This window comes from Pyxidicoccus sp. M15 (assembly GCF_056858435.1).
This window is the reverse complement of record NZ_CM166495.1, coordinates 11445638-11503308: the sequence shown is the minus strand read 5'-3', so window position 1 is coordinate 11503308 and position 57671 is coordinate 11445638. Positions and strand designations below refer to the sequence as shown.

43 protein-coding genes (2 of these 43 running past the window's edge) are annotated in these 57671 nt (G+C 69.7%); 12 read left to right on the top strand and 31 right to left on the bottom strand.

Annotated features, from left to right (window positions below; all coding sequences use genetic code 11):
- The 4 genes from ACX9TP_RS42550 to ACX9TP_RS42535 all read right to left on the bottom strand — a co-directional run.
- On the bottom strand, nt 1-1100 hold the 5' portion of the coding sequence (locus tag ACX9TP_RS42550; protein ID WP_482976411.1) for an ATPase domain-containing protein. The gene continues 397 nt to the left of window position 1, outside the view; only the first 1100 of its 1497 coding nucleotides appear in the window; its start codon is at nt 1098-1100; its stop codon lies beyond the left edge, outside the window.
- Nucleotides 1101-1236: 136 nt separating this feature from the next.
- Nucleotides 1237-2166 carry a DUF6209 family protein gene (locus tag ACX9TP_RS42545; RefSeq protein WP_482976410.1) on the bottom strand — a complete coding sequence of 310 codons (930 nt, stop codon included), beginning with the start codon at nt 2164-2166 and terminating at the stop codon, nt 1237-1239.
- Nucleotides 2167-2282: 116 nt separating this feature from the next.
- Nucleotides 2283-4586, bottom strand: coding sequence for a vanadium-dependent haloperoxidase (locus ACX9TP_RS42540; protein WP_482976409.1), 2304 nt, complete (start codon nt 4584-4586; stop codon nt 2283-2285).
- Between the two features lie 575 nt (nt 4587-5161).
- The gene (locus ACX9TP_RS42535) at nt 5162-5305 is read right to left on the bottom strand and encodes a hypothetical protein (RefSeq protein WP_482976408.1); all 144 of its coding nucleotides are present in this window, start codon (nt 5303-5305) and stop codon (nt 5162-5164) included.
- Nucleotides 5306-5354: 49 nt separating this feature from the next.
- Between ACX9TP_RS42535 and ACX9TP_RS42530 the strand changes: the two genes are divergently transcribed.
- Both ACX9TP_RS42530 and ACX9TP_RS42525 read left to right on the top strand, forming a co-directional pair.
- Nucleotides 5355-6338 (top strand): hypothetical protein, encoded by a 984-nt coding sequence (locus tag ACX9TP_RS42530; protein WP_482976407.1) that lies wholly within the window; start codon nt 5355-5357, stop codon nt 6336-6338.
- Nucleotides 6339-6358: 20 nt separating this feature from the next.
- The gene (locus ACX9TP_RS42525; RefSeq protein ID WP_482976406.1) at nt 6359-7738 is read left to right on the top strand and encodes a DUF4785 family immunoglobulin-like domain-containing protein; all 1380 of its coding nucleotides are present in this window, start codon (nt 6359-6361) and stop codon (nt 7736-7738) included.
- A 51-nt stretch (nt 7739-7789) separates the two neighbouring features.
- Here ACX9TP_RS42525 and ACX9TP_RS42520 read toward each other — a convergent pair whose 3' ends face one another.
- The 5 genes from ACX9TP_RS42520 to ACX9TP_RS42500 all read right to left on the bottom strand — a co-directional run bounded on the left by ACX9TP_RS42520 (nt 7790) and on the right by ACX9TP_RS42500 (nt 11368).
- A complete protein-coding gene (locus ACX9TP_RS42520; protein ID WP_482976405.1) occupies nt 7790-8284 on the bottom strand; it encodes a DUF6644 family protein in 495 nt (164 codons plus the stop codon).
- Nucleotides 8284-8637, bottom strand: a complete 354-nt coding sequence (locus ACX9TP_RS42515) for a DUF6152 family protein (protein ID WP_482976404.1) — start codon at nt 8635-8637, stop codon at nt 8284-8286. Before ACX9TP_RS42515 ends, ACX9TP_RS42520 begins: the two co-directional genes overlap by 1 nt.
- A 125-nt stretch (nt 8638-8762) precedes the next feature.
- Nucleotides 8763-9746 (bottom strand): hypothetical protein, encoded by a 984-nt coding sequence (locus ACX9TP_RS42510; protein ID WP_482976403.1) that lies wholly within the window; start codon nt 9744-9746, stop codon nt 8763-8765.
- Between the two features lie 89 nt (nt 9747-9835).
- Complete coding sequence (locus ACX9TP_RS42505; protein ID WP_482976402.1) at nt 9836-10609, bottom strand: trypsin-like serine peptidase; 774 nt, start codon at nt 10607-10609, stop codon at nt 9836-9838.
- Between the two features lie 3 nt (nt 10610-10612).
- Nucleotides 10613-11368, bottom strand: a complete 756-nt coding sequence (locus tag ACX9TP_RS42500) for a zinc-dependent metalloprotease (RefSeq protein WP_482982311.1) — start codon at nt 11366-11368, stop codon at nt 10613-10615.
- Between the two features lie 487 nt (nt 11369-11855).
- Between ACX9TP_RS42500 and ACX9TP_RS42495 the strand changes: the two genes are divergently transcribed.
- Entirely contained in the window at nt 11856-13043 is a 1188-nt protein-coding gene (locus tag ACX9TP_RS42495; RefSeq protein ID WP_482976401.1) for a DUF6068 family protein, read from the top strand.
- 83 nt (nt 13044-13126) lie between these two features.
- On the opposite strand, the gene ACX9TP_RS42490 is transcribed toward ACX9TP_RS42495, so the two are convergent.
- Nucleotides 13127-16105 carry a M4 family metallopeptidase gene (locus ACX9TP_RS42490; RefSeq protein ID WP_482976400.1) on the bottom strand — a complete coding sequence of 993 codons (2979 nt, stop codon included), beginning with the start codon at nt 16103-16105 and terminating at the stop codon, nt 13127-13129.
- Nucleotides 16106-16342: 237 nt separating this feature from the next.
- On the opposite strand from ACX9TP_RS42490, the gene ACX9TP_RS42485 reads away from it, so the two are divergent.
- Entirely contained in the window at nt 16343-19072 is a 2730-nt protein-coding gene (locus ACX9TP_RS42485) for a tetratricopeptide repeat protein (RefSeq protein WP_482976399.1), read from the top strand.
- A 69-nt stretch (nt 19073-19141) separates the two neighbouring features.
- Here the strand turns inward: ACX9TP_RS42485 and ACX9TP_RS42480 are convergent, their stop codons facing one another.
- The 5 genes from ACX9TP_RS42480 to ACX9TP_RS42460 all read right to left on the bottom strand — a co-directional run bounded on the left by ACX9TP_RS42480 (nt 19142) and on the right by ACX9TP_RS42460 (nt 26323).
- Nucleotides 19142-19705 (bottom strand): hypothetical protein, encoded by a 564-nt coding sequence (locus tag ACX9TP_RS42480; RefSeq protein WP_482976398.1) that lies wholly within the window; start codon nt 19703-19705, stop codon nt 19142-19144.
- Between the two features lie 217 nt (nt 19706-19922).
- Nucleotides 19923-21263: a sigma 54-interacting transcriptional regulator gene (locus ACX9TP_RS42475; RefSeq protein WP_482976397.1), complete on the bottom strand. Its 1341-nt coding sequence runs from the start codon at nt 21261-21263 to the stop codon at nt 19923-19925.
- A gap of 53 nt (nt 21264-21316) precedes the next feature.
- Nucleotides 21317-22375, bottom strand: coding sequence for a cysteine peptidase family C39 domain-containing protein (locus tag ACX9TP_RS42470; RefSeq protein WP_482976396.1), 1059 nt, complete (start codon nt 22373-22375; stop codon nt 21317-21319).
- A 122-nt stretch (nt 22376-22497) separates the two neighbouring features.
- A complete protein-coding gene (locus tag ACX9TP_RS42465) occupies nt 22498-24108 on the bottom strand; it encodes a mucoidy inhibitor MuiA family protein (protein ID WP_482976395.1) in 1611 nt (536 codons plus the stop codon).
- 1 nt (nt 24109) lies between these two features.
- Nucleotides 24110-26323 carry a mucoidy inhibitor MuiA family protein gene (locus ACX9TP_RS42460; protein WP_482976394.1) on the bottom strand — a complete coding sequence of 738 codons (2214 nt, stop codon included), beginning with the start codon at nt 26321-26323 and terminating at the stop codon, nt 24110-24112.
- A gap of 217 nt (nt 26324-26540) precedes the next feature.
- Here ACX9TP_RS42460 and ACX9TP_RS42455 point away from each other — a divergent pair, with 217 nt between their 5' ends.
- Genes ACX9TP_RS42455 through ACX9TP_RS42445 form a run of 3 tightly spaced genes read left to right on the top strand, consistent with a single transcriptional unit; the run spans nt 26541 to nt 31186 of the window.
- Nucleotides 26541-27254 (top strand): class I SAM-dependent methyltransferase, encoded by a 714-nt coding sequence (locus ACX9TP_RS42455; RefSeq protein ID WP_482976393.1) that lies wholly within the window; start codon nt 26541-26543, stop codon nt 27252-27254.
- Nucleotides 27251-28117 (top strand): sigma-70 family RNA polymerase sigma factor, encoded by an 867-nt coding sequence (locus tag ACX9TP_RS42450; protein WP_482976392.1) that lies wholly within the window; start codon nt 27251-27253, stop codon nt 28115-28117. Before ACX9TP_RS42455 ends, ACX9TP_RS42450 begins: the two co-directional genes overlap by 4 nt.
- Before the next feature lie 9 nt (nt 28118-28126).
- A complete protein-coding gene (locus ACX9TP_RS42445) occupies nt 28127-31186 on the top strand; it encodes a tetratricopeptide repeat protein (protein ID WP_482976391.1) in 3060 nt (1019 codons plus the stop codon).
- A gap of 1 nt (nt 31187) precedes the next feature.
- On the opposite strand, the gene ACX9TP_RS42440 is transcribed toward ACX9TP_RS42445, so the two are convergent.
- Nucleotides 31188-31439, bottom strand: a complete 252-nt coding sequence (locus ACX9TP_RS42440; RefSeq protein ID WP_482976390.1) for a hypothetical protein — start codon at nt 31437-31439, stop codon at nt 31188-31190.
- Between the two features lie 25 nt (nt 31440-31464).
- Nucleotides 31465-31773, bottom strand: coding sequence for a hypothetical protein (locus tag ACX9TP_RS42435; RefSeq protein WP_482976389.1), 309 nt, complete (start codon nt 31771-31773; stop codon nt 31465-31467).
- 36 nt (nt 31774-31809) lie between these two features.
- On the opposite strand from ACX9TP_RS42435, the gene ACX9TP_RS42430 reads away from it, so the two are divergent.
- From ACX9TP_RS42430 to ACX9TP_RS42420, 3 genes are all read left to right on the top strand, one after another.
- Complete coding sequence (locus ACX9TP_RS42430) at nt 31810-32178, top strand: hypothetical protein (RefSeq protein WP_482976388.1); 369 nt, start codon at nt 31810-31812, stop codon at nt 32176-32178.
- 150 nt (nt 32179-32328) lie between these two features.
- Complete coding sequence (locus ACX9TP_RS42425; RefSeq protein WP_482976387.1) at nt 32329-33732, top strand: hypothetical protein; 1404 nt, start codon at nt 32329-32331, stop codon at nt 33730-33732.
- 94 nt (nt 33733-33826) lie between these two features.
- A complete protein-coding gene (locus tag ACX9TP_RS42420) occupies nt 33827-34186 on the top strand; it encodes a hypothetical protein (protein WP_482976386.1) in 360 nt (119 codons plus the stop codon).
- 54 nt (nt 34187-34240) lie between these two features.
- On the opposite strand, the gene ACX9TP_RS42415 is transcribed toward ACX9TP_RS42420, so the two are convergent.
- The 10 genes from ACX9TP_RS42415 to ACX9TP_RS42370 all read right to left on the bottom strand — a co-directional run bounded on the left by ACX9TP_RS42415 (nt 34241) and on the right by ACX9TP_RS42370 (nt 50646).
- A complete protein-coding gene (locus ACX9TP_RS42415) occupies nt 34241-34825 on the bottom strand; it encodes a class I SAM-dependent methyltransferase (RefSeq protein ID WP_482976385.1) in 585 nt (194 codons plus the stop codon).
- Between the two features lie 109 nt (nt 34826-34934).
- A complete protein-coding gene (locus tag ACX9TP_RS42410; protein ID WP_482976384.1) occupies nt 34935-38750 on the bottom strand; it encodes a hypothetical protein in 3816 nt (1271 codons plus the stop codon).
- Nucleotides 38751-38800: 50 nt separating this feature from the next.
- Entirely contained in the window at nt 38801-40555 is a 1755-nt protein-coding gene (locus ACX9TP_RS42405) for an Ig-like domain-containing protein (RefSeq protein WP_482976383.1), read from the bottom strand.
- Nucleotides 40556-40682: 127 nt separating this feature from the next.
- A complete protein-coding gene (locus ACX9TP_RS42400; RefSeq protein WP_482976382.1) occupies nt 40683-41297 on the bottom strand; it encodes a response regulator transcription factor in 615 nt (204 codons plus the stop codon).
- Nucleotides 41294-43201 carry a sensor histidine kinase gene (locus tag ACX9TP_RS42395; protein WP_482976381.1) on the bottom strand — a complete coding sequence of 636 codons (1908 nt, stop codon included), beginning with the start codon at nt 43199-43201 and terminating at the stop codon, nt 41294-41296. The genes ACX9TP_RS42400 and ACX9TP_RS42395 overlap by 4 nt, the downstream gene beginning before the upstream one ends.
- Nucleotides 43202-43356: 155 nt before the next feature.
- Nucleotides 43357-44757, bottom strand: coding sequence for a family 2B encapsulin nanocompartment shell protein (locus ACX9TP_RS42390; protein ID WP_482976380.1), 1401 nt, complete (start codon nt 44755-44757; stop codon nt 43357-43359).
- 33 nt (nt 44758-44790) lie between these two features.
- Nucleotides 44791-46188 carry a family 2B encapsulin nanocompartment shell protein gene (locus ACX9TP_RS42385; protein WP_482976379.1) on the bottom strand — a complete coding sequence of 466 codons (1398 nt, stop codon included), beginning with the start codon at nt 46186-46188 and terminating at the stop codon, nt 44791-44793.
- Between the two features lie 53 nt (nt 46189-46241).
- Nucleotides 46242-48506, bottom strand: coding sequence for a family 2 encapsulin nanocompartment cargo protein terpene cyclase (locus ACX9TP_RS42380; protein ID WP_482976378.1), 2265 nt, complete (start codon nt 48504-48506; stop codon nt 46242-46244).
- A gap of 201 nt (nt 48507-48707) precedes the next feature.
- Nucleotides 48708-49835 carry a hypothetical protein gene (locus ACX9TP_RS42375; RefSeq protein ID WP_482976377.1) on the bottom strand — a complete coding sequence of 376 codons (1128 nt, stop codon included), beginning with the start codon at nt 49833-49835 and terminating at the stop codon, nt 48708-48710.
- Nucleotides 49836-49923: 88 nt separating this feature from the next.
- A complete protein-coding gene (locus tag ACX9TP_RS42370; RefSeq protein ID WP_482976376.1) occupies nt 49924-50646 on the bottom strand; it encodes a hypothetical protein in 723 nt (240 codons plus the stop codon).
- 116 nt (nt 50647-50762) lie between these two features.
- Between ACX9TP_RS42370 and ACX9TP_RS42365 the strand changes: the two genes are divergently transcribed.
- A complete protein-coding gene (locus tag ACX9TP_RS42365) occupies nt 50763-51929 on the top strand; it encodes an RCC1 domain-containing protein (RefSeq protein ID WP_482976375.1) in 1167 nt (388 codons plus the stop codon).
- 101 nt (nt 51930-52030) lie between these two features.
- Here ACX9TP_RS42365 and ACX9TP_RS42360 read toward each other — a convergent pair whose 3' ends face one another.
- From ACX9TP_RS42360 to ACX9TP_RS42350, 3 genes are all read right to left on the bottom strand, one after another.
- On the bottom strand, nt 52031-52681 hold the full coding sequence (locus ACX9TP_RS42360) for an RDD family protein (protein ID WP_482976374.1): 651 nt from the start codon (nt 52679-52681) through the stop codon (nt 52031-52033).
- Between the two features lie 155 nt (nt 52682-52836).
- A complete protein-coding gene (locus ACX9TP_RS42355; protein WP_482976373.1) occupies nt 52837-54126 on the bottom strand; it encodes an SMP-30/gluconolactonase/LRE family protein in 1290 nt (429 codons plus the stop codon).
- A gap of 332 nt (nt 54127-54458) precedes the next feature.
- Nucleotides 54459-55109: a VOC family protein gene (locus ACX9TP_RS42350; protein ID WP_482976372.1), complete on the bottom strand. Its 651-nt coding sequence runs from the start codon at nt 55107-55109 to the stop codon at nt 54459-54461.
- A 364-nt stretch (nt 55110-55473) separates the two neighbouring features.
- On the opposite strand from ACX9TP_RS42350, the gene ACX9TP_RS42345 reads away from it, so the two are divergent.
- Nucleotides 55474-56169: an AIM24 family protein gene (locus ACX9TP_RS42345; protein ID WP_482976371.1), complete on the top strand. Its 696-nt coding sequence runs from the start codon at nt 55474-55476 to the stop codon at nt 56167-56169.
- Nucleotides 56170-56188: 19 nt separating this feature from the next.
- Here the strand turns inward: ACX9TP_RS42345 and ACX9TP_RS42340 are convergent, their stop codons facing one another.
- Nucleotides 56189-57671, bottom strand: the 3' portion of a protein-coding gene (locus ACX9TP_RS42340) for a serine hydrolase domain-containing protein (protein ID WP_482976370.1). It continues 23 nt past the right edge of the window; 1483 of the gene's 1506 nt are visible here — the last part of the coding sequence; its start codon lies beyond the right edge, outside the window — the gene reads right to left on this strand; it ends in the stop codon at nt 56189-56191.

The following is a 57671-nucleotide window of genomic DNA, read 5'->3' as shown; positions in this document are numbered from 1 at the left end:
AGCGCGTCATAGCCGTCCAGGAACAGCCGCTTCACCCCGCGCTCCCGGATGACCGTCAGCAGCTGCGCCCCCAGCTTGTCGAGGATGTTCTCCATGGGCGCCCGGTAGCTCAGCTCCAGGTCCCCCCGCTCGAGGAGCGGCGCCAGCTTCAGCCCGACTCCGGTCGCCTGCACCAGCACCCGCTCGGGGGAGTCATAGAAGGCGAAGTGGTGGCCACGCTCGCCGCGGCTGGCGCCCTCCGCGAGGAAGCTCAGCCCCAGCAGCGTCTTCCCGCTGCCGGAGGGGCCCAGCAGCAGCGTCGCCGAGCCGGCGGGAAGGCCGCCGGACAGCATGCGGTCCAGGCCCTTGATGCCGAAGGCGCTGCGCGCGTTGCCCATGTCGGGCGGCAGCTCCCCCTCGTCCACCAGCGTCTCCAGCCGGGGATACAGGACGATGCCGTCCCGCGTGATTTCGAAGCTGTGCCTGCCCAGCAGGTGGGCACTGCCGCGGAACTTGCGCACCACCAGCTCGCGGATGCTCCGGGCGCCGAACATCCGCTGCTTCAGGATGAGCAGGCCGTCCACCATGGTGTGCTCGGCGCGAAGGCCGCGCCCGCCGCCCGTGGTGAGCACCAGCGTGGTGCAGCTCACCAGGTTCGTCACCACCTGGAGGCCGTGGATGAACTTCTTGAGGGCCTGCGGAGACGGCGCCGCCTCCTCCGCCGCCACCAGCCCGTCGAGCACGAGCAGCGTGGCCTTCTGGGCGCGAATCTCCTTGCGGATGAGCTCCGCCAGGGCCTCCAGCCCGCCCTGCTCCAGCACGGTGAAGGCGCTCAGGTAGGTGATGGACTCGGGGAGCCGCGAGCCGTCGAAGAAGGTGAGCGAGCGGAGGTTGGCGACCAGCTCCGTGTGCGACTCGGCCAGCAGCGTGACGTAGAGCACGCGCCCGCCGTTGGCGGCATGGTGGAAGCAGACCTGGTTGGCGAGGATGGTCTTCCCCGCTCCCGGCAGGCCCATCAGCATGTAGGCGCGGCCCGGCCGGAACCCCCCGCGGAGGACCGTGTCGAGCCCGGGGATTCCCGTCTGTATCCGTTCCTCACCGCGTGGACTGCTCTCGGTCATCTCGCATTCCCTTCGTCGGGCCGGCCCGCCGCACCCTGCTGGAGGCGGCGAGCCTATCTCCCGGCCTTTCACGGGAACACGGATTCCGACGGGCCGCCGGCCTCGAGCGTCCGCCGGCGGCCACTCATTCCGGAGCCTAGAAGGCGCGCTGCACGGTGCGCGTGGCCCCGCCCACGGGGCCGGCGCCGAGCGCGATGCGGTACCAGCTCACGCCGTCCGTGGAGTAGCGGAAGGCGTACGCGTACTGCGACCACGTCGTGTACGCGAGCGGCTCGGAGGCCAGGTCCCAGCGCCAGCGGTAGTTGTTGCCCACGCGGCCCTGGTAGCTCAGCCACTTGTACTGGAGCGGACCGCCGTCCACGCTGAACTCCACCTGCGCCTGGACGAGCTCCGGCCGCGCGGTGGTGGCGTCCGTCACGCCGGGCACGTACACGTCCGCGTCCACCCACCGGCAGGCGCGCTGCATGACGTAGCTGTCGAGGACGATGGGGTCCTCCATCCCGTCGCGGTGCACGCAGTCGCGCGACAGGCTGCCGCCCCAGTCACCGGCCCACACCACCGCGGCGGGGGACTGCGCCTCCACGGGGAAGGTGTAGTTCGCACCGTAGTTGCTGTCGTAACGGCTCTGGCAGGTGCGGCCGGAGGTGAAGAACCACGTCTCCACGCTCGTGGCGTCCGAGGGCACCGTCGTCACCACGAAGGGCTTGTTCACGAAGGTGGTGCTGCCGGTGGCCTGCTTCACGCTGCCGGAGAACAGCTGGCCGCCCGGCAGGAAGCGCACGTAGGCCAGCGTGTCCCACGCCTGCTGGCCGGCGTAGGTGCTGTTGTGGCAGTCGGTCATCCGGTAGAGGTCGTACTCCACCACCAGCTGGCCACCGCGGACGATGGCGCCGCGCTGCTCCTGCGTCCAGCCGGTGAAGAAGCGCACCGTGGCGGTGGGCGTGGTGAGCGGGGCGGCCTGCGTCTCGGTGGCCGGGTCGGCCGGGGCGTTCTCCGGCTGCGGCGCGCCACCACACGCCGCGAGCAGCGGCAGCACGAAGGCCAGGGACTTCCATGCGAGCTTCATTCGGGGTTCCTCCGGGTAGGGGGAGCCAGCATCTACCAGGAGTCCCTGACGCCCGCTCTCCCACATGGGCCGTGTGGGAGAGCGGGCGCCACCGCGCCACCGGAGGGGCTCCGGCGCTATTCGAGGGCGGGCCGGACGACGCCGTCGTGGATCTGGAGGGTCTTTCCGTCGAACCGGGTGAGCTGGAAGAAGGCATCGTCCTCGTTGAAGGTGAGGCTCATCTCCTGCAGCAGCCCGATGGCCACCGACTCGCCCAGGAGCAGCGACTCCGTGTAGTCACTGCGCCAGTGCACGCCGGCCGCGTTGCGGAACAGCGCGATGTTGCCCGCCAGCTTGTTCAACTCCCCGCCCACCGTGAGCTGGGCTGCGTCAGCGCCCGTGTATGCCACCAGCGACAGTCCGTCCGCGCTGGGCACCACTGGTGATTCGATGAGCGCGCGCTCGTTGAAGAAGGCCTTGAGCAGGGTGGCGCACGCGCCGGAGATGGTGGCATGCCCCGCGCCGTAGGCCGGATGTGTGGGGCAGCCCTCCGGGTACGCCTGGGGCAGCAGGTACGAGCCGTAGCGCTCCGGGAAGGACGGCGCGAGCCCGCCCGTGGACAGCGACGTGGTGATGGACGCGTGCAGCGGGTACGTGCGCCGGCCATTGAGCTGGTTGTCCACGCGGCCGCCGTACTCCTCCGGGCGCAGCCGGCGGTGCACGCCCCACTTCTGCCACCACACCGCGCGCCCCGCGCGGCCCGCCACCTCGATGAGCGCCTGGAGCAGGTGGACGGAGCCGAAGGTGGTGAAGCCCACCTGCGTGCGCGAGTCCGCCGCCGTGCCCGGCGGGTCGTACGGGTTGCCCGCGTTCTTGGGGAACTCCAGGTCCACCAGCGGCCGGCCCGTGCCGCCGGCGTTGCCCATGGACTGGTTCCCCACGGGCTCGGAGAGCAGGTAGTAGGCCGCGTTCCACCACGCGTCCACCACCTGGTCGAAGTGGACGAAGTTGGCCCCGTCGCGCAGGTTGCGGATGAAGCGCCGCTGCGTCAGGTCGAACTGGTCCTGCCCCCGGTCGTCGCGGCCGTTCTGCACGGCGAGCCAGTTGGCGTGCGTCGTCAGGTAGTCCGCCGCCGCGCCCAGCTCCGGGTAGCCCTTCACCGTCCGCTGCCGCTGGTCGATGACGCGCGAGCCGAAGGTGACGTAGCCCTCGTTGGCGTCGCGCCCCTGTCCGTCCGGCTGGCGCGGGTCGATGTTGCCCTTGAGCAGGAACTGGGACACGTACGGCCCCGCCTGCTCACCGGCGTAGATGCCCCGGAAGAGGTTCTGCGCGGTGACGGGCACCGTGCCGCCGAAGGTCGGGAACTCGTAGTTGAGCGAGCTGATGGCCCCCGCGATGACGCTGGTGGTGATGGCCGCCTCGGTGGCGTAGTTGATGAAGGGCACGTCCCGCGCGAGCGCCATCCAGTACAGCTCACCCATCTCCGCCGCCGTCTGCGCGCTGTCGAAGCGCGGCGCGGGAGGCTGCGTCAGCGCCTGTGCGTCCGGGCCCTCCACGTCGAAGGCGAGGCCCGACTGGGGGTTGGTGAGCTTCTTGGCGGTGCTGGACGCGAGGATGATTTCCTCGAAGTCCCCCGGGTCTCGGCCCTGCAGGGCCCGCAGCAGGGTGCCGTAGGAGACGGGCTCCGGGTCGCCCACGGAGTCGTGCCGCAGGGACTTGGAGTAGCTGCCGATGAAGGACTGGCTCGGGTAGTTCGTCTCGTCGTTGTTGTTGAAATGCTCGGGGTGGGGGCGCCGGGCGGCCAGCTCCGCGGCCTGCTTGCGCACCGCTTCCGCCGACAGGCGCCGCTCCTCCACGCGCCGCGACAGGCTGGTGGCCGGGACGTTGAACGAGTCGAAGATGGCCAGGCCCGGCGAGGGGACCGCCTGGCCCAGCCCGGTCCCGAAGCCGATTTCGACGTTGGTGAGGGTGATTGGACGGTCCTTGGAGAACTGGATGGTCCACTGGACGCCGTCGGGCGCGGTCTCCCAGTAGACCTTTCCCTGGTAGTCCCGCAGCCGCCACCAGCGGTGGAGGAGCGGGTCGTACGGGATGCTGAGGAGCGTGGTGAAGGTGGACGTTACAGCCTGGAGGCAGCGCAGCTGCCCCTCACCCGCGTGTATCAGCAGCCGGTTGTTGTCGTTGGGGCCCGCATCGAGGAAGACAAACCCTCCGGGGACGGCGCGCAACGTCTGGACGACCTCCAGCTGCACCGAGGAGTCGGTCAGGTCGTAGGTGACGTGGGACTGGTAGCCCTCATAGCTGTTCGCGACGTTCGGCTGGGGCCGGATTTCGACGCGCTGATTCACCTCCGCCACACCTGCTCCGTAGGTGTCCCACTTCGCTGGGTCGATGATGTTGTCGTTGAAGTTGTCGCTGAGTGTGGCTGCCTTGCTTGCCATGGTGTTGCTCCCATCCCCCGTGGATGAAGCAGGAACGGCTGGGGGATTTCACGCGTGCCGCCAGGACCTCTGGCTTCCGCGTGACAGGGATTCTGGGGGCTGTGTCTGACATTGATTTTCATGGCGGAAGGTTTTGCCCCGCGGGGCCGTGTGGGCGTTCTCCGTGGGACATTCCTGGATGTGTTTTGTTTGTCTTGTTTTGCGGGGCCGCCCGGGAGTCAATTCCTTGCATGGGTTGAAGACTCCAGGGTGGGGGCCCGGAGCGTTCCCACCCTGGAACTTCCTGTTGTTCTGTGTCGGTCCGGAATTGCTAGATACGCCTTTTATTCTGGTCCGATTCATGAGGTGCTCTGGCTCCCCCTTCACGGAGGTTTCATGCACCTGTCATTCAGAAGAGGCTGGGCGCTCGCGGCGGTCTGCGCGGTGTTGCTCGGCGCGAGCGGTGACGCGCTCGCCAGCGCGGGAGTCGTCTTCGTCCATGGCACCGGCGACCAGTCCCCGAGCTCGGCGGTGGGCTACTGGACGCAGTCGTCCATCGACACCATGCGCAATGGCCGGCCCTACCTCGTGGTGGGCTATCCGGGCGCGAGCTGCGCGGGCCACAGCCAGTGCAGCTGGGGCTCCATCGTCGACCAGATTGTCCCCTGGGTGAATGCCAACGGCATCACCAGCATCACCGTCATCACCCACTCCAACGGCTCCAGCCCGCTGCGGTACATGCTGGGCCACACCGGCGCGGTGAGCGCGCAGGGCCGTGCGGTCAACCTGGTGACGAGTAAAATCTCGCAGGTCATCTTCTCCGCGCCGGACCTGACGGGCACGCCGCTGGCGGACCAGGTGACGACGAGCGGCTCGTTCCTCAACATCGCCAACAGCATCGTCGAGTTCTTCGGTGGCGGCAGCTACAACAACCCCGCGGTGGTGCAGCAGCGCACGGACAACATGCGCGTGTACAACTCCAACGGGACGTTCGCCGGCACCCAGGGCGCGACGACGGTGGGCGGCAAGCCCATCTCCGTGGTGCGCGGCAACCGCGTGTACGCGAACCTGTTCTCCAGTGATGCGCACTGCGGCGGCTACCTGACCACCATTGGCCTCAAGGCGGCGGCGCTGCTCGGCTGGGGCAGCTTCAACGCGGGCACGGACGGCTTCATCGGCAACGACAGCTCGGGCTACTTCGGCAACATCATCATCGACGACAGCCGGCTCAACCACAATCAGTCGCGCCGCAGCTGCCACAACAGCGGCTACCTCATCGGCCAGAAGGTGGCCGCCGCGCCCATCCCCCCGCCGTCGGGCCAGACGTACACGCCCGAGACGAACGTGGCCGCCGCGGGCCAGGCCTGCAACAACTACTACTCGGGCTACGCGACGGACTTCATGACCAACCACACCGTGTGGAAGTACGGGTGCTCGGCCAGCCAGCTCAACAACGGCTACCCGGAGCCGGACTGCCTCATCGCCTACGGCTATGCGAGCAGCTACCGCATCCCCAGCACCGCGAGCTGGAATCCCTATCTCAATTCCTACTACTACCCGACGTGGAGCCAGGTGTGCCCCGACTCGTGGGCGGGCGACGGCATCTGCGACGCGTGCCTCGTGGCGAAGTACGGCTTCGACGCCACCACCGGCTCCACCGGCGCGAATGACTGCGTGCAGGCGCCGCCGGGTGGCTCGAACTGGTGCGGTGCGCTGGCGTACGACTACTACTGGGGCCTCGACAACTACGTCGTCGTCCAGGCGCTTCACTGATGCGGACCCGGAGACCGAACATGAACTTCCCTCACAGCTTCTTCAGGTCCGCCGGCTTCGCGCTGGCCTTCGCCATCCTCGGTTTCACGCAGGGGCCCGCCATGGCCGCGGACATGCAACGCACCTCGGGTGCCTCGCTCGCGCCCGGTGACGTGTCCCCCGGACGGCTGTTCGGCCGCGACGCGCGCGAGGGCATCGGCCCCGGGCTCGTCTCGGTGTCCAACCCGTCGTCGCCGAAGCAGCCCCTGGCGGCGCCGCTCGCGCCGGAGACGCGGCGCTCGAAGTCCACGATGCTGCACGTGCCGCCGGGCTCCGCGGCCACGCAGCTCACGCTGCCCATCGACACGCCGGATGACGCGTGGGTGATGCTGATTCCCAAGGGCAACAACCCGAAGGCCGGCGAGGAGGCGCTGCGCGAGGTGACGATGCTGGACGCGAAGGGCCGCCGCGCGGACCTGAAGGCGGCACGTCAGGGCAACGCGCAGATGGGCGTGGACCCGGAGAAGCTGAAGTCCGAAGGCATCACCCGGCCCATCTCCATGCTCCGCCTGGACAAGGAGATGGGGCGCGGCGGCTACCAGGTGCAGGTGGGCCGCAAGGCGGCGGAGTTGGGCCTGGCCGTGGAGGTGCGCCTGCCGTCCTCCAGCATCGAGCTGTCGCTCACGTCCTCCGCGATGCAGCTGTTCCCCGGGGACGACGGCTACGTGACGGTGGGCCTCCAGTCGGGCGACAAGGTGGACCACGTGCGCTACGAGGCCGTGCTCTACACGCCGCGCTTCGAGAAGGACCGCGTGGTGCCGGTGGTGAAGGTGGGCAACGCTCACCGCGCCATGGTGTCGCGGGTGATGAACGAGAAGGACGAGCCGGGCGCGTGGGTGCTGGAGGTGCGCGCGGTGGGCTCGGCGGGTGGCCAGTCCTTCGACCGGCTGGCGCAGACGTCCTTCGGCTTCGCGGTGCCGACGGCGCGCATCGACCAGGTGGGGCGCGCGCGGCTGGTGCGTGACGCGGCCGGGAAGGTGGCGGCGCTGGAGGTGGACGTGGCGCTGGAGAGCGCGGCGCTGGACCGCTACGAGGTGACGGGCACGCTGGTGGCGACGGATGCCCACGGCGTGGAGCGTCCGGTGGCCGAGGCGCAGGTGACGGACCAGCTCGGCGCGGGCTTGCACACGCTGACCCTGCGCTTCGAGGCGGGGCATGCCGGCCTGTCGAAGCTGGATGGCGTCTACTCGCTGCGCGGGCTGCAGCTGTACTCGCTGGGGACGAACACGCTGTACCACCGGCTGAACCAGGGGCTCGGCGTGCGCTTCCCGGCGGTGCGAGTGACGGAGCTCGCGGCGGCGGAGCGCACGCCCGCCATCGAGAGCCTGCTGCGCGAGGGTGAGTTCAATCTCGTGCCGTAGTCGTGGGCGCCGGGGGCCCGTTGTCGCGGGCCCCCGCGCTTCCTCGTGGCCTCAGAGATAGGCCAGCAGGCGGCCGCAGGTGATGACGCCCGTCCACAGGAGGAGGGACAGCAGGGCGGCCACCCGCGCGGCGCGAGGTGCCGTCACCTCCGTGTCCCAGTCCCGCGACGAGCGGAAGACCCGCCGGTGGAACAGCGCGGCGTTGAGCCCGGCGAGCGCGAGCAGCGTGAGCTTGAGGCCGAAGACGGGGCTCCTGCCGAGCTGCGTCGCCTGCGTCAGGAAGAGCAGCACCCCCGACGGCGCCGCCACCGCGAGGCCGCGCCGGGCCCACGGCAACAGGTGCCGCGCGAGCGCCGTCACCGGCAGCTGGCGGGAGAGCCCCAGCAGGCGCAAATCGAACATCACCGCCGCGCCCACCAGGACGACGAAGCCGAGGATGTGCACCACCTCCAGCAGCGGGTAGAGCAGGGGCTCGCGGCGCAGCGTCTCCGCGAGCCACGTCGACTCCAGCCCGCCGAGCCACCCGGGGTCGCCCGGCGCCGACATCAGCGCAGCTCCACCGTCTTGCCTTCCACGGTGATGCGCTCGGCGCGCAGCTCATCCTTGGTGGTGCGGTGGGGGTAGCCCTCCACCGTGACTTTGGCGCCTTCCTTCAGCGCGGCCTTCGGCAGCCCCCGGCTCTCCATCCGCGAGGGCGGCGCGAGGACGACGTGCCACGTGCCCTCCTTCGCGGCGTCGAGGTCCACGAAGCCATGTGGATTCTCATAGCCCGACTCGCGGATGACGCCCGTGAGCGTCAGGGTGCGGGAGTTGTCGTAGCTGCTCCAGCCATGGTGCGCGAGCGCGCCGCCGGACAGGCACAGCGCCGCGAGCGCACCGGCCCAGGTCGAGGTTCTCATCGTCGTGCCTCCTCTCCTGTGAACCGCGCTCGGGGGAGCGCGGACTCCAGGCACGGCGAGCAGGCGGGCGGGCGGATGCCGGGGCCGGTGCGTGGGGGCTGGCGCCGCCCCCGGGGCGGCCCGGCTCAGGTCTCGTAGCCGGTCTGCTCGAAGACGACGACCTTCTTCGACACCGGGAAGAGGATGACGAAGAGGCGGAACCAGCCGGAGGCGCCGGGCGCCACCGGGTAGGAGTGGTAGCGCGTCGCCACCTGCACGTTCTCCGTGCCATTGCCGTAGGCGGCGACTATCTGCGGGAGCAGGGGCTCGAACTCCGGGTACAGGTAGGCCTGGGCCTGCGTGTAGCTGAGCGCGATGGCGTCATCGGCGGCGAACGCGCTGTACTCATGCAGCACCGACCGGTCCACCTGGTTGAGCGTGGGCTGGCCCGCGTACGGCCACGCGATGTCGAAGCGGCGCAGCGAGCCCTCCGTCCAGTCACGCGTGTCGTTGCCCGCCTCGAGCGTCGCCTCGAGCTGCGCCGTCAAAGCCCCCTGCGTCAGCGCCGGCACGTAGCCGGACGTGTCCGGCGTCGCGGGCGGCGGCGTGGGGCAGGCGCCGCTCAAGCACGTGGTCTGCAACCGGAACTGCTTGTCCTTCCCACTGCCCGAGCTCACCACGACCAGGTACTCACCGGCCGGCAGCGACGTGTCGAGCCGGCTCAGCTCGCCGTAGCCGTAGTTGTCGTCCTGCGCCCACGGGTAGAGGCCGTAGCTGCCGCTGGAGTTCTTCGGCCCGTACACCATCAGGCCCGTGTCCAGGTACATGGTGCTGCCCTCGTGCGTCACCTCGAAGCGGGCGACGAGGGAGCCCGGCACCGTCACCTTGAAGGAGTAGTACTGGGGGGCCTGGGTGAAGAACGTCCGCACCGAGCCGCCCAGGCCCACCGGACCCAGGTACGTCGTGCTGTCGTAGATGTTGCCGCTGGACGGCGGGGGCGGCGTGTAGATGACGGCCTGGGACGTCTGGCCCGGCGCCTCCGCCGGCTTGTCGCCCGTCGTCATGTTTCCACAGGCGGCCAGCACGGCCACAGGCAGCACAGCGCACACCTTCATCAGCTCGCGACGCATGGTTTCCTCGCTCTCAAATGGGAGACGAGGTGCCGCGTGTCACGGTCACCCCGTGGATTCAAGCAAACATGAGGTGAACGCCGCGTCCTTCAGCGCTCGGCGATGTCGGCGTCCTGCAGGTGCTCGGACGCAGCGACGACCGACGCCATGGTCCAGCCCCAGTTGTGCCCGCGGCCGTTCTCTTCGCAGTCGCCGTCGGTGTGCACGCCCAGCAGGTGGCCTTGACGGTTGAGCACGCCCGCGCCGGAGCTTCCGACCAGGGTGTCCAGGTCCTTGTAGTAGACAACCTGGTTGCACGAGTCCAGGTAGCGGCCCTCGGCGACGACCTTGGGACGGCCCCGGGGGTGCTGGATGATGGCCAGCCGCTCGCTGGCCTGGGACGTCAGCAGCACCGGGGCGACGTCGGGCAGCGTGTCGAGCTTGATGAGCGCATAGTCGGGTTCGAGCGATTGCTCGATGACGGTGCCCTCGGTCATCAGCTCGTCGCCGTCCGCCGGCTCCTCGAAGTTGAAGACCAGCAGCGACCGGTCCCCGAGCCCGACACAGTGGCCCGCGGTCAACAGCACCGGGCCCGCGAGCGCTTGAATCAGCGTGCCGGTGCAGCGCCCGTCAATCAGGGCGACCGCTTCTTCCTTCTCCTGCACGACGTCCGCGAACTCACCCTGGTAGAGGTTCACAGGGGTGAAGTCGAGCGTCGGACCGCACTGCCATTGGCCGCGAACCTCCGGCACCGCCGGAGCTTCGCAAACCGGAGGGTCCACGGGCACCGGCTCTTCTCCACAGGCCAGGATGCCCAGGAGGAGGGTGCCCGCGAGAACCTGGCCCCACGGACTCATGAATGGACCATGGGGCCGCCGTACCATCTCTTAGTAGAGGTAGTTCAGCGCGGTGCGGTCAGAGCTGGTCCACTCGCCGGTCTCCGTCGAGCGGAAGCAGGCGTTCATGACCGAGCCGCCCACGGTCGCCGTGCTCGGCGTGCCGGGGATGAGGTTGGCGCCCACGCCGGCCGTGCCCTCGTTGCCGCCGCTGCCGCAGCTGATGGCGCGGTTGTAGTAGTCCGAGTGACGGAAGCCGATGGCGTGGCCGAGCTCGTGGGTGATGACGTGCTCGTTCACGTCAACGCTGTAGCTGTTCAGGCCCGTGCCGATGTTGATGGTCCCGTACGGACGGCCGCCCGAGGGGAAGCCCGCGGAGCCGCCGGTGCCGGACATGGTCTGCGCGGTGATGTTCGCGGTGCAGCCGGAGCCGCCGCGCTGGAAGGTGATGCGCAGGCCCAGGGCGTTGTAGTTGGCAATGGCCAGGTCGAGGCCCTGGCTCAGGCGGGTGTAGCTGTTGAAGCCGGAGGTGGGGTTGACGCAGATGCGCGTCACGGAGGTGCCCACCAGGTTGGTGGTGCTGTACTGCTCGTGGCTGCCCGTGCCCGAGATCATCTCGCGGGACGCCTCGAGCGTCACGTGCGCGTCATTGCCCACGTACACGTTGCCGTCGACAACGCGGATGTCGTCGGCCTGGTAGCCGGCCTCGATCAGGTTGGCCGTGATCTCCTCGTTCTCGCTCATGGCGTCACCGCAGCCGGCCAGCACGCCACAGCTCACCGCGAGGACAGCAGCTCCCTTGAACATGTTCTTGAGCATTTGGATTTCCTCGTACACCTGACTGCGGGGGGACGCACCGGCCGCCTGGCTTCCGCCAGCCGCGGTCCAGCGCTGACGGGAGCTTGAGCAATTGACGTACCAATCAGCCGTACAGAGGGAAAAAGCAGAAATCGATGCTTTACCTGGACTGTCCGCGCTCCAGGGGCCAGACCCACGTTTGTAAATAAAGATGACGTTCGTGGGCGCAAGTCGGCGCCAGCGCTACGAAATCCTCGTGGAATCCCGGGCGTTTCGGAACAACACAGTGCTGTCTGGTTATCGGTCACCCGCCCTGGGGTCTCAGGTACCCCGAGCCAGGTTCAGCGCGACTCACCCACAGCACCGCACTCGGGCGGGTGCGTCATCTTCTCACGACGCACCGCAGCCGGATGAATTCATTCTCGGCGCATCGCACCAGGAGTTTCGTGGGGACGAGAGCTGGGCGTGAATACACTCCCGGTGTACCCAGTCCCGCATGCACATGCGCCACTCCAACCTCCCCCTCGCCGCGCTGCTGGGCGCGGCCCTGTCGTTCCTCCCGGGCTGCGAGAGCACGAAGTCGAGCAGCCCGTCTCCCTCCGACACGCAGACGCAGGAGTCCGCTCCGATGCAGGCCGCTGACGCCTGGAAGCGCGCCCGCGTGGGCGACCGGGTCACCTACACCTTCTCGGCGACGCAGGGCTCCGAGCCCCGCGGCGGCGGCACCCCGCGCACCCTCGCCGGGCAGCTGACGCTGGAGGTGGTGGCCGTGCAGCAGCCCTGGGTCTGGGTGCGCGTGGCCTTCACCGACGAGGCCGGCCGGCCCCTGGCGCAGCCGCGGCTGGCGGGGGACCTCCTCATTCCCGTGCGCGCGGACACGACGCGCCCGCTCGACGTGCCCCATGGTGGCAAGGCCACCGCCGAGAATGCCTCCAGCGCGGGCCGCACCTGGGAGGCCCTGCGCTACGTCAGCGACCAGCGCCCCGTGGACGGCCCCCTGCGCACGCGCGTGTACGCCAATGCGCCGGGCCCGCTCTACCTCACCCGCGGCCTGCTCGAGGCGGACACCGAGGCGGCCGGCTTCCACACCCCGGGCGGCATCAAGGTGGCGCTGCGCGACTTCCGCGAGGGCTCGGCCGGGGCCGACGCCCCCGTGCCCGCGCTGGAGCGGCCCCTGGGCCCGGGCGCGTACTACGACAGGCGCGTGGACGTGGGCCCCTCGCCCGGCGTGCAGCGCGTGTGCTTCACGGCCGAGCGCGGCTACCTGCTGCGCACCGAGGCTCCCGTCGACGACGCCACCGCCGCCCCCTGCTCGGACTTCTCCCAGGCCGAGCCGGAGCCCCTCGAGGAGCTGCTGGTGAACCTGCCGTGGGAGGCGCTGTCCTCGGGGGACTGGCCTCCCGCATCCGCCGCGTCCGGCACCCGTGGCACCTTCACCGCGCAGGCCGGCAACGTGCCCGCCCTCATCGTGCAGAGCACGGAGGAGGCGGATGGAATGCAGCTCTTCCTCTCGGAGACCTACGCCGCCGAGCCGTGGGCCCCGGGGCTCGCGGGCCTGCCGTATGAAGCGCGCTTCCAGCCGCTCTCCGGCAGCAGTGATCGCGGAGTCTCGGGTGGCAAGCGCGAGCCCTCGGGTGGCACCCGGCTCGTGCGGTGGGGCTCCTGGCTCGCGGGCCAGAAGTAACGCCCGCCCGCGAGGTCGTCAGCTGCGCGCATGGGAAGGCCCCGTCACGAAGCCGTGGCGGGGCTTGGGGCTCCGTCAGTGCCTCACGGAGGACAGCTCAGCGAGTAGGCCCATTCGGTGGTGGGAGCCGCCGTGACGGGGTTGCAGTTCGGCTCCACCCGCACCTTCAGCTGTCCCGTCGTTCCCGAAAAGGTAAACGTCTTGTACGCGAAGACAGACGTGTCATCACTCGTGGCCGCGCATTGGGTATCGGCCACCAGCGTCGTTCCCGAGTAGACCTTGATGCGGTCGTGCACGCCGTAGGTTTGATAGCGGAGCGTCACCGTCCCCGACGTCTTGCCCATGGCGAACGTCCGCTCATCCACCTGGGCGCCTCCGGCCACTGCCATGCTGTTGCATGCCGGCAGCACGGTGACTGTCTTCTGCGCCGTGTTGGCGTAGTTGACGGCCTTGTCGCCGCACCTGGCGTAGAAGGTATAGGTGCCTGGGGCCAGCGTGACGGAGTGGCTTCTGCTGACCTGGGAGCCGCCCACCGCGGCGGCATAATAGTAGGCGAGTGTATCGTCCACCCCCACCCGCAAGAACCTGATGGAGTGCATCCCCGCGAGGCTGTCTCGCCCGGTGGCGGTCAGGTCGACCCGGCCCAGCTCCGTCGGGTGCGTCGTCGCCGTCAGCGTGCACAAGTCGGGTGGCGTGCGGTCTGCTGCGAGCGAGAAGTTCATCACGTCGGTATTCCCGAAGCGGTCGGTCGTCTCGAACCGCACCGGATACAAGCGCTCGGGCCGGCCTGTGAGGTCGACGATGACGTGGTCGAAGACGAAGCCAGGCACCGGCTGCGCTTCCCACGACTGCTCCAGATGCACCGCCCCGTCCACCAGCACCTTCGCCCGCGTGATGCCCGAGGCGTCGGTGGCCGAGTACTTCCAGTCCTGCCACGAGTTGCGGTAGTCGTTCCCGAAGATGGTCACGCTTGGCGCGGTGACATCGAGCGCGAAGGAGACCTGCTTGGACACCTCGTTCTCCCGCGTGTCCTTCGCGGTGACCTTCACCGTGTGCGCCGAATGCGTCCCGTAGTCGGTCGGATTGAAGGCGATGACGCAGTGGCCGGTGCAGTCATGGATGGTGTTGAAGCCATTGAGGGCGGAGCGGATGACCACCGTGCCGCTGGAGATGCCGTTGGCGTCCGTCACGTCCACCGTCACCGTGCCTTCCGTGGGGCTGGTCTGCTGGGTGGCGATGGTGATTTCAGGCGCCGTGCGGTCCGCCGGCGGCCCGACATTCACCGCGGCCCAGGCGTCCTCCACCGCTTTGTACTGCGGCGTGTGGGGCCTGTGGCCGTACAGCGCCGTCGTCGCCTCCAGCATCATCTCCCTCGCGTCGTGGTAGCCGCTGATGCGTGAGAAATAGATGCTGCTGAGCGTGTGGTACCAGAGCCAGTTCGCCGTATCGATTCCCAGTCCGGTCATTCCCTTGGGCAGATAGAGGCTCGCGCGCTGCGGCTTCGTCAGGCCCACGGCCGGGAGCTTGCTGGCCTCCAGCACGCCGACACTGAGGAAGTAGAACATCCGCCGCAGCGGTCCCGAGGCCTCGTGGGAATCCGCGGTCTTGATGCTCGGGTCCCATGCGGCGTACCGGAACGGGTCGATGAACGAGCGGCCGTAGCGGGAGTCCACCACGTTTCCACCCACCCAGTCGTTGCGCACGGTGATGGGCCGGCGAGTCCCTCCGCCGCAGATGCGGCCACTGCAACCGCTCGCGGTGGCGAGCGCATCCGGCAGGTAGAAGCCGGCCACCAGGCCGAAGATGTCCGCCGTCCCCTCGTCCATTCCGGCCACCTCGCCGAAGTCGTAGGGGTGCACGTAGCCAATCATGTCCTCGAAGGCCATGTGGCCTACTTCGTGGCCCACGGTCTCGATGTCGGTCAGCGGCTTGTTCGACAGGTTGTTGGGGGCGCTGCCGTCGTATTGGTACCCCAGCCAGACGACGCCACCGCCCATCGCATAGGCGTTGGCATCCGGGAGGTGGACGATGGCTTCAATGGGAGAGCCGCTGCCGTCCCAGCTGTCCAGCAGGTAGACGTCGGTCCACATCCGGAGGGTGCCATAGATGGAGATATAGGCATCCGCCGCCGCCGTCTGCCCGTTGGTCTTGGCGGGGCTGCCGCCCGTGAAGAGCTGGCCGTCGCCCCAGTCATTCACCGTGTGCGTGTAGAGGTACTCCGGTGTCGCGTCGGGTGACGCGGTCCAGGAGACCTTGTCGAAGCGCTGATTGGTGAGGGAATAGATGCCATCCGTCAGGTTGTGGAGCGTCGGGAGCGAGGTGACGGTGCCGGCGTACCTGCTGCGCAGCGTTGCATTCGCATAGGCGCGGCGGGGTTTGGCCCGCTCCAGCACGGCGCCGTCCCGCTCCCGCACGAACAGCTCTCTCGGAGCCTCGGGGGAGGTGGAGGCCCCCAGGCTCACGCGCACGCCCCGCTCGAAGCCCACCACCACCGTCTCGTAGTCCGCCGCGTTCTCTCCGCTCGCGCCCGCCTTCAGCCGGTGCTCGTAGACGGGCTCCAGCAGGCCCTCCGCCGCGTCTGCCTTGAGCGCCAGGCCCCGCGTCTTCCCGTGCGCCCGGGCTTTGGCCAGCCCCGCCGCCACCGTCAGCTTCGGCGCCTTCACCTCCTTGAAGTCATCCGGCGTCCCCAGCACCCGCAGCTGCTCGTCCAGGGAGACGATGACGCCCAAATCCCTGCCCACCACCGGCGTGCCCTGGAAGACCTGCTGAATCCAGACGTGGGTGTCGCCCATCGGGTTCGTCTTCACGCGGCGCACCCGCAGCTCCAGGCCCGGGGTGCGCGTGGCGAAGCGTTGCTCCACCTCCGCCAGGGCCCGGGCTGCTCGCTCGGGTTCGCGGGCCCGAATCGCCGCCAGTACCTCCAGGCTGGCGTCTGGGCGCATGGACGTGGGCGTGGGCTCGACGGTGGATGGTTCCGAGACGGTGGAGTCAGGCTCGGTGGCGGTGTCTCCGCAGGACACCAGGCCAAGCAGGGCCAATGCGGACAGGACGCGTGACTTCATGGATGAACTTCCCCCTCTGAGGTGTGGCGGGGGAACTTGTACCAGTCCTTCCGAGGGCGAGACAGCCACCCCCCCACTCGCCATGATGTGTCAAAACAGGGGCACTCAATTACATCTCATGAGAAAGAGAGACCGGGGCTGCCTTGATGTGCGCCGGGCGGGCCGCGGCCCTATGCTGCTGGCGCGATGAGCGGACCTCCTTCGGATGAAGACGTCGCCCCCCCTGGCGACGAGGGCATGACGGAACCCGTCGGTCCGCCAGTCCCTCGGGGACTCCAGGCGCGCCCCGACAGCGCACCTGACACCGCACCCACGCCCCCTCCCACGCGCGCCGGGCGCCTGCTGGAGCGGGGCTCCCACGTCGAGCGCTACCTCATCCTCAACCCCGTGGGGCAGGGCGGCATGGGCGTGGTCTACGCCGCCCATGACCCGGAGCTGGACCGCAAGGTGGCGCTCAAGCTGCTGCGCCCGGACAAGGCCCGCCCAGGGGACACGGATGAGGCGGCCGGGTTGCTGCGCGAGGCCCAGGCCATGGCCCGCGTCTCCCACCCCAACGTCATCACCGTGCATGACGTGGGGACGGTGGACGGTGGCGTCTTCATCGCCATGGAGTTCATCCAGGGGCAGAACCTCCACGAGTGGGCCCGCCAGAAACCGCCCCCCTCGCCGCAGGAGGTGCTTCGCGTGTTCCTCCAGGCGGGGCAGGGGTTGCTCGCCGCGCACCGGGTGGGGCTGGTGCACCGGGACTTCAAGCCCGCCAACGTCCTCATGGGCCGCAACGGTCGCGTCTGCGTGATGGACTTCGGGCTGGCTCGGCTCACGCCCCTTTCCCACGAGGATGACGGGACACGACCCGACGAGGAGGCGCTGTCGGTCCGGGCGGGGAGCGTCCAGTCCGCCACGCCGCTGACGCAGCCGGGGCTGGTGATGGGCACTCCCCACTTCATGCCGCCCGAGCAGTACCTGGGCAGTGGCGTGGACGCCCGCGCGGACCAGTTCAGCTTCTGCGCTTCGCTGTTCTGGGCGCTGTACCGCCAGCACGCCGTGGAGCCCCGGCGCATGGTCGAAGCGGCGACCCAGGCGGTTCAACACCAGGGCAAGGCGCCCCCTGGCACGGAGGCCTGGCGGCTGCTGCCTCATGGCACCGCGAAGGCGCCTCCCGCGGAGCCTCGCGTCTCCACCCGGGTGCGCAACGCGCTGATGCGGGGCCTGTCCCTGCACCCGGACGACCGCTTTCCTTCCATGGAGGCCCTGCTGGCGGAGCTCTCCTGGGAGCAGCGGCGGAACAATCGCCGTGGAGCCCTCGCGGCCCTGGGCCTGCTGACGGTGGCCACGGCGGGCGTGGGCCTGTACCTCCACCGCCAGAGCCAGGTGTGCGCCGGGGCGGACTCCCTCGTGGCCCCCGTCTGGGGGCCCGGGGCGCGACAGCAGCTGGAGGCCGCCTTCAGCGCTACGGGCAGGCCCTTCGCCTCGGAGAGCGCCCTCGGGGCGACGCGGCTGCTGGATGCCTATGCCAGCCGGTGGGCCCGCCTGCACACCGAGGCCTGCGAGGCCACCCGCGTGCGCGGTGAGCAGACGGAGGAGTTGCTGTCGTTGCGCATGGTGTGCCTGGAGCGCCGCCGCAAGAGCCTGGGCGCGCTGGTGGACCTGCTCACCCGCGCGGACGGCAAGGTGGTGGAGCGCGCCGTGGATGCCGCCTCCGCGCTCCCGGGGCTCGAGGAGTGCCGCGACATCGAGTCCCTGGCCGAGCAGCCCGCGCTGCCCGCCGACCCCGTGCGCCGCGCGGCCCTCGAGCAGCTTGGCGGGCAGCTCGCCCAGGTTCGCGCGCTGCTCGATGCGGGCCGCTATGCCCAGGGGCTGGAGCTGGCGCGGAAGCTGGAGCCCCAGGTGGCCCTCACCGCCTGGCACCCGCAGCAGGCCGAGCTGAGCTACCTGCTGGCCTGGCTGCTTCATCAGCAAGGCGAAGCAGAGGAGAGCCTGCGCCAGTTCGAGCATGCCCTGCGCGACGCCGAGGCGGGCAGCGCGGACCGGCAGCGCCTGGAGGTGCTCACCCGCTTCACCTACGCGCTGGCCAACAACGGCCACCCGGAGGAGGCGCGTCGGTGGGGTGACCTGGCGCGGGGCGTGCTCGAGCGGGTGGGCAGCGAGCCGCCCGCGGCCTTCGACCTGAACGTCAACCTGGGCTACACCGCCCTCTTCGGTGGGCGCTACCAGGAGGCGTGGGACTCCTTCTCCAGGGCCCGCGCGTTGGAGGGCTCACTCGCGCCGGAGGACCCGCGGCGGGCCAAGGTGAGCCACGCCCTGGGCCTCGCGGCGCTGCGCCTGGGAGACCTTCCCAGGGCCATCGCCATGCTGAGCGAGTCGCTGCGGCGCACGGAGGAGCTCAAGGGGCCAGGGCACCCCGAGGCCGCCATCCGCCGGAGCATGCTGGCCACGGCGTACCGGGAGAGCGGGGAGCCCGCGCGGGCGCTGGAGTACGCTCAATCGGCGCTCGCCGTGCGTCAGGCCGCGCTGGGCGCGGAGCATCCCTCCACGGCGGACGACCTGGACGAGCTGGGCGAGTGCTTCCTCCAGCTGAAGCGCCATGACGAAGCCCTGAAGTCCTTCCGCGACGCCGAGGCGCTCAAGCGGAAGGTGCTCGGGGCGGAGCACCCCGACCTCTCCTACTCCCTGGATGGCGTGGGCAAGACGCTGCTGGCCCAGGGCCTCCCCGCAGAGGCCGTCGTACCGCTGCGGCAGGCGCTCTCCTACGAGAACACGGACCCGGAGGCGCTCGCGCAGACGGGCTTCACCCTGGCGCAGGCGCTGTGGGCCGCGGGCCGGGAGCTGGAGCAGGCCCGCGAGGAGGCGCGACGGGCACGGGAGCGCTACACGGCGCTGGGCCAGCAGAAGCAGGCGGCGGAGATCAGCACCTGGCTCGAAGCCCGGGGGGAGCGTCCTGCTCCCCAGCGCTCCATGTCGCGCTGAGCCGCGGCGACTACACGCGGCTGCCGTTGTTGTTGCGGTGAAGGCACCCGGCGCCTCGCCGGGCGGTGGCTACACGCGGATGCCGTCGTTGTGGCGTGCGTTGAAGATGCTGAGGCTGGCCTCGCGCTGCAGCTGCCGGAGCTGGTTGTACTCCGTCTCGTCCATCGTCCCGTCGGCCATCGCCTTGCCCTTGGCCTCCCCGATGCGGGTCTGCTGGTCCATCAGGGAGCGGGCCTCGCCGGCGTTGAGCGAGCCATCGCTGAGGCCCTTCTGGATGCGGTTGCCCTGGCCGCTCTGGTGGCCGCTGATGTTGCAGCCCCGCTGCTCGGGCGCGACGGGGCCCTCGGCTCCGTTGTGCCGCTGCTCGAAGATGTCGCGGCTGGCTTCCCGCTGCATCTTCCGCAGCTCCTTGCGCTCCTGCTTGTCAATCTTGCCGTCGGCCATCGCGCGGTCCTTCGCCTCGGCGATCTGCGACTGCTTCGCCTTCAGGCCGCTGGCCTCCTCGGAGGTGAGGGAGCCGTCACTGATGCCCTTCTGGATGCGGTTGGCCTGGTTGGCCTGGCGGGTGGCGAAGGAGGAGCGCTGAGCGGGGAAGCAGCCAGAGGAACCGACGGAGGAGTTGATGGCGCGCATGGGATCTTCCTTTGGGGTTCGCAGCGTCCGGAGGAGCGCTGGTGTGTGCCCATGCCTACTGCGAGGGACGTGCCACACATTCGCCGGGCTCGCGGCACAAGGTGCGCTCGTCTCTTCAGGGGTTTAGCGCGACGCCCAAGGCTCGCGGGCCCGGGCGATGGGCGCAGTCCCTGGCGAGTCGCGTTGCCACCTGGCGACTGGAGTCGCCACCCCCGGCTCAGTTCCCGTCCAGCCCGTGCTTCTTCAGCAGCTTGCGCAGGTAGAACCGGTCGATGCCGGCCTCGCGCGAGGCGCGGGAGAGGTTGCCCTCGCACCGCTCCATCAGGCTCCGGAGGTAGTCGCGCTCGAAGCCCTCGATGAGCCGCTCCTTGGCTTCCTTGAAGGGCAGCTCCAGGTCGGCCGCGCCACCGTCGCTGGCGTGCTGGAGCGGCTCCTGGGGCAGCTCGGGCAGCGTCTCCTCGCCCAGGTTCACCACCTGCTCCACCACGTTGCGCAGCTCGCGCACGTTGCCCGGCCACGGGTACTGGGTCAGCAGCGCGCGCGTCTGCTCCGACAGCGCGCCCGGGGGCTTGCCCATGCGCCGCAGCACCGTGTCCACCAGGAGGGGAAGGTCCTCGGGCCGCTCGCGCAGCGGGGGGAGGGTGACGCGCAGCACGGCGAGCCGGTGGAACAAGTCCCTGCGGAACTTGCCGGCCTTCACCGCGCCTTCCAGGTCGACGTGCGTGGCGGCGACCACCCGCATGTCCACGGTGCGGTAGTCATTGGCGCCCACCCGCTTCAACTGGCGCCGCTCCAGCACCCGCAGGAGCCGGGGCTGGAGCTCCAGCGGCAGCTCGCCCACCTCGTCCAGGAAGACGGTGCCCCCGTGGGCCCGCTCGAAGGCGCCGGCGCGCTCCCCATGGGCTCCGGTGAAGGCGCCCTTCACGTGGCCGAACAGCTCGGACTCGATGAGCGAGGGCGCCACGCCGGCCAGGTCGACGATGACGAACGGGCCCTGGCTGCGCCGGCCCTGCTGATGAAGCGCCTCGGCGCACAGCTCCTTGCCCGTGCCCGTCTCGCCCTGCACGAGCACGTCCGCGTCCCCCGCCGCCAGCCGCTCCAGCAGGGTGAACAGCTCGCGCATGGGCCGGCTGCCGCCCACCAGCGCGCCAAAGGACTCGCGCGCGGAGGGAGGGATGATGCGCTCGCGAGCCTCCTCCGGCACCAGCTTGAACTCCGTCGTGCCCACCTGGAGGACGGCGCCCACGCGGACCTCCAGCTCGGAGAAGCGCATCTGCTCGCAGAAGGAGCCATTGCGCGAGCCCGCGTCCACGGCCCGCACGCCGTCCTCACGCACCTCCAGCCGCAGGTGCTGGCGCGAGACGGTCTTGTCGCTCAGCGCAATCTCGCAGGAGGGGGACGAGCCAATCCGGTACTGGCCTGGCTCGAGCAGCACGCTGCGGCCCACGTCCGGCCCGGAGAGGACCAGGAGCTTCAGGCGGAGGCGCGCGGGGGCGCGCACCTGCTCGAGCGGCGTGGTCTCCGGGCCCGCGAGCTCCCCGTCTTCCTCTGGAGGCACCGATGCCAAGGCGCCTGGAGGCTAGCATACGCGGTGCGCCCGGTACCCGCCGCTCAGCAGGGGTCGCCCAGGAGCTTCTTGCCGATGCCGGGCTGGCGCAGCTCGGCCCGCATGACGCGCTCGAAGACGCGCTGGTCCCTGGGGTAGGGGCTGGACTGGAGGAGCTCCAGGACCTTGAGGGCCTTGGGCTCTCCCTTCCGCTTGAGCCACAGCAGCCGGCCCGCGAAGTCCTCCGCGGAGAAGCGGTCTGGAGTCACCGGTCGGCTGGAGCCGTAGCGCATCGCATCGCGGCCGATGCTGGCCATGTCGTAGGGGATGTTGCTGCGCGACCCGAAGCCCATGGCGCTGACGGAGCTGATGGCGGGGCGCACCTCGCGGCCGCCGTAGTCGATGCCGAGCTTGAAGTCGTTGCGCTTCTCCCGGCGAGCCATGACTCCCATGGGGCCGTCGTTCCGCCCCGGCGAGTCCAGCCGCGCGGGCCGGGGAGTGACGGGGCCTGCGCCCTTGGGGATGTTGCGCGGCTGGGCCACGGGGATGAGCATCCCTCCATCCGGCGGCGCCCGTTTCACGAGCCCGCGGAGCCGGTTGGGGGACAGCACCTGGGGCCCGTTGGCCATCGGATTGGAGATGCGGTACTTGCCGTCGGGCGTCATGCCCCGCACCAGGATGTAGTGCGCGCTGCGCTCCCCGGTCTTCGCGTTGACCGACTCCACCTGGGCGATGAGCTTGTGGCCCTGACGCAGGTGCTGTTGCAACTGGGTGTCCGTGTAGGAGCCGGACAGCGCCGGGCCGCCCGAGGGGAGGTCGACGCGCGCGAGCATCTTCGTCAGGTCCTGGGGCGACGTCCCGTTCCGGGACACCAGGCCCTCGGAGAGCTCCTGGATGAGCCGGGCATCACTCAGACCGGGATGCCTGTTGGCCCCCCGGGCGAGCATCGCCACCACGGCGGGGCCACAGAAGGAGGCTCCGTTGACGTAGCCCTCGTTGGCACCGTCCGGGCGGAGCTGATTGATGTGGGGGATGTTCAGCCAGTCGCGGCCCTTCGCGCCCCCCTTGTTCGCGACGGCGCTCTGCGTCGCGGACGGCAGGGTCCGGGAAATACGAGGGTCCACGGGTCCGCTCCTCTTCCATCACTCCACCCGGGTATTGTCTCGAGAAGGCGCACAAGGTTGCCTGTCGCGTGTACGAGTGCGCCCGGGTGTCCCGACGTCGGGGGTTTCCCGTATCCGGCCGCTCAGGAAATCTGGACCCCTGGCGCCATTGACATCTTGAACCACAGGTGGAGCGTGGTGTGTCCGTTGGCGGGCAGCTCCACCTTCCAGGTGACGAAGCCATTCTCATCGAGCACGGGCCCGCCGGTGGTCTTCTTCGTGTCCAGCTCCACCTTCACGTGCTCGATTTCCGCCACGGGGATGCGCTCGGTGACGGTGACGGTGCGCGCCTCGCCGGACAGGTTGGACAGGTAGATGAGCCGGTGCAGTGTCTGCTCGGTCCACTTGCTCACCGAGTCCACCTCCTCGCGGTGCTTCTTGTCCTCGCGCTGGATGCGGATGGCGTCGTCCGGTCCGAAGCTCAGCTCGAACTTCTCCTGGGGCGCCACGAACAGCGTCTGCGTCCAGCCCACGAAGCCGTTGTCGCGCAGCAACTCCACCGGGCCCGCCAGCACCGGGCTGGAGGAGGTGTTGCGCGCCACCGCCCGCAGGAAGGCCTTGGGCTCCAGCTCCGGGAAGGCCACCAGCTCCGAGCGCGCCGCGTCCTCGAAGGTGAACAGCGGCACGACGTTGGGCCGCCCGTCCGAGGGCACGGTGCTCTTCCCGGGCGCCTTGAGGTTGCGCGTCTCGCCGCCATCATCCACGCCCGGCAGGTCCACGGTGGCCGGCGCGCCGCCCTTCGCGGGGGCGCTGCCCAGGCCGGCCTTCTGCACCGCCACCTGGCGCGCCTGCACCAGCACCGTCTCGTTCTTCTTCTTCACGGTGAGCAGGTCGTCGCCCAGCAGCGGCGGCTCGATTCCCAGCGACGAGCGCGCCGTGGAGAACTGGAGGTCCACGTCCTTCCAGTCCTCGCCCGTGTCCTGCCACACCGCGGCGGACGAGGTGACGCGCACCTGTCCGCCCTCCACCAGCCGCGCCGTGTGCAGCGGCCGCCACATGGCATTGGGCACCACGTAGTCGATGCGCACCTCCACCTCGCCGTCGGCGCTGGCCAGCAGGTCCGCCTCCAGCCAGGACACCACCTGGTGGTCCACGCGGTCCATCGCCTGCCGCTGGCGGGCCACGCTGGTCAGCTCGTCCGACAGCCGCTCCATCTTGAAGCTGGCCTGGAGCGCCTCCTCGCGAAGCTGGCGGGCCCTGCGGAACATCGCGTCGAAGGTGTCCTGCCACTGGGCCGCGGTGCCCATGCCCCAGCCGGCGTCCTCGGGGATTTCGCCCGCGCCCAGCACCAGCATGTTGCCCACGCGCTCGAAGCGGAGCCGGTTGCGCGCCTGGTCCTCGAGCAGCTGCCCGTACTCGCGCTGGAGGACGCGCAGCCGCTCCTCCAGGAGGCGGGCCGCCTCCGGCTTGTCCAGGGTGCGGATGCGCAGGGCCCGGCGCAGGCGGGCGTCCGCCACGCGCGCGGGGCCGGAGAGCACCTCGGCGCGCAGGGACACGTCCTGCATCACGGGTGCGACGCCGGTGAGCACGACGCGGTTCTGCCCGGCGCGCACGCGCACGGTGCCCTGGCGCGTCACCTGGGCCCGGTCCTCCAGCAGCGTCACGCCGCGCACCGGTGCGTCCAGCCGCGTGGCCCCGGTGGGCAGCGGGGGCTCCTGACGCTCCACGCCCTGAATCTCAATCGCCGTGCTCATGTCAGGCCTCGCGGCGGTTGCCGCCCTCGAGCTCGTTGTTGGCATACAGCTTCACCACGTACTGCGCGGAGAGCTGCTGGGTCTGGTTGGCCGGCACGGTGAGCCGCCAGCGCCGCCCGCCCTCCAGCGCTTTGCTGCCGCGCTCCTGCTGCGTGTAGGGCTCCCACGCCGGGGTGACGGCGCCCTCTTCCACCACCACCTCCGCGTCGGGCGCGGGCTGGGGAATGCGCTCGCGGACCTCGCAGGTGATGTCCCGGTCCAGGTTGTTGGCCAGGTCGATGGTGAGGTCGTGCCACAGCTCCGTCGTCGCCACGATTTTGGAGCCGCTGCGCTGCTCCCGGTAGCGGGTGTTGCGCGCGCAGCGGATGGCCTGCTCCACGCCCAGGCCCAGCTTGAAGTTGCCGCGGGGGGCCACGGTGGGCAGGGTGGTGGACAGCACGTACTCGCCGCCCACGTACACCTCGGCGGGGCCGGCCAGCATGGGGGCGGGCAGCGGGTTCAGCACCTCGGCCTGCCGGTAGACGTTCGAGTCCTCCCGCGGCACGGCCACGTAGAGGACGCTGGCGTCACCGGTGCGCGCGCCCAGCGCCACGGAGTGGAAGACACCATCCGAGGGCACATCCACCGTGGCCTCGGCCGTGTAGCTGAAGTCGAAGCGGCTGGAGCTGTTCCTCACGTCGGCGGTGCCGCCGGGCAGCGGCGTGGAGGCCATGCCCTGGGCGCGTGCTTCCGCCCCGGCCACCGCCGCCATGACGTCGAACGTCACCTCCACCTGGAAGCGCGCCAGCGTCTCCAGATAGAAGCGGCGCGCGTCCATGGGCTGGAGCCGGTTGCGGTGCGCCCCGTCCGAGGCGGGCGCGAGCCGCAGGTGGGTGAAGACCACCGCCTCCAGGCCGGCCTGCGTGGGCCCGGCGCCGGACCCGAAGGAGGGCCCGCCCCGGTCCATCTTCTTGGACAGCTCCTTGCTGCGGCGCGCGGGCGGCCCGGCGGAGACGGCGGGCATGAGGGACCTGCTGGGCGCGGCGGGACGAGGCGGGGCCATGGGCGCCTCGGCCACCGCCGCGGACTCGTAGGACATCTCCTCCTCGTCCTGGGCGGCGTAGGACTTCATCGAGGGGGCGGCCAGCCCCCTCATGTCCTCGTCATCGACGCCGCCCTCGCTCATCATGGCGTCCATCTCCGCCGGGACGGGGGGCTCCATGCTCTCGATGTCCAGGGGCTCGCCGAGGGCGGGGAGCGGGAAGGGCGAGGGGGAGGGCAGCACGCGCAGCAGCGCCTGCCGGTCCCGGTCGAAGTCGGAGAAGAGCGAGGCGGCGCCCTGGGGCGGCGGACGGAAGCCCGTGCGCGCGGGGGGCGGGGGCTGCGCGCGGCCGATGCGGATGGAGGACAGCTCCGGCAGCTCCGTCCAGCTCATCGGGGCGGCGGTGGAGAGCACCAGCTTCACGCCGCTCCAGTCCTCGCCGGAGTACTGGCCGATGAGGGCGCGCATCACCAGCTCCATCTGCCGGCAGTCCCGCGTCAGGCGGCACTGGTAGCTGGGCGCCCAGCGCGCGCCGGGGACGAAGTACTCCACGGAGAGGCTCGCGCGGGAGAGCGCGGCCCCCTGGTGGCGCAGCTGCACGTGCACGGACTTGTAGAGGTCCTGGGCCGTCACCTGCCGCGCGGTGGAGGCCTGGGACAGCCGCTGCTCGAGGACGGCCACCTCCTCGCGCAGCGTCCGGAGCTGCTCGCCCAGGGTGCGCATCTCCGCGAGCCGGGCCTGCGCCCCGTCATGGGTGAACTGCTCCAGCGCCATGCGCGCGCCCAGGGGCGAGGGCGGTGGGGGCTTGCCCTCCTCGGGCTTCGGGCGCGGGGGCACGGTGATGCCGCCGAAGACCTCCAGCTCCCACTGGCGCTGGCGGATGTGGCTCTCCACCGTGCGCACCTGCTGCCGCAGCGTGCGCAGCGCGGCCTGGTCCACCGTCTCCAGCGGCGCCTCGCGGGGCGGCAGCCACAGGCCCACGCGCACGTTCGTGGCCGTGAGGTCCGCGCCGTCGCCACCGGTGGACAGCACCCGCACGCGCACCGTGGGGTCGAACAGCGCCAGCGGCAGCCGGGGGATTTCGAGCTCCCCGGGCGCGCGGCCCTCGGGGCAGTCCAGCGTCAGCAGCCGCGTCACCCGCGCGCCCTGCTGGTAGAGCGTCACGGTGTCGATGCGGGATTCCACGACGGGCATCGGTGCTCCCGGTCAGAGGTGTGAGCAGACGGCGTGCCGCCCGTCGGCCCGTGCCCACTTTCTTCCGGAACGGTCCGCGCCCACAAGGTGAAGCATGGCGCCGCGCGCGCTTCAGTTGCCCTGGAGCGAGGGGCTCCGTGTCCGTCCGGCGACGCCCGCTGCCCGGGCGGCCTGGCGGACGGGGCATGTCGCCGGCACGAGCGTATGCTGCGGGGCCATGGAACAGGTGCACCGTGACAGCGCCGGGCGGATGCGCTCGCTGCTCTCCAACGGGCAGGCAACGTCAGCGACCTTCCGGACGGCGCTGCTGGACGTGCCCCCGGCCGAGCGCGATGCCTGGGTGGACCACGTCTTCGGACTCGATGCACTTCCTGACGACGGTCCCGCGCTTCCACGGGATTGCGTCCCCTACATGCCGTGTCCGGTCGACGTCCTGCTTCAGGTGGTGGAGCACGCCCAGGTGCGGCCCGACGACGTGTTCGTCGACGTCGGCTCGGGGCTCGGACGGGCGGCGGTGCTGACGCAAATCCTGAGCGGGGCGACGTCGCTGGGCGTCGAGATTCAGCCCGACCTCGTCACGGCCTCGCGCCAGCTCGCGGAGCGCTTGAGCGTGTCGCGCTTCTCGGTGGTGGAGGGCGACGCGGCGAGGCTCGCCGGAGGCCTCACCGGCGGGTCGGTCTTCTTCCTGTACTGCCCCTTCAGTGGTGAGCGCCTGGAGCAGGTCCTCGCGGCGCTCGAGTCCATCTCACGGACGCGGCGGATTCGGGTCTGCTGTGTCGACCTGCCGCCGCTTTCGCGCCCATGGCTGACGCTGGTGGCCCAGCCCTCCGGGAGCCTCGCCATCTACCGGAGCCCCGAGCTCCCGGGGGGCGCTACCGGTGCCAGCCCTTCCTCCACTACAATGAGGCCGTGCTCCCCTCGCCAGCCGTGAAACTGGCAGCCATCTTCACCGGACACCTTCCGCGGGGTGCCGACGCCGCGAGTCTCGATGGCGCGGCGCTCGAAGCCCGGCTCCAGGCCCGTGTCTCCGAGGCGGCGGCGGCGTGGCCGGAACTGGCGATATCCCCGGAGGACTTCGTCGCCTTCCTGGCGGAGCGGCTCCTTCCCGGCGCTCCCGTGGAGCAGGGCCTGGAGGCGCTCCACGTGGGAGATTTGCTGCTCGCCTTCGCGTGCGCGCGCAACGAGCCCGGGGCCTTGCGCCACTTCGACGACAAGGTGCTGTCCCAGGCCGTCCGGGCCGCGGAGCGGATGGACCCGTCACCCGCGTTCCGCGAGGAGCTCACCCAGCAGCTCCGCCAGAAGCTGTTCGTGGGCGAGCGGCCCCGCATCCTGGACTACTCGGGGCGCGGCCCGCTGGTGGGCTGGGTCCGGGCCGCGGTCATCCGGGACGCGCTGAACCTGCGCGGCCCCGCCCGCCAGGAGGCGGGAGATGACGCGCTGCTCGACCTGCCCTCGGACCGCGCGGACCCGGAGCTCGACTACCTCCGCCGCCGCCACCAGCGCGAGTTCGCCGAGTGCTTCCGGGACGCGCTGGAGGCGCTGGACGCGCAGGAGAAGACGCTCCTGCGGCTGCACTTCGCGGACGGCGTGGGGGTGGAGCAGCTCGCGCGGCACTACCAGGTGCACCGCGCCACCCTGAGCCGCCGGCTCGCCAATGCCCGGGAGGCCATGGTGAAGCACACGCTGCGCCTGCTGAAGGAGCGCTACCGGCTGAGCCCCGCGGAGCTGCAGAGCGTCATCCGCCTGCTCCAGAGCAACCTGGAGCTGCGCATGAGCCAGCTGTTCCCGCGTTGAGCCCGGCGCATGGCCTGCCTCGATGAAAACGCGCTGCTGGACTACGCCGGCGGCCACCTGCCGGAGGCCGCGCGCGCGGACGTGGACGCGCATGTCGCCACCTGCGCCGCCTGCCGCGAGCTGCTGGCGCAGTGGCTGAATGCCGGCGCGGACGGCGCGGCGGACACGGGGGACCCGGACCGGACGGTGCCGCTCTCGCCGGCGCGCGCGCGCCGTGGCCGGCTGGAGTCCGCGCCGGACAGGCCGCCCGCGCCTCTGTCGCGCGGCGGTCTCCCGCAGGGCACCCGGGTGGGGCGCTACGTCGTGCTGCGCCCCTTGGGCGAGGGTGGCATGGGGGTGGTCTACACCGCCTGGGACCCGGAGCTGGACCGCACCGTGTGCCTCAAGCTGCTGCGCGCCGAGCTCGTCGCGCTGCTGGGGGACGAGGCGCAGCCCCGGCTGCAGCGCGAGGCCCAGGCGATGGCGCGGGTGGCGCACCCCCACGTGGTGGGCATCCACGACGTGGGGACGTGGGACGGGGGCCTGTTCATCGCCATGGAGTACGTACGCGGCGGCAACCTGCGTGAGTGGCTGCGCCAGGCGCCGCGCGGCTGGCGCGAGGTGGTGGACGTCTTCGTGCAGGCCGGACGCGGGCTCGAGGCGGCGCACGCCCACGGGCTGATTCACCGCGACATCAAGCCCGACAACCTGCTGGTGGGCGAGGACGGCCGCGCGCGCGTCACCGACTTCGGGCTGGTGCTCCAGGCCTCGGGTGTCCAGGCCCCGCGCCCCGAGCTCGTCGGCGTCACGCCGGGAGCGCTGGACGTCAAGCTGACCCGCGCCGGGCGCGTCATGGGCACGCCGGCCTACATGCCGCCCGAGCAGCTCGAGGGCCGCGCCGTCGACGCGCTCTCGGACCAGTTCAGCTTCTGCGCGTCGCTGTTCGAGGCCCTCTTCGACGAGCGCCCCTTCTCCGGCGACAGCGTGGACGAGGTCTGCCGGAACATCACGCTCGGTAGGGTCAGCGCCATCCCCGCGGGCCGGGTGCCCGGCTGGCTGAAGTCCGTGGTGCTCCAGGGGCTGTCCAGCGAGCCGTCGCGCCGTCACCCGTCGATGCGCGTCCTGTTGCAGCGGCTCTCGCGGGACATGGGGCGCAGGCGCGCGTGGCTCACGGCCGGCGGGGTGGCGCTGCTCGGGGCCGCCACCGCCTTCGCGGCGCCCCAGTACGCGCAGCACACCCGTCTCGCCGCCTGCGACTCCCAGCAGCAGGCGCTCGCGGGCACCTGGGACGAGGCGGCGGTGGGGGCCCTCACCCGGGCATTCGCCGGCACCGGGCTGCCCCACGCGGACGCGGCCTGGAGCGCCTCGCGGGCCGTGGTGGGGGCCTACGCGGACCAGTGGGTGCGGCTGCGCCAGGAGGTGTGCCGCGCGGCGGTGGTGCACCGCCTGCCGGAGGAGACGCTCTGGCTGCAGGAGCGCTGCCTGGCCCGCGGCCTCCAGGCGCTGAAGTCGCTCTCCTCGCTGTACCTCGCGGCGGACCGCGAGGTCGTCTCCCGCTCGCTGAGCATGGCCCATGCGCTCCCCGAGCTGGCCTCCTGTGGCGAGGTGGCGGTGCTCACCGCCTCGCCCACGCCGCCCCCGTCGGACGCCGCGCTGCGGGCGAAGGTGGAGGCCGCGCGGCTGACGCTGGTCGAGCTGCGCGCGCGGCGCGAGGCGGGCCGCTTCCGCCAGGTGATGGAGCCCCTCCAGGCGCTGCGCACGGAGGTGGAGGCGCTGGGCTACCGGCCGGTGGAGGCGGAGGTGCTGCACCTGCACGCGCTCGCGCAGCACGACGCGGGGCTCGTCCGCGAAGCGGTGGAGTCGCTGCGGCGCGCGGCGGTGGCGGCGGAGGCGGGGCGGCATGAGCTGCTCGCGGCCAGGGCCTGGACGGACCTGGTGTTCGCGGCGGGGCGGCGGCTCAAGCGCTTCGACGAGGCGCGCCTGGGCGCGGACCTCGCGGCGGCGGCGCTGGAGCGCGTGGGCGGCGAGCCCGTCCTCGCCGCGCGGCTGCTCGCCAACCGCGCGGCGCTCGAGTCCGCGCAGGGAAACGTGGACGGCGCGGTGAAGCTCAACGCGGAGGCCGTCTCCGCCTACCGCCGGCTGCTGGGCGACGGCCACCCGGACACCGCGCGCGCCTTCCTCCAGTGGGGCACGCTGCTCTACTCCGCCCGGCGCGACGCGGAGGCGAAGGAGGTCTTCCAGCAGGCGCTCTCCGCGATGGAGCGCTCGGTGGGGCCGGGCCACCCCGCTGTGGTGGCCCTCCTCACCAGCCTGGGCCGCATCGCCCGGCGGCAGGGCGACGCCGAGGCGGGAAGGGCGTACTACGACCGCGCGATACGGCTCCTGGAGGCCCTGGACGGCCCGGAGCACCCGGACCTGGCCGTGCCCCTCACGAACCGCTCCATCCTGCTCCAGGGGCTGGGGCGCTTCGACGAGGCGCGTGAGGACCTGCGCCGCGCCCTGGAGCTGTCGCGCCGGGGCTCGGGTGACGACAGCCTGGAGGTCGCGGACGCGCATGGCCAGCTCGCGCTGCTGGAGCTGCGGAGCCGCGCGCTCGAGCCGGCGCTCGACTCCGCGGAGCGCGCGCTGCGCCTGGCGCGGGCGAAGCTGCCCGTGGGCCATGCGGACTTCACCTTCTACGAGAGCACGCTCGCGCACGTGCTGTCGGCGCGCGGGCGGTGGGCGGAGGCGCAGCGCCTGTTCGAGTCGGCCGAGCGGGCGAAGCAGGCCGCGGACGGCGCGGGCTCCGACGCGCTGGCGGACATCCTCACCGGGCTGGCGCTGACACAGGTGGAGCAGGGGCGGGGCCCCGCGGCGGAAGCGGCCGCGAGGCGGGCCCTGGCGCTGCGGGCCACCCTGGGCGCGGACCCCGCCAACGTGGCGGAGACGCGCTTCGTCCTGGCCCGGGCGCTGTGGCTCAACGGACAGCGCCGCGCCGCGCTGGACGAGGCGCGCGGCGCGGTGACGGACTACGCGAGGTCCTCACAGCGGCGGGAGCTGGACGCCGCCGACGTGGCCCGCTGGCTGTCGGCGCGTTTGCCGCCGCGCTGACCTACGTCGTCGTGGTGCCTCCCGTATCGCCCTGGATGATGATGTCGGCGCTCTTCCCGTCCTCGTCACCCCGGACGGTGGAGTTGCCGCCCGTCTCGGACGAGGCCGACGCGGCCTCGGCGGCCGCCGCCGCCTTGGAGACCGCCGCGCCCACCTCTCCCAGCAGCCGCGTGAAGTCGCGGACCACGCCGCTGATGAACTCGTCGGCGGCCGGCGGGGGCGTCGGGGCGGGCTGGGGCGGAGGCGGCTTCACCTCCACCGGTGGCCGGGTGGAACTGTCAGGCCCCTTCAGTGTCGTGGGCTGGAAGGAACTCCCTTGCGAAATCCGCGTCGACATCTGTTTTCCCCCTCTGCATGGTCGAAAAGCGACCCGAACGGATTATCGCCGCTCGGGCCGGAATGATGCGTCCCTGGTGGTTGCCGCCGTCCAGAGGACCGATGCGTCGATATGTGCCGATGTGTGCCGCGCCGCTCAGGTTCGGGAACTGCGCCTGCGCCGAGAAGAGCTCCTGGAGGGTGAAGGAGTTGAGCGCGTCCAGCTGCGTGCGCAGGGCCTGGGCCTCCGCGCCCAGCCCCTGGGCCTCCATGCGCGCATACAGCTCGTGCAGGGTGTCCCGGGGAGGGTGAACGAGGCCAGCGTCGGGGTGTCGCTGGTGGTGCCGGGGTGGCCGTGCCAGTTCGTCTGCCCGGTCGTCACGGCGCTCTGCCACTCCGCGAAGGTGTGGCCCCGGGCGGTCGTCTCCATCCGCACGGTGACGGACGCGGCGAACGTCACGTCCGTCCCGGTGACTTGGTCGAAGTTCACGTACTCCAACGGGGCGTGGATGGTGGCGCCGGACAGGTCCTGCCCGGCGAACAGCCCGTTCCAGTTCACATCGGGGTGGGCGAGGATGGCGTCCAGCGCGTCCGCGACCAGCGTGCTCTTCGTGGGGTCGGCGCGCAGGCGCGTGACGAAGTCGGCGTCGCTCTCGTTCGCGTTGGCCTCGGGGTAGCGGAACTCCTTTCGTCATGTCGCTGCCTCCTGAATCCATGGCAGGGGCACGCGGAAAGACGTCGCGGTCGATTTTTCGCGACGTCCATTCAGGTCCTCCTGTCATCGATTCAAGAGGCGGCGATTTCGAGCGCCGCACAGGAGAAAACCCATGAACATCCATTTCCCGAAGCCCGCCCCGGTCGCCGCTCCCCAGGTGAAGCCCGCGCCGCCGCCTCCGCCGCCCCCGCCGCCCGTCAAGGCGGCTCCCCCGGCTCCTTCCTCCCCGCAGACGGGGTTCATGTCCCAGGCCCAGGTGGCCGGAAGGAACCAGTCCCTGCGCGCGATTGGCGTGCCCACGGGCGGGCCCCAGGGCGCGGCCACCACCCTGCGCAACGAGCGGCTGGGGGACGGCAACAGCAACTGCCTGGAGCGCGCCATGGGGCTGGCCCGGCCCGGGGACTCCGTCGTCTTCCTCACCGACTCGCGTGACGGGGTGGGGCACGCCGTCGTGCGCCGGCCCGACGGCTCCATCGTCGACCCGAACGAGCCGGGACGCAGCTTCCCGGACCTGCTGGCCTACCAGTCCACCCGCCCCCAGTACGGCCAGCCGCTGTCGGTGCCGCGGGAGCAGCTGGCCACGGTGCTGGCGACGCCGGCCGGGCCCGGACGTGACGCGCTCATCCAGTCCATGGGCCTGGGGCCCGTGGCGAACCGGCTGGTGGCGGACACCTACGACATGGCCACGCTGACGACCGCCTGCGAGGCCGTGCACGCCGCCATCGAAGCCACCCGGAGCACGGGCGCCGGCCACATCATGGCCGAGTCGATGCGGGCCGCCATCGACTCGGTGCGGCGCTCCCATCCGGAGTGGAGCCCCGAGCAGGTGATGGACTACGCGGTGGCCGCCACCCACGCCTGTCTCGTCGGGCCCGGGAACGGGCTGGACATGCTCAACCAGCCCGGCGCGCGCTCCAACGTGGTGGGGATGATCAACGCGCTCGGCAGCGAGCAGGTGGCCCACCCGGGCGTCGCGCTCGACCTCACGGGCGGCATGGACCTGCGGCCCGAGTTCAGTGACCTGACGGACAACCAGGCCTTCCACTGCTTCTTCTTCGTCACGGCGGGCTACGTGGCCAACGGGCAGCCGTTCCTCAATGACGTCATGGCCAACGGGGTGGGGGCCTGGGGCCACGAGCAGCGGGATGGGGGCGCCTCTCGCGAGGACTACATCGCCAGCAACATCTCGCTCACCATGGGGCAGAGCCTGCTGGCCCGCGGGCTCTCGGGGGACATGGCCCAGGTGACGGAGTCACCGGAGGTGATGCTGGCCGTCTACACCCCGGACGCGGGCACGGGCACCGCCGCGGAGACCGCGCGGCAGGCGACCACCGAGCGCGTCAACGAGCTGAAGGACGCGCTCGCGATGCTCGAGGCGGGCAAGGGCCTGATGATTGCCCCGGATACCCTGTCGCGTGCCGTGGGCGGCTTCCTCGACCTGATTGGCGTGCACGAGGTGTCCTACGTCATTCCGCTCACGGACCCGCCGGACTGGGTGAACCCGGCCAACCAGTAGCGGGATGAAACAAAGTGGCGCCATAGTGGGAGATACCGGCACCTGGATGTCGCTCGGTCCAGGGCCCGGCTCGCTCAATCCAAGGAGACCTGTCATGCACCGGAAGATGATTCGCTGGGTGTCGGCTTCGTGCTTCGTACTCGCGCTCGCGGCCTGTGGTCCGGCGGAGGAGCTCCCCCAGGAAGAGACGCTTTCGACGGTGGATGAGGTCGAGCAGGGCATCGGCTCGACGCCGCTGTGCACCAGCGACATCTACACGGTGGGCTACATCCAGGGGAAGACGGACTGGGCCGCGGCCTGTGGCAACTGCGCCACGGTCGCCGGAGGAGGCTTCGGGCTTCCGGGCACCTACTACGAGCGGTGCTGCAAGCAGCCCCGCAGCGGCGACGGCCCGACGACGTGCGGGAGCTGGAAGCTCATCAAGCCCGTCTGTTCCACCTGCTCGCCGCTCTGATTCCGCCACGCGGGCCCGCATTCCAGGGGCAGCGAGCCGACACGCGCTGCCCGCTCATCCCGCGCGACGGGGCCCATCCCTTCGCGCGCTCGCCACCAGGCGGGCCTCGTGACGCCCTTCCTCGCTCCACCCCTCGGTATACGCGACGCACTCCAGCCCCTGGAGCAGCCCGGGCAGCTCCCCGTCCTCCAGCAGGAAGCGGGCGGAGGGATGCGCGTGCCGCTGGAGGTTGCTCCGGGTGGGCTGTGCGAAGACGAGCAGCCCGCCCGGTGCGAGCACCTCCGGGAAGCGGGCGAACAGCGGCCGCCAGAGGAAGTTCAGGCACAGCACGACGTCGAAGGGGCCGGGCGGGAGCGGCTCCACCTCCACGTCCAGGGGCTGCGTCCGCAGGCCCACTCCCGCGGCCCGTGCGTCCTCGGAGGCCCGCTCGAGCGCCACCTCCGAGATGTCCAGCAGGGTGACGTCCAGGCCCCTCCGCGCGAGCCACAAGGCCTCCCGCCCGGTGCCGCCCGCCACGTCGAGCGCACGGCCCGTGGCGGGAAGCAGGTCCGCGAGCGAGCGCAGGAAGGCGGAGGGCTCCCGGGCTTCCTGCGGCTCGCGGTAGCGGGTGTTCCACCGCCGCCGGTCTTCCTCGGACATGCTCTCTCCTGGGAGGAGGGTACGGACTTTCCCCTACCATGTCCGCCGGGCCTGAAGAACGCTCAGGGCCGCGCGGCATGCGCTGGACTGAAGGCGAGGCCAACGCCATTCAGATGTCAGTCGCCAGCTTCCAGGTGGGCTTCACCCACTTGGGCCCGTTCTCGGTCTCCTTGATGAACGCCGTGTTGGCCAGGTTGGACGGCACCAGGTAGGCGCCGATGAAGGGCTCCGCGATGGCCGCTGCCTGCTCGACGACCACCCCCAGCACGCTGCCGCCGCCGTTGCTGGTCGTTCCGCCGAAGCCTGCTTGCTGCAGCGAGCCCCAGTCCACCTCGGTGGAGTAGGTGGCGGTTGGCGGGTTTGTCGAGCTCACGTAGTTGAGAGACTGGGTCAGACTGTTGACGAAGCCGAAGAGGGTGCCGTTGTAGACAACCGCGCCCGGAGCGGTGGACTGGAACGAAGTGCCGGCGTTGTCCGTGAGCACCGCTTGAAGGGGGACGGTGGGATGGCTGCTCGTACCGAACGTCATGCTCGAGTCGATGATGACGTAGCCCAGCTGTGAGCCGGTTGCGTTGATGAAGCAATAGATGCGGCCATCGAATACCGCTGCGGACGGGCCGATGTTGGCAGCCGTCAAGACGGCGGTCTTGGTGCTGACGTCGTAGATCTGGGTGTCATTGCACCAGACGCCGTTCGAAGACATGACGGTGCAGCCCAGCTTTCCGTCGTTGGAATCGCCGGTGTGGAACAGGTAGAGCTGGTTGTTGTACGTAACGAGCGAGGGAGAGCCGTCCAACCCTCCACCCGAAGCGGCTGTCTGGGGACCCCAGCTGTTCCCGTCAGACGAGGCGTTGTACCAGATGTTGTTGTGGCCGTGCGCCTTGTACGCGACGTAGAGCTTGCCGTTGTAGACCGCTGCGCTGGGCGCGTTGGACAGCAGGTTGGTGCCCGAGTTCAAGTTCTGGGGGATGAGCTGGATCTGGGTCTCCCAGCTGTTCACACCCGAGAGCACGTTGTAGAAGAGCTGCCCGGCCGCATTGGCGTAGACGACCCACACCGAATAGTTGTTGAGCGCCGCCAGCGCCGGCGAGCCCGTCATCTTCTGCGCGCCTGGAACAGAGGTGGGCGCACTCCAGGAGCCGCAGCGGAGCGCGCTGTAATAGAGGACGCCGCTGTTTCCGGACGCTTGATAGGCCACGTACAGGCTGTTCGGCGTGGCCGTGGCGGAGGGGGAGCCGGTAATCACCGGCTCCCACCCGACCGTCGTGGTGCCGGACCAGCTGCTTCCGTTGAACACGTTGTAGTAGAGCCAGCCGTTGCTCTGGCTGAAGAAGAGGTAGAGCTGCTCCGCCCCTCCCTCGGGGGTGTACACCACGGCGGAGGGCGAGTTGGCCATGGTGCCAAGCCCACCGACCGGCCCCTGCCACGCGCTGCCGTTGAAGGTGCTGTAGGTGATGGAAGAGTCGTTCGCGACGCCGCTCGGGTAGAACACATACAGCAGGCTGCCAAAGGCCGTGGCCGAGGGCGACTGACCGGCCGTGATGCTCGCTCCCGTCACCGTCACGGGCGAGCTGAAATTGCCGCTGCTGTCGCACGTGACGTAGAGCAGCGCTCCGCCGCTCGAGCTCTGGTAGAAGATATACATGACGCCGTTGAAAACAGCGGCGGACGGCGTGCCAGACAGGCTGACGTTGGGGACGAGCTGCTGTGTGGTCCAGAAGCTGGTCCCACCAGCGTTGATGGAATAGCAGAGCTGCCCGTAGCTCTCGTAGAAGCTGTAGATGACGTTCTTGTACGAGACCACGCACGGACTGCTGAGTGGGACCGTGCTCTGCACCAGCGTGTCTCCGCTCCAGCTGCCGGCGCTGTTCATTGAATCGTGCCAGAGCTGTCCGTTGTTGCTCGCCCCTTCGTGGAGGACGTGGAGCGCTCCATTCGCCACCGTGGCCGACGGCGAGTCCGAGATTCCGAGGTTGGGCACCTGGACGGGCGGGGTGGTGGTGCCGTCGGCCGAATATGTCAGGGAGAAGAGCTCACCGCTCGCGTTCTGTCCCTCGTCCTGTCCCTGGAACAAGACGTAGATCTTGTCGTTGAACACGACGGCGGAAGGCGAGCATGACAGCGTGCAGCCGAGGTCGGTCCAGGCCCAGGCTTCGCCAGGCGTGGTCGGGCGCGCAACGTACAGGTTCGCGTTGGTCGCGCCTTGATAGAAGAAGTAGGGGGACCCATCCAGCACCACCGCCGAAGGCGACTCCTTGAGGGCGATGCCGGTGCTGCTGTTCGTCCACGTGGTACCGTCGAAGACCGCTTGCTGACAGGCGCCTGCGCTCTGGAAGAAGACGCTCAGGTTCGAAGCCAGCACCACGGCCGACGGACTTCCGAGGATGCTGACGTCCGCGAGCTGGACCGGGTCGGAATAAGAAAGCGTGCTCGGGTCGAGCGTGATGTACCAGAGCCCTCCGACCTCTCCGTTCGCGCCAGCGGCCTGGTAGAAGACATACAGCTGGGAGGCCGCCCCTGCCGGTGCGAATGAGACCGCGGAGACGGTGCCCACGACGTTGACGGGGAGCGGCGCCGGCGGCGTCCAGGTCCGGGCGCTGGTGTCGTAGAGGGTGCAGAAGAGCTGGGTCTGGTTCTGGAACAGGCACACCAGGTCGCTCTCGAAGCAGAGGGTGCCGGGCCCGGCCGAAACGGCGAGGGTGTTGAGCGCCGTGGCCGGGGACCACGACCAGCTCGTGGTGCAGCGGCTGTAGTAGATCTTCGAGTTGTCGGGCCCGCCGTAGAACACGTAGAGCTGGTCGTTGAACACGACCGGCGCGGGCTGGTTGCTGATGGAAGCACCGTCGACCTGGTCCATCGGGTTCCACGCGCTGCCGTTGGAGGTCGTGTAGTAGAGGTCTCCCTGCTGGTTCTTGTCCTGCATGAACACGAGCAGCTCGCCGTTGAAGACGACGGGGGCTGGCGCGTAGGACAGCGAGATGGGCAGAAGCTGCATGTCGCTGGACCAGCTGCTGCCATCGAAATACAGGTAGTAGATGTTCGTGCTGTCGTCGTTTCCCTCGTGCACCACGACGATGTTGCCGTTGAACACGCAGGCCTGCGGTGAAGAGCTCACGCCGGCGCTGGAAGGAATCTGCGTGCCGGACGACCAGCTGGAGCCGGCAAAGGTGTTGTAGTAGAGGCAACCATTCTTGTTGTGCCCCTGGTAGATGACGTGGATCACCCCGTTGTAGACGACCGCGGATGGCGAGCACGACACCGTCGCTCCCGACACCGCCTCATCCTCGAGCCATGAAGTTCCGTTGAAGACGGAGTAACGCAGCTGCTGGCCGTTGGAGCTCTGGTAGAAGACATACAGCTGCGTCTCGAACACCACCGCGGATGGCGCTGAAGCGTATTGCGCCCCTACCGGAATGTTGGTGAGCGGTATGTCGACAGTGATGGTCGGAGAGCAGGTCGACGAGGACGCCGCCAGCGAGGGGTTTCCGGAGGCGAGCGTGACCTGCGTGGGGGTGGACCAACCGGCGCCGTTGAACACGTTGTACCAGAGGCCCTGGGACGGCCCCTGGTAGAAGACATAGAGCAGACCGTTGAACGCGACAGCGGAGGCGCCTGCCATGGGCTGGGCACCGGGCACCGTCATGGCGGAGGCGGACCAGCCGGTGGCGCTGTACGTTGCATACTTGAGCGTGTTGCCATCCGGGAAGAAGATGAAGGTGCTGCCGCCGTAGGCGGCCAGGCACGGGGCATTGCAGAAGTCCTCGCTGATCTTCAGCCCCTCCATCTTCGGCCCGAATATCAAGCTGCTCAGGTCGTCTTTGACGGTCCCCGCGATGCTCAGTGAAATCTTGAGCCCGTCGTACCCGTCAATCGCCGTGATGAACATCCCGCCCATCATCTTGCAAACGCTGGTTGCAACGCCCATGAGGTCCGCCTCTCGTGGAGCCGCGCAATCGCGCGGGCATCAGTCAGTGGTTACGGCGCGGGCATCCAGGCCAGACCCAGGTTCCTGCTGCTGCCCGAGTGCACGCCCTGGATATCGCTGCCGTCGGCCAGCTGGGCGCTCCGGAGCGCTTGACCCAGCCAATCCGCCCAGTACAGCCGCCCGGCCGAGACATCGAGGGCAATCCCGTGCACCGTGTTCTGGTTGGTCACCAGGGGGGTGACGTTGGAGCCGTCCAGGTTGGCGACATAGATGCTGTTGCCGCGGGTCGAGTAGTAGACCTTCCCTCCACTCGAGTCGACCGCCAGGCCCACGCCCTGGCCGCCCAGGTTCGAAGCGACGGTCTCCAGGTTGCTACCATCCAGATTGAAGCGTACGAGCCGGGTGTTGTTGTAGGTGATGACATACACCTTGCCGTTCGGGGCATCGACCGCGAGGGCAGAGGGGCTATCGAGGCTGCCGACGACGGGCGTGGGATTGCTGCCATCCAGCCCGGCGCGCATGACCTGCCTTCCGTTGAAATCGGACCAGTACAGCTTGCTGTTCGTCGAATCGACCGCCAGCCCGCTGGGGAAGCCTCCGTTCGCCACGATATCGACCGGGTTCGCCCCATCACTGTCCGCTCGAACGATGGCGCTGTCGCGCGTGTAGAAGAGGGTACGGGCTTCCGGGTCGGTGGCGATGGAACCCCCCCCGCTGAGGTCGGTCGCGAGCTCCATGGCATTCGCGCCGTTCACGTCGACCCGCCACAGCGAGCCGGCGGCGGTCATCCAGTAGAGGCTCGCAAGGCCGGTGACGTCGACCGTGAAGGTGGTGGAGGTGGTGGCGGAGCCGTCACCCACCGAGAGGGTGATGGTGGTGGAGCCGCTGACGCTGGCGGCGGGGACGACGTTGAGGGTGCGGCTGGCGCCGGAGCCGCCGAGGACGAGGTTGCCGGGCTCGTTGGGCACCAGGTCGGTATTGGAGGACGTGGCGGTGACCACGAGGCCGTCGGCGGCGGTGTCCACGTCGCCCACGGTGAAGGCCAGGTCGCCGGTGGAGCCGCCAGCGGTGATGCTCTGGTTGGCCACCGGGGAAATGGTGGGAACGTCGTTCACCGCCGTGACGTCGACCGTGAAGGTGGTGGAGGTGGTGGCGGAGCCATCGCTCACCGAGAGGGTGATGGTGGTGGCGCCGCTGGCGTTGGCAGCGGGAACCACCTCGAGGGTGCGGCTGGCGCCGGAGCCGAGGACGAGATTGCTGGGGGCGTTGGGCACCAGGGCGGTGTTGGAGGACGTGGCGGTGACCACGAGGCCGTCGGCGGGGGTCTCCACGTCGCCCACGGTGAAGGCCAGGGGACCGGTCGAGCTGTCCTCGGCGAGAGTCTGGTTGGCCACCGGGGAGAGCGTGGGCGTGTCGTTCACCGGGGTGATGGTGAGGGTCACCGTGCCCTGGGCGCTCTGGCCCTTGCTGTTGGTGGCACGAAAGATGAGCGTATCTTCGCCATGGTAGTCGGCGCCGGGGGTGTAGGTGATGGCGCCATTGGCGCGCAGCTCACTCAACGTGCCGTGGTCCGGTGCGTCGACGATGGTGAAAGTGATTGCCCCGTTGCCGCTGGCCGGCAGGTTCACCTCGAGGGGCGTGTCTTCCACCGTCTCCAGGGTGACGTTGCGGGCCACCGGCGGTACGTCGGGCGGCGGCTCATTCTTGCGACAAGCCGCGAGGGTGCTGGCGACCAGTCCAAGCACCAATCCGGCGCGCAATGCGGCGACTGGCGCCGTGCGCCAGCTCGAAATCAGATGTGACATGAATCTTCCTCGGGGTGAGCCCGACCTGCACGCTGTAGACAGAACAGGTTCCGGTCCACCTCAGCGCGGCCACCTCTACTCCGGGTGACGGCGCATGGCTATTGGACCTAGTGCTTACACAGCGGGCTCAGCCCAGGCCCAGCCGGTCCACGAACCGCACCAGCTCCGGCACCGAGTCCACGTCCAGCTTCTGGATGACGCGGGCGCGGTGCACCTTGATGGTCTTCTCGGTGGTGCCCAGCCGCTGGGCGACCTCCTTGTTGGTCAGCCCCTGGGCCACCAGCGCGCAGACCTCGCGCTCGCGAGAGGTGAGGACGGCATGACGGGCCTGCAGCGCGGCTGTCTCCGCGCGGCCGGCGCGGGCCGCCGCGTCCTTGAGCAAGGCCTGGGAGATGGCTCCCAGCACCTGGTGCTCATCGAAGGGCTTGAGCAGGAAGTCCACGGCGCCGGCCTTCATGGCCCTGACGCTGGCCGGCACGTCCCCGTGGCCGGAGATGAAGATGACGGGCAGGTGGCAGTTCTTCGACTCCATGGCCTGCTGCAGCTCCAGCCCGTTCAGCCCCGGCATCCGCAGGTCCAGCACCGCGCAGCCCGGCGTGTCCCCGGACAGCTGGGCCAGGAACTCGGAGGGCGAGGCGAAGGGCTTCGTGGCATGGCCGGCGGCCCGCAGCAGCCGCCCCAGTCCTCGCAGCACCGACTCATCGTCGTCCACGAGGAAGATGGTGGCGGGAGCTTGCGTCATGGCGAGGACTCCGTGTGGGCCGCGGGAAGCACGCACCGTAACAGAGCGCCCTGCCCGGGAGGGCTCTCGGCATGCAGGCGGCCGCCGTGCGCCTCGACGATGGAGCGGCTGATGGACAGCCCCATGCCCAGCCCGTGCTCCTTGGTGGAGTAGAAGGGCTCGAAGATGAGGGCCAGCCGCGACGGCTCTATCCCTCCTCCCGAGTCCTGCACGCTCAGCTCCACCTGCCCCGTGACGGGCGAGGCGGTGCGGACCTGCAGCTGGCGCTGGCCCGCGGGGACGGCGGCCATGGCATCCATGGCGTTGACGAGCAGGTTGAGCACCACCTGTTGGAGCTGGATTCCGTCCCCCTGGACGGCGGGCAGCGACGGGGCCAGCACCAGCCGCAGGTCCGCACCGCGCAGGTGCGTGTCGTTGGCCAGAAGGCGCGCCACCTCGCGGACCAGGTCATTGAGTGAGTGGAGCTCCTGCCGGGGCTCGCCCCGCTTGAGCAGCCCGCGCATGCGGTGGATGACTTCGCCCGCGCGCTGGTCGTCGGAGATGATGTCCCCGAGGGCCTCTCGCACCTCGTCCAGCGCCACGGGGCTGGCGCTCAGCAGGCGGCGTGCGGCCTGGGCGTTGCTGAGAATCGCGGCCAGGGGCTGGTTGAGCTCATGGGCCAGTGAGGCGGCCAGCTCGCCCAGGGCGGCCACCCGGCTCACGTGGGCGAGCTGATCCAGCGTTCGACGTGCCTCCACCTCCGCGACCTTCTCCAGGCGTTGGCGCTCGAGGAGCTCGGCCTGGGCACGCATCCGGCGGCGGCGCTCCACCACGAGCCCCCCGGCCACCAGCGCCTGCAGGCCGCTGATGGTCAGGGCTCCCAGGACCCACCAGCGGGAGCGCTCCCAGAGCGTGGGCTCGTCGAAGGCGAGCCGCACCCCGGCAGGCACCCGCTCACGGGGGATGTCCCAGCGCCGCAGCGCGCGGGCGTCGACCGTCAGCGTGTCCACGGAGGCCGGCTTCAGGGGCGCGAGGAACTCCTCCTGCGCTCCGTGCAACACGCGGGAGGTGAGCACTCCCAGCTGGTGGCCCACGGCCTCGTAGCTGACGAGCGCTCCGCCAACGAACCCCAGCCCCAAAACAGTCTCGTGGAGGGTGAAGCAGGGCCGGTTGCTGGCGGAGAGCAACATGCGTGCGATTTCGCGCCCCACGAAGGGTCTCCCGCTGGAATCGGTCATGAAGCTGAAGGCGAGGACCGTGGTGTCGTCCGGCAGGGTCCTCGCGCGCTGGAGCAGCTCGGCCAGCGGCAGGTTGCTCAGGTCGATGAGCTCCAGCCCCCGCTGCGCCAGCAACGGTTGCAGCTCTCGCACCATCTGCTCCTGCTGCGCACGCTCCCAGCGACTGGCGCCGTTGACGAGCGCCAGCCTCCGTGTGCCAGGCAGCAGCTGCAGGGCCAGCTCCGCGGTGGCTCGCACGTCAAAATGCAGCCAGAGGCCCGCCACCCGCTCCTGGCGAGGCTGCTGCTCCCAGAGCCGCGCGTCCTCGGAGAGGACAATCATCGGGATATCCGGCCACAGCTCCCGGCGCAGCTGCAGGGCCAACTGGATGGCGTCGGAGCGGAAGGCGATGACGGCATCCGGCCGGCGCTCCCGGTACTTGGCCAGATACCAGGTATGCAGGGCGTGGGTGTAGGCGGGCCCGCGGGCCCAACCCAGATCCAGGCTCTCGACATCCAGGGTGACGTGGCCGCCCTGGGCCTCCCACAAGGAGGAGCGGAGGCTGGCGACGAGCATCGCCATGGCGGGCAGCGCCGTATCCTCGGGAATGAGCAGGAGCACGGACTTTTCAGCCGGACGCGCCTCCTGGGCCACCGCCTGGGGGGACAGCAGCGAGAGGATGAAGACGAGGACGATGCGCCAGGACATGGTGGACACCTTGGACGTCAGAGCCCGCTGTCCTCCCCTGGGCCTCTGGATGTGGAGGCGGCGAGGGGGGGGCCTGGCGCGAGGGCCACCCCAGGCCGCGAGGTGTCGAGACAGCCAGGACGCCCGGGCCCCTGCCCCGGCCCGGGGCGAGCGCCTCAGCCGCCGAGCGCCACGTTCTCCAGCACGCCCAGCGCGTCGGGGACGTGCACGGCGGCGGAGTAGTAGGTGCTCACCAGGTACTGGGTGATGGCCTGCTCGGTGATGGCCATGCGCTTCACCGTGAGGCTCGGCTCCACCTCGTCGGGAATGCCGGCGTTGTGCAGGCCGACGACGCCCTGGTCGTCCTGCCCGGTGCGCATCGCGATGATGGCGGTGGTGTTCTCCCGGCTGATGGGGAGCTTGTCGCACGGGAGGATGGGCACCCCGCGCCATGCCTGCATCTTGTGCCCCATCACCTCCACCACCGTCGGGTAGAGGCCGCGCTTGTTGCACTCCCGGCCAAACGCCGCGATGGCGCGCGGGTGGGCCAGGAGGTAGCGCGTCTTGCGGCGGCGCGTCAGCAACTCGTCCAGGTCGTCCGGAGTCGGTGGGCCGGAGCGGGTGTTGAGGCGCTGCTTGAGGTCGGCGTTGTGCAGCAGGCCGAACTCCGTGTTGTTGATGAGCTCGTACTCCTTGCGCTCCTTCAGCGCCTCGATGGTCAGCCGCAGCTGCTCCTGCGTCTGGTTCATCGGGTCATTGAAGACGTCGGAGACGCGGGTGTGCACGCGCAGGATGGTCTGCGCCACGCTCAGCTCGTACTCGCGCGGCTTCAGCTCGTAGTCCACGAAGCCGCCCTGGATGACCGGCTCGCCGTGGTGGCCCGCCGTCAGGGGGATGGCCGCCTGGCCTGCCTTGTCCTGGGGCTTCTTCAGATTGGCCCGGTAGCGGTCCACGTGCGCCTTCAGCGCCGGGGACTGGAGGATGCGGGCCTCGAACGCCGCCTGCGGCAGCGCCATCACCGTGCAGGGCGTGACGGCCTTGACGGTGAAGGACCACACGTCGTTCGACTCCACCACCGCCTGGTCGCCGAAGTGGTCGCCGTCCGCCAGCGTGTCCAGCACGACGGGGTCGCCGTACTTGCCCGCGGTCAGCTTCTGCGCCTTGCCGTGCGCCAGGAGGAATACGTGCTCGGCGGGCTTGCCCGCCTCCACGATGGTGTCTCCCGGCTTGAAGTGCTGCTGGGTGAAGAGGCTGGCCAGGGTGCGGATGAGCAGGTCATCCACGTCCTCGAAGCCCCGCAGCAGCGGCAGCTTGAGCAGCTCCTGGGGGATGACCTCCACCTTGACGCCGATGTTGCTGAAGTTCAGGCGGTCGTCGCCCGCGGTGTACGTCAGCCGGCGGTTGACGCGGTATGTGCCGCCCGACACCTGCACCCAGGGCAGCACCCGCAGGAGCCACCGGGGCGAGATGCCCTGCATCATCGGCTGCGTCTTGGTGGTCGTCGCGAGCTGGCGGGCCCCGAGCGTGCTCAGGCTGGTGCCCTCGTGCGCGGCCATGTCCTTGTCTGGATTCGTCATGTAAGCGCCTTCCGATTCCGTGAGGACGTGGGACTACGAGCGGCCCAGCTCCACGCTCTCCAGGATGCCGAGCGCGTCCGGCGTGAGGACCGCCGCGGAGAAGTACGCGGTGACCAGGTAGCTCATGATGGCCTTCTCGTTGATGCCCATGAACCGGGCGTTGAGGCTGGGCTCGATTTCATCCGGGATGCCCGCCTGGTGCAGGCCGACCACGCCCTGGTTCTTCTCCCCCACGCGCATCAGCATGATGGCGGTGGTGCGCGACTCGCTGATGGGCAGCTTGTTGCAGGTGAAGATGGGGATGCCGCGCCACGCGGGCAGCATGTTCCCGTTCACGTCGATGCTGGTGGGGTAGATGCCGCGCTTGTTGCACTCCTGGCCGAACGCGGCGATGGCGCGCGGGTGGGCCAGGAAGAACGACGGCTCCTTCCACACCGTGGCCAGCAGCTCGTCCATGTCGTCCGGGGTCGGCGCGCCGGAGCGGGTGTGGATGCGCTGCTTCAGGTCGGCGTTGTGCAGCAGGCCGAACTCGCGGTTGTTGATGAGCTCGTGCTCCTTGCGCTCCTTCAGCGCCTCGATGGTCAGCCGCAGCTGCTGCTGGGTCTGGTTCATCGGGTCGTTGAAGAGGTCCGCGACGCGCGTGTGGATTTGCAGGACGGTCTGCGCGACGGACAGCTCGAACTCGCGGGGGTGCGTCTCGTAGTCCACGTAGGTGCCGGGCAGCACGGGCTCGCCGTGGTGGCCGGACGCCAGCTCGATGGCCTTCTGGCCGGAGGTGTCCTGCTTCTTCCGGGAGCGGGCCTTGAAGTCCTCGATGTGCTTCTGGAGCGACGGCACCTGCGCCACCACCGCCTCGAAGGCGGACTGCTGGAGGATGAGCGCGATGACGGGCGTCACGGCCTTCGCGGTGAACTGCCAGTAGTCCTGCGACTCCAGCAGCGCCTGGTAGCTGTAGTGGTCGCCGTCCGCCAGCGTCTCCAGCACCAGCGGCTCACCGTACTTGCCGGTGCCGATGCGGTTCACCTTGCCGTGGGCGATGAGGACGATGGAGTCCGCTTCCTTGCCGGCCTCGGTGATGACCTCACCCGCCTTGTACTCCTTCTGCACGAAGCGGTTGGCCAGCGCGGTCAGCGCGTCCACGTCCTCGTAGCCGCGCAGCAGGGGCAGCTCGCCCAGCTCCTGCGGGATGACCTGCACCTTGGCGCCGGTGCTGGTGAAGGTGACGCGGCCGTCGCCCACCGCGTACGTCATGCGGCGGTTGACGCGGTACGTACCGCCGGACACCTGCACCCACGGCAGCAGCTTGAGCAGCCACCGCGAGGAGATGCCCTGCATCTGCGGCTCGGACTTGGTCGTCGTCGCCAGCTGGCGGGCCGCCAGGGTTCCAAGGCTCAGGTTGTTGTCGTCGTGCTTCTTCGGGTCGTTGGACATGGTTCACCCTTCAGGTTTGAAGAATCAGGAAGTCTGCGCACTGCCGTTGGGACTCAGGACCTGCCGCCGCGGAACAGCTCGACGACGCGCGTCGCGGACATGCCCAGGCCGGAGAGGTTGCCGGTCTTGAGCTTGGGCGTCGCAGCGCCGATGAGCTCGAACTCCTTGTAGCGGTCCACCGCCGCGTGCCACCGGGGGATGCCCGCCATCCACTGCTGGAGCTGCTCCACGTACTTGTTCAGCTTCTCCTGCGCCTTCGCATCCAGGCCGAAGGTGCGGATGACCACCGGCAGCTCCGTGGCCACCAGGTGCTGGAACTGCTTCATGCGCGCGGTCATCAGGTCGTTGACCACGAGCACCGCCGCGTCCTTGTCCACGTCCAGGAACTTCTGGACCACGAGCACGCAGTTGTTGAGCTCGCCCTCGAACTCAATCTCCTTCTGGTAGGAGAAGATGTCGTTGACGAAGCAGGCGTAGTCCGCCGCGGAGTTCTCCAGCCCGCGCAGCGTGCGGGTGTTGAAGACGTCCTCCGGCACGGCATCCCCCTTGGAGAGCCGCGACAGGCTCATGGTGAGGTCCGAGCCGAACGTCTTGCGGCGCATCTCCACGTAGTCCACGGGGTCCGGCACGCGGTTGAGCATCTGGTTGTTGAGCTCCCAGACCCAGCTCTCCGTCATGTCCTGGATGGCCTTGCGGAACAGCGTGCGGCCGCGCGGGGTGAGCGGGCCGGCCGTGCGCTTCCACAGGTCCGCCAGGCCCGCCTCCACCGGGTTGGTGGGCACCGCGGGGTTGGGCGCCGCGACGTCGTCGGGCATGAACTGCGTGAGGCGGGCGTTGAACACCTTCGCGCCCGGCATGTCGCGCGTGTTCCCATAGAGGGCGGGGAAGTAGTCGTCCGCGTAGGTGCCCCACACCAGCCAGCACGCCGTGAGGTCCAGCTGCTCCGGCGTCGCATCCGGGTGGATGAGCGCGCCGCAGAGGGCCACGTCCGCCACGTCGAACTTGTGGTCGTCCCAGATGTAGAGCCCCACGCCGGGCAGCGAGTCCAGCATGCCCACGCCGCGCGCCCAGTCCTTGGAGTTTTTGCGCGCGCGCTCCAGGTGGGGGCTGAGATACGTGCTGTACGGCATGTAGAACTCCGGCAGCTTCACCGGGCCCACGTGCTGGCGGGGGACGTGGCTGAAGGACTTCGCGCGGGGCCCCAGGCCCAGCGCGCCGGCCGTCAGCGGCAGGCGCAGGGCGGAGGTGCCCAGGCCGGAGGGCAGCGGGAGCGAGAACTCCGCGCGCTGCTCCGTGTGCTTGTTCATGTAGCGGTTGGAGCGCATGTGCCACTCGTGACCGCCGGACTGCCAGTCCTGGAGGCCGCGCAGGTACGTGAGCACCTGGCCCTGCTCCACCGGGTTGAGGCCGTACTCCGCGAAGAGCCAGGGCAGCTCCGTGGCCGCGGTGTTCTCGAACTGCTGGAGCCGGGACGTCAGCAAATCATTGACCAGGTCGGCCGCGCGCTGGGTGTCGCAGTCGAGGAACTTCTCCACCACCAGCACGCCGTTGGAGAGCTCCCCCTCCTCCAGGATTTCGCGCTCGTAGGAGAACAGGTCGTTTCGCAGGTGGACCGCGTCGGAGAAGGTGTCCTTGAAGACGCGCATCGGCCGGCTCTTCACGACGCGGGCGGGAATCTCCGCGGCGACGGCGTGCTCCACCAGGTCCGAGGACCAGGGCGCGCCACCGACCTTGCGGCGCATCTCGATGTATTCGATGGGGTTGGAGATGCGCGCTTCACTGATGTTGACGATTTCCCACATCGACTCGTCGAGCAGGTGCTTGGTGTTCTCGAAGAAGCGCCGGCGCCAGTCCATGGACATGGTGGGCACGGTGCGCTTCCACAAATCCCACAGCCCGCGCTCCACCGCGTTGGTGGGCTCCGGCGGCGTCTGGGACATGTCCAGCGGCATGAACAGCGGCAGCCGGTCCAGGTACGCCTGGCCGCCGGTGATGTCGCGCGGATGCTTGTAGACCTCCAGGAAGTGGTCGTCGAAGTAGAAGACCCAGACGTACCAGTCCGTGATGAGGTCCAGCTCCAGGCTCGGCGCCTCCGGGTGCGTGTAGGCGCAGAGCAGCGCGAAGTCCATGCCGTCGAAGCGGCGCTCGGACCAGATTTCGCGGTCCGTCCCGTCGCGCGGCGGGCCCAGGATGCCCATCTCGTAGGACCACGCCTTGGTGTGGACCCGGGCTGCTTCGAGGTGCGGATTCAGGCGCGCCGGCCAGGGAACGTAGAACTCCGGAAGCTGGAATGGTTGCTTCTGCCGCGCCTTGGACATGCGTGCCCCTCATCCCCTCATCGAAACCGCGGGCACTTCTACTGTCATCCAGTTGCCAAGGCCATGGTTGGCGGGGTGCGCGGGAACGACGGTGTAATCCGGCCAATAAGGGCTGACGGTGAGGGGGGAAGTGGGGACGCAACCCCTGTGCGACGCGAGCTTTAACGGGTTCTCAGAACGTGGACTCTCATCGCACCGACTTCACTCCGTGCGGCGCCGCCGCGAGGGCTTGCTCTTGGGCAGGCTGTCCAGGATGGCGCGTCGATCCAGGCGGACCTCGAGGCGATGAGCGAGCCACTGCCCCAGGTGGTCGATGAGCTCCGGCAGCAACCAGCCTTTCTCCAGCCTCACGGCGCCCTTGGACGTGTGCAGCCACAAGGAGAACGACTCTCCGAAATCCTCGGACTCGTCCCGCCGCACCTCGAGCGACTTCGCGCGGTGGCTCACACGCTCGGGACGTCCAATCCGGTACCGGACCCTGTCGAGGACTTTCGGCCGGACCTCCCACTCCCACCGTGACTGGAAGGAAGGCCACGCCTTCAGGCCCACCCAGCAAGCGAGTCCCGTCAGGGCCACCGCCAGCAGCGGTCCCTCCACACTGGCTCCGTCGATGCCCTGTCGCCACATCACGACGGCCGCTGAGGCTCCGAGCAGGAGCGCCACGCCGCCCAGGACCCAGGCGCGATTGCTCAGGTCTCTCCGGTCGAGGCGAAGCACCACCCCTCTGCCGGAAACCGACACTGCTTCGCGGCCCTTCGGGACGCACTCCGTGAGCACCGCGGGCGTGGCGCCCAGCTCGGAGAGTCCACGCAGTCGCTTCCGCAGCGCCTCGAGCTCCGGCACCGTTCCCCGCGTCGCCAGCACGACGGTCTCCCCGGTGTGCAGCAGCGCCATGACGTCCCCCACTCTGTCGGGAAACGCCGCCACGTCGGAGTACGGCAGGTAGTGCACCTGGCTCCAGGGGGGCAGCCACCGTCGCCACGTCACGCCTTTCGAGTCCATCGCGAGCTGGTCCTCGCCCAGGACCGAGCGCAGGAGGAACCACGCGAAGCGGAAACCCACCCACAGCCAGCCCGTCAGCACGGCGGCCAGCAGCAGTCCACCGAGCACCAGCCCCACGGCCGGGACGTTCGTCATCGAATGCCGGCTCCCCATGGGCACGGGGTCCACGAGCACCTGGAGCACCGCGACGAGCACATCCATCATGAGCTTCGCGCCCGCGACGCCGATGGCGCACCAGATGAGCAGCAGGACACCATGGCCCAGCCGTCGCTGGTTGGATTCCCGCAGCCGCGTCTGCCAATCCGGCGTCCCCCTGGCGTCAGCCATGTCCTGCTTCCTCCCTCGCGTGCTCGACGCCCCACCGACGCGAAAGGCGCGTCACCATTCAATCGCGCGGGCCGGGCTTCGCTCGCGCCTAGAAGTGCGGCACGTACATCTCGGCGCGCACCTGGACCCAGGCGCCGTAGTTGACCGCATCAGGGGTGAAGTTGGTCACCGCGTACCAGGGCCGGCGCGTGTTGGTGGAGTTCGCGAGCGTCATGCCAGTCTCCGACACCGAGCCCAGCAGCGCGAAGGTGGCCGCGTTCTCCACGGTCGCCGAGGCGTTGCACGTCGTGCCTACGCACCGGACGAAGATGCCGAGCCTGAGCCGCGACACTCCGTTGAGGGCGGCCTTGCTGAACGACACGCAGTGCTTGATTTCCGAGGCGCTGGTGTCGTTCCACGCGAACCGCTCGATGGCGAACTCGACCATGGTGTCATAGGGGTCCGGGGCGCATGTCGCGTGATAGGCGTGGTCGATCTGGCCCAGCGCGATGCCAATGCCTCCACCCGGCGCACCGGTGCTGAAGGCGCCGGTCGACGTGAAGGGCTGGGCGTAGGAGAAGGCGCTGACGGCGAGGTGCTCGATGTTGGACTGGAGGAGCGGGGTCGCTTCCACGTCGAGCTCGAGGTACTGCTCCTCGCTGATGGCGCCCGTCGGCTTCGAGACCAGTCCGCCATTCCTCGAGGCGCCGCAATACCCCGGCGCGCAGGGAGGAATGAGTGTAAAGGATTGCGCCTGGGCGAAGGCGGATGCGCCCCAGGTCAGCACGGCGATGGCGAGCATCCGGACTGCGTCAGTCGACTTCCCATTCATGGTCTTGCTCCGGTTGGAGGGCGGCTCGAGCACCGGAGCGTAGCGATTTGATGGTGGCGAAAACCAGGGCGTAAAGGATTCCAATGAACCTGAAAACAAGCAGTTGGTGGCGGTGTGTGTTTGTCAGTGCCTTGCTGGTATGGGTGGGCTGCGGTGCCGAGGAGCCGCGGGCCATTCCCCAGGCGCTGGGCACGGCGTCGCAGCCGCTGGGCGGCAGCCCGGTCATCCAGGCCTCCACCTACTTCCACTCGCTGGCGTTGCGCTCCGATGGCACCGTCTGGGCCTGGGGCAGCAACAGCTACGGCAAGCTGGGAGACGGCACCACCACCCACCGACTCCAGCCCGTGCAGGTCCCCGGGCTCACCGGCGTCGTCTCGCTGACTGCTGGTTTCCACCACTCGTTCGCACTGCTTTTCGATGGCACCGTCTGGGCCTGGGGCAGCAACTCCGCCGGCGCGCTGGGGGATGGCACCTACTCCGCCGGTCGGCTCAACCCGGCGCCGGTCTCCGGCCTTGGCGGTGTCGTCGCAATGGACGCCGGCAACGGGTACTCGCTCGCGCTGCTGGCCGACGGCACCGTCAAGGCCTGGGGACGCAACGACCTTGGCCAGTTGGGGATTGATGCCACCGGCACTCGCCTTCAGCCCGTGCAGGTCCCCGGGCTCACCGGCGTCGTCTCGGTGGCGGCGGGCATTGACCACGCGCTCGCGCTTCACGCCAATGGCACCGTTTCGTCCTGGGGCCGCAACCTCCACGGTGAGTTGGGCGATGACACCCCCACCCTTAGACGCCAGCCCGCGCAAGTCCCCGGGCTCAGCGGCGTTGTCGCGGTGGCCGCGGGCTCCCACTTCTCGCTCGCGCTCCTCGATGATGGCACCGTTCTCGCCTGGGGCGACAACTCCTACGGACAGCTGGGTGATGGCTCCATGACCTCCCGCTTCCAGCCCGCGCCCGTCTCCGGACTCTCCGGGCCTCGTCGTGTCGTCTCCGTGGCGGCTGGCGGCGCGCACGCGCTCGCACGGCTTTCCGATGGGACGGTCCTCGCCTGGGGCCACAACGTCTACGGTCAGCTGGGGAGTGGGGACATTGTCAGTCACCCCCTGCCTGTGACTGTCTCCGGGCTTCAGTCCCCAGTCGTCGCGGTGACCGCGGGCGCGTGGGGCTCGCTCGCGCGGCTCTCCGACGGCACCCTCTGGTCCTGGGGCATCGGTGAGTACGGCATTCTCGGAAACGGCGGAGTGCTGGAGTACAGCGCGACGCCCGTGCAGGTCCTGTGGGACTGACCGCGTAGAACGAACCGCGGCCATTTCGGGTCCCCTTCAACACGCCCCCATCCTTCTGATGCGTGCCTGCCAGGAAGGAGGTACTCCGGGGATTGGGGGCGTCAGTCGAGGTCGGAGGGTTTGCTTGTCGCGGGTGGGACCTTCACGACGACGGTGCCGGCGATGAAGTCATGGAGACACCGGCGCTTGCCTCCGTAGATGAAGAGGATGTCCACGAGGCCGAAGACGCCGGGGATCAGCGCGCCGGTGATGAGTCCAATCAGGTACACCGCGACGTTGCGCAGCAGGATGATGCGCAACACCGAGGCGGGTTGGCCATCCGCACGCACCACGCGAATGCCCATGTAGCGCTTGCCGATGCTCTGTCCGTGCCGGACGAGGAACACGAATTGGGTGCAGAGCACCGCCCCCACTCCGATGAAGGCGAGGAGAGGGGAGATGGGCTCCATCCCCGGATTGGCGCGGCGGATGGCGAAGCCTGTCAGCGCCGCCAGGAAGATGGGGAGGATGACGATGAGGCCATCGGTGAAGGCCGCCACGAGCCGGGTGCGGCGGTCCGCGAGGAAGGGCGTGCTCGCGATACAGGGGCGGCAGAGCGCCTGGCCTCGCTCCCAGAATTCGTAGCAGCGCCAGCAGGTGAACGTCCCACAGCGCTCGCAGATCTGCTTCGCGGTGTGCCGCGGGTGGAATGCGCAACGGGCCCCTTCGGGCGGAGGCGGGCTCTCTGTCGCTACCGCAACCTGGGTCTGCATTATGTGGATTCCCCCCTCACGACAAACCGCTGCGTGAAGTCCGTGTCCCGACGACTGCGTGACGGCGACCTGACATCAGACCATTGAGAAGGAGCAGGGGGCAAACCGCGACGAGCGGGTGGACGTGTGGGCCAGGGCTGCCTGGAGCCCGGCACCTACCGTGAGGCACCACCCAGCGGGAGCCGGAGGATGAGCGGCGGTGCCAGGGCCGCGCCGTCCCGGAGCCGACCTTCGTCGTCGTAGTGCTCCCACTGGCTGTTGGCGACATAGCGCAGCTCCTCGCCGACCACCGCGCCGCTGGTGGGCTGGTCCGCCGCCGGAAGGTGCCGGTCGAGCAGCTCCACGGCCCGGATTCGAAGCGGGTCCTCGTCGAGTCGCATGCGGATGACCCGGGCGGGCTGCAGCCCGTTCTGGATTCCGATGAGCGCGTCGCCGTGACGCGCCAGTCCGTCGACTCCGAGCACCGTGGCACCTCCGGCGGGCGGTGTGACCTCGGAGACCTTCCGGCTCGCCCTGTCCACGGCCAGGATGCCGTGGGAGTAGTCGGCCACGTAGAGTCTGTGGCCGTCCGCGCTCTCCGCCATCCCTTGCGGCGACCGGAACAGCGGGTCGCTCGCGAAGACCTCCAGCGTGTCACCCGTCACCGGCACCCGGTAGAGCACGGGCTGCTGGCTGTCGGAGACGAACACCTCTCCATTCGAGGTGACCTGGATGTCCCCTGGCGCATGCGGCCCCGTTCCGGCGGGGAAGCCGAGGCGCCGCTGGAGCCGGCCTGACGGCAGGTCGAAGGCGTGAACCCAGGCGAGGTTCTCATCCGCCTGGGTGAAGCCCTGCATCTGGGGAATGGCGGCCGACGTCACCCACAGCGTGAGACCGTCCCGCGACACGGCCACGGCGAGCGCCGCCAGCACTCCGTCCTGGCCCGGGGGCACCACCTGCGTGGCCCGCCCATCGCGCCCGACGCGCACCACCTTGCGGTGCCTCACGCTGGTCACGTAGCACGCCTCTCCCCGTGCATCGCAGGCGATGCCCTCGGGGAAGAAGTCCGCTTCGTCGAGCCGGAACGCCACGCTGCTGTGTGCCCGCGGCTCCTGGTTCCGGGCCAGCCGCTCGGCTGCGGCGCGGACGGGGGCGGAGTCGAGGACCCTGGCGAAGCTGTCGTCACGCGCGAGGTCCACACCCAGCCCCAGGTCGGCGCTCACGTCGAGCCAGCGCGCGGTGGCGGCCGCGTCGCCAAGGCGGGCGGACAGCGCGGCGAGCCCGTAAGCGTAGGCCGCCTGGGTCGGCCATGCGTCCTGTGCCTCCGTCGCGAGCGCGCGGGCCTTCTCGAGGTGGCCCTCGCGCCGGGCGGCGGTCGCTTCCCTCCAGCGCGTCCGCGCCAGGTCGGCGCGCGTCCGGGCCGAGGCAGGCGCACCCGGCTCGGTGGTGGACGCGCCTGGGAGCATGACTCGCGGCACGCCTCCGTCAGGAGCGGTGTCGGGTGTGGGGGCCTGGGCCCCGCTCGCGCCGCCTCGGCAGCCGACGAGCAGGAGGAGGACGAGGCCCGTGAGTGGAAGGCGGCGGAAGGACGCGTGAGGACAAAGAGCCTGGCGCATGGAGGTGCCAACGATGAAGGGACGCGGCATGCACGGCAAGAGCGCCCCTGTGAAGGGTGCCAGTGCTCGTCACGAGCGAGCAGGTCGCGGCACAGCTGAGCACGCGCGCTCAGGGCGCCCGGCGGGTGTTGATGGCTCAGTTCTCCCCGGGCGCGCTGCCGCCGATAACACGCCTTCGCCGCTCACGACGGCAGTTGCTCTCCGGACTCCTCCGCCGTCATGTAGCGCGCGTACCAGTCGGGCCAGTTCTCGTCCGCTTTGCCGATGCGCTTCTCGTGTTCGCCGTGGGCGGCTGCGGCACGCCGGAGCGCGCCTGCCAGGTCCCTTGCGGATGTGAACGACATCTGGGAGCGGTCCACCCGACCGGGGAACCGGGATGTGACTTCCTGCAAGAGCCAGGTGTTGCCGTCCGGGTCGCTGAACGAAGCGTACGAGCCATAGCTCTGGTGGTCGGGCGCGGCGCCACGGACCTTGTCGCCGAAGGGCGCGGGGCCTTCGGAGAAGTGGAACACCTCGCTCACCTGGACGCCGCGCCCCACCAATTCGTTGCGCGCGGCCTCGATGTCGGAGACGACCAGCAGCAGGTTGTGGGTCGAGCAGGACGCGTCCGACGTGAGGCTCGTGCCGAACTGGAACGAACACGGAGAGCCCGGCGGGGTGAACTGGAGCACGCGGGAGTTGCCCTTGCTGAAGTCCGCGTCGAGCCGCCACCCGAGCCTCGTATAGAACTGCTTCGCACGGTCGAGGTCCGAGACCGGAATGACCACCGCCTCGAGCTTCAGGTCGATTCCCCCGTTGCTCGCGGTGGGGCTCTCGACGGTGGTTGCACTCATGGCTGCCTCCTGGGGGACTGCGGGGGATGTGGGGGTCGCACCCAGGTTCAACGTGAGGCCCGCGGGAGGAAACGGCTAGTGCGCGGCGCTCGAAACCATGCGTGGTGCACGTCGGTCGGAATCCCGTGGGCACTGCGCGAGAGGGCGCTCGCCGCGTCGGTGGCGAGCGCCGCTTCGCGCATGGCCAGGCAGCCGCAGGAGTCGGGCGGCAGCCGCCACGCTCCTTCAGCGCGAGCGGGCTGGCGCAGCCGCATCCCTGTTGGCCGATGACGACGGCTCCCCGGGAACCTGTCCGGAGGGCGCTCCGGGACTCGCAATCTCGACGGTGCTCAGGCGTAATGGCGGCTTCACGCCAGGGAGAACGATGAGCCGCTACTCGCTCGAGCAGTTCGTGCAGGAGACCGCGCAGAAGGACCAGAACCAGGGCGTCTTCGAGCTGGAGTCCAAGTACATGCTCGAAGTCAACCTGCGCGGGCGGGTGTGGACGAAGACGGGGTCCATGGTGGCCTACCAGGGCGGCGTGAAGTTCCGGCGCGAGGGCGCCTTCGAGCACGGCTTCTGGCGCTGGTTCAAGCGCTCCTTCACCGGCGAGGGAACCAATCTCACCAAGGCGGAAGGTGTGGGGCGCGTGTACCTGGCCGACTCCGGCAAGAACATTTCCATCCTCGGCCTGCAGGGCGAGGCGGTGAGCGTCAACGGCAACGACTTGCTCGCCTTCGAGGACCCCATCCAGTGGGACATCCGGATGATGCGCCGCGCGGGAGCGATGTTGGCCGGCGGCCTCTTCAACGTGCGCCTGGAAGGGCAGGGGATGGTGGCCATCACCAGCCATGGCCAGCCGCTCACCCTGCGCGTCAGGCCGGGCAAGCCCGTCGTGACGGACCCCAACGCCACCGTGGCCTGGTCCGGCAACCTGGAGCCCGAGCTGAAGACAGACATCAACCTCCGGACGCTGGTGGGCCGGGGAAGCGGCGAGGCGTTCCAGATGCACTTCGAGGGGGACGGCTTCGTCGTGGTGCAGCCCTACGAGGAGCTCGGCCCCCAGGTCCCCGGCCGCTGACACACGCGGCGGAGGCGGCTCACCGGAGGAGCAGCGTACGGATGCGCTGGGCCACGCGCTCGGCGGCCGGCGGGTCCTGGTTCGACATCACCGCGACGGTGTAGCCCTTGCCCATGTAGATATCGAGCTGGCTGTTGAGGCCCGGGAAGCCGCCTCCATGGCCGACGACGCGGGCTCCCCGGAGCTGCTCCTCGAAGAAGCCGTAGGCATACCGGGTGTCCTTGTCCTCGGGCCGGCGCTGCACCTTGCCGGTGGTCACGAGCTGCGTGGTCTTGGCGCCGAGCAGCTTGTTCGCCTGGAGCGCCTGGGAGAAGCGCCACAGGTCCTCCACCGTCGAGTACCCGCCTCCGGCCGGGCCTCCCCTGGCCGTGTGGAGGTAGAGGTTGGTCCAGTCCCGCTTGGTGCTCTCCTGCTCACCCGGGCCCTGGCTCGTGTATCCCACGGCGAGGTTCGGCGGATCGCGGTCGACCTCGTAGCAGTCCGAGTTCGTCATGCCGGCGGGCTTGTAGATGTGCTCGCGCACGTAGTCGAAGTAGCTCTGTCCGGAGGCCTTCTCGATGAGCAACCCCAGCAGGAGGAAGCCGGAGTTGCTGTAGCTGTAGCGCGCCCCTGGCTCGAACCTGGGGGGCTCATCCACGAACAACGGGAGGAAGTCCTTGGGTTCGCGCAGGCGGCTCTTGTCCGCCGCGGCGTACTTGTCATTGAAGAAGTTGCCGAGCCCGGAGGTGTGGGTGAGGAGCTGATGGACGGTCACCTTCTCGGCGACAGCCTTGTTCGGGTAGTCCGGCAGCACCTTTCCCACCGTGTCCTGGAACGACAGCTTCCCGGCCTCGACCAGCTGCGCGATGGCAACGGCGGTGAACATCTTGTTCATCGAGCCGAGGTTGAACTTCGTGTCCAGCCGGTTGGGCACCTGGAAGCCCCGGCTCGCCAGGCCGAACGCCCCTTGATAGACGAGCTTGTCCCCCCGCGCGATGAGCACCGTCCCTGAGAAGGCCTCCGCCGCGGCCAGCTTCTCGACGTAGGCCTGCGTGGCCTTGGCCACCTCCTCGTCGCTCAGTGGACGGCCGCTGTCGCCCGCGATGGGCTGGGGCTTCACGGCGGTGATGCCGTGCGGCGCCTTGGCCTCGACATCGACCTGCAGCCGCACCGATTCACCGGCCAGCTTGTCCTTCGCCACCAGGATGACCGTGCGCTCGCGCGACGACTCCACCTTCTGGAGGGTCAGCCCTTCCGTGTTCATCCAGAGCTCCCCGTACGTGCCAAGGTGCTCCTCGGCGGGGCGCTGGGTCAGGGTCGCCTTCGCGTAGTGCTCCTGGATGAAGGTGAGCATCTTGCGGCCGTCGCCCTCGTTGAACGCCTGGAGCAGCGCCGCGGCCTGCCGTCCCGCGGGTGTGCCCGGCAGCTCGACGGGCGCCTGCGCGCGTGGAGCGTCCGCCGCCCGCGCTGGCGCGGCCACTAGCACGGCGAGGGCCGCCACCATCACCACTACGGGGCGCAGC

Coding starts and splice junctions, on each gene's coding strand:
- ACX9TP_RS42465 (WP_482976395.1), bottom strand. CDS start 24,108: ATGAGCACGGCGATTGAGATTCAGGGCGTGGAGCGTCAGGAGCCCCCG.
- ACX9TP_RS42400 (WP_482976382.1), bottom strand. CDS start 41,297: ATGACGCAAGCTCCCGCCACCATCTTCCTCGTGGACGACGATGAGTCG.
- ACX9TP_RS42385 (WP_482976379.1), bottom strand. CDS start 46,188: ATGTCCAACGACCCGAAGAAGCACGACGACAACAACCTGAGCCTTGGA.
- ACX9TP_RS42420 (WP_482976386.1), top strand. CDS start 33,827: ATGCACCGGAAGATGATTCGCTGGGTGTCGGCTTCGTGCTTCGTACTC.
- ACX9TP_RS42545 (WP_482976410.1), bottom strand. CDS start 2,166: ATGAAGCTCGCATGGAAGTCCCTGGCCTTCGTGCTGCCGCTGCTCGCG.
- ACX9TP_RS42435 (WP_482976389.1), bottom strand. CDS start 31,773: ATGGAGGCCCAGGGGCTGGGCGCGGAGGCCCAGGCCCTGCGCACGCAG.
- ACX9TP_RS42525 (WP_482976406.1), top strand. CDS start 6,359: ATGAACTTCCCTCACAGCTTCTTCAGGTCCGCCGGCTTCGCGCTGGCC.
- ACX9TP_RS42355 (WP_482976373.1), bottom strand. CDS start 54,126: ATGCTCCCAGGCGCGTCCACCACCGAGCCGGGTGCGCCTGCCTCGGCC.
- ACX9TP_RS42405 (WP_482976383.1), bottom strand. CDS start 40,555: ATGTCACATCTGATTTCGAGCTGGCGCACGGCGCCAGTCGCCGCATTG.
- ACX9TP_RS42480 (WP_482976398.1), bottom strand. CDS start 19,705: ATGCGCGCCATCAACTCCTCCGTCGGTTCCTCTGGCTGCTTCCCCGCT.
- ACX9TP_RS42395 (WP_482976381.1), bottom strand. CDS start 43,201: ATGTCCTGGCGCATCGTCCTCGTCTTCATCCTCTCGCTGCTGTCCCCC.
- ACX9TP_RS42485 (WP_482976399.1), top strand. CDS start 16,343: ATGACGGAACCCGTCGGTCCGCCAGTCCCTCGGGGACTCCAGGCGCGC.
- ACX9TP_RS42380 (WP_482976378.1), bottom strand. CDS start 48,506: ATGTCCAAGGCGCGGCAGAAGCAACCATTCCAGCTTCCGGAGTTCTAC.
- ACX9TP_RS42390 (WP_482976380.1), bottom strand. CDS start 44,757: ATGACGAATCCAGACAAGGACATGGCCGCGCACGAGGGCACCAGCCTG.
- ACX9TP_RS42350 (WP_482976372.1), bottom strand. CDS start 55,109: ATGAGTGCAACCACCGTCGAGAGCCCCACCGCGAGCAACGGGGGAATC.
- ACX9TP_RS42515 (WP_482976404.1), bottom strand. CDS start 8,637: ATGAGAACCTCGACCTGGGCCGGTGCGCTCGCGGCGCTGTGCCTGTCC.
- ACX9TP_RS42345 (WP_482976371.1), top strand. CDS start 55,474: ATGAGCCGCTACTCGCTCGAGCAGTTCGTGCAGGAGACCGCGCAGAAG.
- ACX9TP_RS42535 (WP_482976408.1), bottom strand. CDS start 5,305: ATGTACCGCAGCGGGCTGGAGCCGTTGGAGTGGGTGATGACGGTGATG.
- ACX9TP_RS42510 (WP_482976403.1), bottom strand. CDS start 9,746: ATGCGTCGCGAGCTGATGAAGGTGTGCGCTGTGCTGCCTGTGGCCGTG.
- ACX9TP_RS42505 (WP_482976402.1), bottom strand. CDS start 10,609: ATGGTACGGCGGCCCCATGGTCCATTCATGAGTCCGTGGGGCCAGGTT.
- ACX9TP_RS42540 (WP_482976409.1), bottom strand. CDS start 4,586: ATGGCAAGCAAGGCAGCCACACTCAGCGACAACTTCAACGACAACATC.
- ACX9TP_RS42370 (WP_482976376.1), bottom strand. CDS start 50,646: ATGAATGGGAAGTCGACTGACGCAGTCCGGATGCTCGCCATCGCCGTG.
- ACX9TP_RS42375 (WP_482976377.1), bottom strand. CDS start 49,835: ATGGCTGACGCCAGGGGGACGCCGGATTGGCAGACGCGGCTGCGGGAA.
- ACX9TP_RS42410 (WP_482976384.1), bottom strand. CDS start 38,750: ATGGGCGTTGCAACCAGCGTTTGCAAGATGATGGGCGGGATGTTCATC.
- ACX9TP_RS42490 (WP_482976400.1), bottom strand. CDS start 16,105: ATGAAGTCACGCGTCCTGTCCGCATTGGCCCTGCTTGGCCTGGTGTCC.
- ACX9TP_RS42495 (WP_482976401.1), top strand. CDS start 11,856: ATGCACATGCGCCACTCCAACCTCCCCCTCGCCGCGCTGCTGGGCGCG.
- ACX9TP_RS42455 (WP_482976393.1), top strand. CDS start 26,541: ATGGAACAGGTGCACCGTGACAGCGCCGGGCGGATGCGCTCGCTGCTC.
- ACX9TP_RS42415 (WP_482976385.1), bottom strand. CDS start 34,825: ATGTCCGAGGAAGACCGGCGGCGGTGGAACACCCGCTACCGCGAGCCG.
- ACX9TP_RS42500 (WP_482982311.1), bottom strand. CDS start 11,368: ATGTTCAAGGGAGCTGCTGTCCTCGCGGTGAGCTGTGGCGTGCTGGCC.
- ACX9TP_RS42425 (WP_482976387.1), top strand. CDS start 32,329: ATGAACATCCATTTCCCGAAGCCCGCCCCGGTCGCCGCTCCCCAGGTG.
- ACX9TP_RS42360 (WP_482976374.1), bottom strand. CDS start 52,681: ATGCAGACCCAGGTTGCGGTAGCGACAGAGAGCCCGCCTCCGCCCGAA.
- ACX9TP_RS42520 (WP_482976405.1), bottom strand. CDS start 8,284: ATGTCGGCGCCGGGCGACCCCGGGTGGCTCGGCGGGCTGGAGTCGACG.
- ACX9TP_RS42460 (WP_482976394.1), bottom strand. CDS start 26,323: ATGCCCGTCGTGGAATCCCGCATCGACACCGTGACGCTCTACCAGCAG.
- ACX9TP_RS42445 (WP_482976391.1), top strand. CDS start 28,127: ATGGCCTGCCTCGATGAAAACGCGCTGCTGGACTACGCCGGCGGCCAC.